This is a genomic window from Amycolatopsis sp. NPDC034160 (assembly GCF_055575355.1).
This window is the reverse complement of sequence record NZ_JBVISU010000016.1, coordinates 1-56291: the sequence shown is the minus strand read 5'-3', so window position 1 is coordinate 56291 and position 56291 is coordinate 1. Positions and strand designations below refer to the sequence as shown.

At 68.4% G+C, this 56291-nt stretch carries 54 protein-coding genes and 1 pseudogene (1 of these 55 running past the window's edge); 16 read left to right on the top strand and 39 right to left on the bottom strand.

Translation table 11 applies throughout. The features are described from left to right. Together ACZ54P_RS27740 and ligD (ACZ54P_RS27735) are read right to left on the bottom strand one after the other, a co-directional pair. Positions 1 to 56: the beginning of a hypothetical protein gene (locus ACZ54P_RS27740; protein WP_465464504.1), read on the bottom strand. The gene continues 217 nt to the left of window position 1, outside the view; only the first 56 of its 273 coding nucleotides appear in the window; the start codon lies at positions 54 to 56; its stop codon lies beyond the left edge, outside the window. Positions 57 to 107: 51 nt separating this feature from the next. Next, positions 108 to 1025, bottom strand: a complete 918-nt coding sequence (ligD, locus tag ACZ54P_RS27735) for a non-homologous end-joining DNA ligase (protein ID WP_465464503.1) — start codon at positions 1023 to 1025, stop codon at positions 108 to 110. A 46-nt stretch (positions 1026 to 1071) separates the two neighbouring features. Between ligD (ACZ54P_RS27735) and ligD (ACZ54P_RS27730) the strand changes: the two genes are divergently transcribed. Continuing rightward, positions 1072 to 2043, top strand: coding sequence for a non-homologous end-joining DNA ligase (gene ligD, locus ACZ54P_RS27730; protein WP_465464502.1), 972 nt, complete (start codon positions 1072 to 1074; stop codon positions 2041 to 2043). Here ligD (ACZ54P_RS27730) and ACZ54P_RS27725 read toward each other — a convergent pair. Together ACZ54P_RS27725 and ACZ54P_RS27720 are read right to left on the bottom strand one after the other, a co-directional pair. Beyond that, positions 2031 to 2621, bottom strand: a complete 591-nt coding sequence (locus tag ACZ54P_RS27725) for a dihydrofolate reductase family protein (RefSeq protein WP_465464501.1) — start codon at positions 2619 to 2621, stop codon at positions 2031 to 2033. The genes ligD (ACZ54P_RS27730) and ACZ54P_RS27725 overlap by 13 nt on opposite strands. 66 nt (positions 2622 to 2687) lie before the next feature. After that, the gene (locus tag ACZ54P_RS27720) at positions 2688 to 3509 is read right to left on the bottom strand and encodes a helix-turn-helix domain-containing protein (protein ID WP_465464689.1); all 822 of its coding nucleotides are present in this window, start codon (positions 3507 to 3509) and stop codon (positions 2688 to 2690) included. A 391-nt stretch (positions 3510 to 3900) separates the two neighbouring features. Here ACZ54P_RS27720 and ACZ54P_RS27715 point away from each other — a divergent pair, with 391 nt between their 5' ends. After that, positions 3901 to 5157, top strand: coding sequence for an HNH endonuclease signature motif containing protein (locus tag ACZ54P_RS27715; RefSeq protein WP_465464500.1), 1257 nt, complete (start codon positions 3901 to 3903; stop codon positions 5155 to 5157). A gap of 173 nt (positions 5158 to 5330) precedes the next feature. Here ACZ54P_RS27715 and ACZ54P_RS27710 read toward each other — a convergent pair. Both ACZ54P_RS27710 and pip read right to left on the bottom strand, forming a co-directional pair. Next, positions 5331 to 6007 (bottom strand): annotated as a pseudogene (locus ACZ54P_RS27710) (transposase). Between the two features lie 166 nt (positions 6008 to 6173). Then, on the bottom strand, positions 6174 to 7118 hold the full coding sequence (pip, locus tag ACZ54P_RS27705) for a prolyl aminopeptidase (RefSeq protein WP_465464499.1): 945 nt from the start codon (positions 7116 to 7118) through the stop codon (positions 6174 to 6176). A 150-nt stretch (positions 7119 to 7268) separates the two neighbouring features. On the opposite strand from pip, the gene ACZ54P_RS27700 reads away from it, so the two are divergent. Next, positions 7269 to 8366, top strand: coding sequence for a carboxylate-amine ligase (locus ACZ54P_RS27700; RefSeq protein ID WP_465464498.1), 1098 nt, complete (start codon positions 7269 to 7271; stop codon positions 8364 to 8366). A 13-nt stretch (positions 8367 to 8379) separates the two neighbouring features. On the opposite strand, the gene ACZ54P_RS27695 is transcribed toward ACZ54P_RS27700, so the two are convergent. After that, a complete protein-coding gene (locus ACZ54P_RS27695) occupies positions 8380 to 8985 on the bottom strand; it encodes a response regulator transcription factor (RefSeq protein ID WP_465464497.1) in 606 nt (201 codons plus the stop codon). A 443-nt stretch (positions 8986 to 9428) separates the two neighbouring features. Between ACZ54P_RS27695 and ACZ54P_RS27690 the strand changes: the two genes are divergently transcribed. Continuing rightward, the gene (locus ACZ54P_RS27690; protein WP_465464496.1) at positions 9429 to 10127 is read left to right on the top strand and encodes an AraC family transcriptional regulator; all 699 of its coding nucleotides are present in this window, start codon (positions 9429 to 9431) and stop codon (positions 10125 to 10127) included. 78 nt (positions 10128 to 10205) lie between these two features. Here the strand turns inward: ACZ54P_RS27690 and ACZ54P_RS27685 are convergent, their stop codons facing one another. Continuing rightward, positions 10206 to 11201: a DUF1702 family protein gene (locus tag ACZ54P_RS27685; protein WP_465464495.1), complete on the bottom strand. Its 996-nt coding sequence runs from the start codon at positions 11199 to 11201 to the stop codon at positions 10206 to 10208. A gap of 449 nt (positions 11202 to 11650) precedes the next feature. Here ACZ54P_RS27685 and ACZ54P_RS27680 point away from each other — a divergent pair, with 449 nt between their 5' ends. From ACZ54P_RS27680 to ACZ54P_RS27670, 3 genes are all read left to right on the top strand, one after another. Further along, positions 11651 to 12256, top strand: a complete 606-nt coding sequence (locus ACZ54P_RS27680) for a response regulator transcription factor (RefSeq protein ID WP_465464494.1) — start codon at positions 11651 to 11653, stop codon at positions 12254 to 12256. Positions 12257 to 12425: 169 nt separating this feature from the next. Next, positions 12426 to 13214 carry an AfsR/SARP family transcriptional regulator gene (locus ACZ54P_RS27675; protein ID WP_465464493.1) on the top strand — a complete coding sequence of 263 codons (789 nt, stop codon included), beginning with the start codon at positions 12426 to 12428 and terminating at the stop codon, positions 13212 to 13214. Between the two features lie 62 nt (positions 13215 to 13276). Then, the gene (locus ACZ54P_RS27670) at positions 13277 to 13963 is read left to right on the top strand and encodes a winged helix-turn-helix transcriptional regulator (protein ID WP_465464492.1); all 687 of its coding nucleotides are present in this window, start codon (positions 13277 to 13279) and stop codon (positions 13961 to 13963) included. Between the two features lie 53 nt (positions 13964 to 14016). Here ACZ54P_RS27670 and ACZ54P_RS27665 read toward each other — a convergent pair whose 3' ends face one another. Then, a complete protein-coding gene (locus ACZ54P_RS27665; RefSeq protein WP_465464491.1) occupies positions 14017 to 14637 on the bottom strand; it encodes an L-threonylcarbamoyladenylate synthase in 621 nt (206 codons plus the stop codon). Positions 14638 to 14994: 357 nt separating this feature from the next. On the opposite strand from ACZ54P_RS27665, the gene ACZ54P_RS27660 reads away from it, so the two are divergent. Further along, positions 14995 to 17313 (top strand): sensor histidine kinase, encoded by a 2319-nt coding sequence (locus ACZ54P_RS27660; protein WP_465464490.1) that lies wholly within the window; start codon positions 14995 to 14997, stop codon positions 17311 to 17313. Between the two features lie 7 nt (positions 17314 to 17320). On the opposite strand, the gene ACZ54P_RS27655 is transcribed toward ACZ54P_RS27660, so the two are convergent. The 9 genes from ACZ54P_RS27655 to ACZ54P_RS27615 all read right to left on the bottom strand — a co-directional run bounded on the left by ACZ54P_RS27655 (position 17321) and on the right by ACZ54P_RS27615 (position 22390). Then, on the bottom strand, positions 17321 to 17929 hold the full coding sequence (locus tag ACZ54P_RS27655) for a response regulator transcription factor (RefSeq protein WP_465464489.1): 609 nt from the start codon (positions 17927 to 17929) through the stop codon (positions 17321 to 17323). Positions 17930 to 18044: 115 nt separating this feature from the next. Continuing rightward, positions 18045 to 18239, bottom strand: coding sequence for a hypothetical protein (locus ACZ54P_RS27650; protein WP_465464488.1), 195 nt, complete (start codon positions 18237 to 18239; stop codon positions 18045 to 18047). Positions 18240 to 18267: 28 nt separating this feature from the next. After that, on the bottom strand, positions 18268 to 18459 hold the full coding sequence (locus ACZ54P_RS27645) for a hypothetical protein (protein WP_465464487.1): 192 nt from the start codon (positions 18457 to 18459) through the stop codon (positions 18268 to 18270). Between the two features lie 312 nt (positions 18460 to 18771). Then, positions 18772 to 19317, bottom strand: a complete 546-nt coding sequence (locus ACZ54P_RS27640) for a carboxymuconolactone decarboxylase family protein (RefSeq protein WP_465464486.1) — start codon at positions 19315 to 19317, stop codon at positions 18772 to 18774. After that, a complete protein-coding gene (locus ACZ54P_RS27635) occupies positions 19289 to 19762 on the bottom strand; it encodes a DUF6187 family protein (RefSeq protein WP_465464485.1) in 474 nt (157 codons plus the stop codon). Before ACZ54P_RS27635 ends, ACZ54P_RS27640 begins: the two co-directional genes overlap by 29 nt. Beyond that, positions 19755 to 21074: an FAD-dependent oxidoreductase gene (locus ACZ54P_RS27630; RefSeq protein WP_465464484.1), complete on the bottom strand. Its 1320-nt coding sequence runs from the start codon at positions 21072 to 21074 to the stop codon at positions 19755 to 19757. Before ACZ54P_RS27630 ends, ACZ54P_RS27635 begins: the two co-directional genes overlap by 8 nt. 8 nt (positions 21075 to 21082) lie before the next feature. Then, positions 21083 to 21568, bottom strand: a complete 486-nt coding sequence (locus tag ACZ54P_RS27625; RefSeq protein WP_061987805.1) for a DUF6423 family protein — start codon at positions 21566 to 21568, stop codon at positions 21083 to 21085. 250 nt (positions 21569 to 21818) lie between these two features. Then, positions 21819 to 22127, bottom strand: coding sequence for a DUF6235 family protein (locus ACZ54P_RS27620; protein WP_465464483.1), 309 nt, complete (start codon positions 22125 to 22127; stop codon positions 21819 to 21821). 113 nt (positions 22128 to 22240) lie between these two features. Then, positions 22241 to 22390 (bottom strand): hypothetical protein, encoded by a 150-nt coding sequence (locus ACZ54P_RS27615; protein ID WP_465464482.1) that lies wholly within the window; start codon positions 22388 to 22390, stop codon positions 22241 to 22243. A 291-nt stretch (positions 22391 to 22681) separates the two neighbouring features. Here ACZ54P_RS27615 and ACZ54P_RS27610 point away from each other — a divergent pair, with 291 nt between their 5' ends. Further along, positions 22682 to 22873 (top strand): hypothetical protein, encoded by a 192-nt coding sequence (locus tag ACZ54P_RS27610; protein WP_465464481.1) that lies wholly within the window; start codon positions 22682 to 22684, stop codon positions 22871 to 22873. A gap of 772 nt (positions 22874 to 23645) precedes the next feature. Here ACZ54P_RS27610 and ACZ54P_RS27605 read toward each other — a convergent pair. The 16 genes from ACZ54P_RS27605 to ACZ54P_RS27530 form a co-directional block, all read right to left on the bottom strand. Then, positions 23646 to 23849: an acyl-CoA carboxylase subunit epsilon gene (locus tag ACZ54P_RS27605; RefSeq protein WP_465464480.1), complete on the bottom strand. Its 204-nt coding sequence runs from the start codon at positions 23847 to 23849 to the stop codon at positions 23646 to 23648. An 11-nt stretch (positions 23850 to 23860) separates the two neighbouring features. After that, on the bottom strand, positions 23861 to 25564 hold the full coding sequence (locus ACZ54P_RS27600; RefSeq protein WP_465464479.1) for an acyl-CoA carboxylase subunit beta: 1704 nt from the start codon (positions 25562 to 25564) through the stop codon (positions 23861 to 23863). Beyond that, positions 25561 to 25746 (bottom strand): DUF6222 family protein, encoded by a 186-nt coding sequence (locus tag ACZ54P_RS27595; protein ID WP_465464478.1) that lies wholly within the window; start codon positions 25744 to 25746, stop codon positions 25561 to 25563. The genes ACZ54P_RS27600 and ACZ54P_RS27595 overlap by 4 nt, the downstream gene beginning before the upstream one ends. Positions 25747 to 25776: 30 nt before the next feature. Beyond that, a complete protein-coding gene (locus ACZ54P_RS27590; protein ID WP_465464477.1) occupies positions 25777 to 26319 on the bottom strand; it encodes a flavin reductase family protein in 543 nt (180 codons plus the stop codon). A gap of 49 nt (positions 26320 to 26368) precedes the next feature. After that, on the bottom strand, positions 26369 to 26809 hold the full coding sequence (locus ACZ54P_RS27585; RefSeq protein WP_465464476.1) for an acyl-CoA thioesterase: 441 nt from the start codon (positions 26807 to 26809) through the stop codon (positions 26369 to 26371). Position 26810: 1 nt separating this feature from the next. After that, positions 26811 to 32633 (bottom strand): type I polyketide synthase, encoded by a 5823-nt coding sequence (locus tag ACZ54P_RS27580; protein WP_465464475.1) that lies wholly within the window; start codon positions 32631 to 32633, stop codon positions 26811 to 26813. Between the two features lie 175 nt (positions 32634 to 32808). Beyond that, positions 32809 to 33765, bottom strand: a complete 957-nt coding sequence (locus ACZ54P_RS27575; protein ID WP_465464474.1) for a carboxymuconolactone decarboxylase family protein — start codon at positions 33763 to 33765, stop codon at positions 32809 to 32811. Between the two features lie 2 nt (positions 33766 to 33767). Further along, positions 33768 to 35420: a GMC family oxidoreductase N-terminal domain-containing protein gene (locus tag ACZ54P_RS27570; RefSeq protein WP_465464473.1), complete on the bottom strand. Its 1653-nt coding sequence runs from the start codon at positions 35418 to 35420 to the stop codon at positions 33768 to 33770. Next, the gene (locus tag ACZ54P_RS27565; RefSeq protein WP_465464472.1) at positions 35417 to 35974 is read right to left on the bottom strand and encodes a DUF5987 family protein; all 558 of its coding nucleotides are present in this window, start codon (positions 35972 to 35974) and stop codon (positions 35417 to 35419) included. Before ACZ54P_RS27565 ends, ACZ54P_RS27570 begins: the two co-directional genes overlap by 4 nt. A gap of 5 nt (positions 35975 to 35979) precedes the next feature. After that, positions 35980 to 37323, bottom strand: a complete 1344-nt coding sequence (locus tag ACZ54P_RS27560) for a cytochrome P450 (RefSeq protein ID WP_465464471.1) — start codon at positions 37321 to 37323, stop codon at positions 35980 to 35982. Then, entirely contained in the window at positions 37320 to 38306 is a 987-nt protein-coding gene (locus ACZ54P_RS27555) for an enediyne biosynthesis protein (RefSeq protein WP_465464470.1), read from the bottom strand. The genes ACZ54P_RS27560 and ACZ54P_RS27555 overlap by 4 nt, the downstream gene beginning before the upstream one ends. A 5-nt stretch (positions 38307 to 38311) precedes the next feature. After that, the gene (locus ACZ54P_RS27550; RefSeq protein WP_465464469.1) at positions 38312 to 40276 is read right to left on the bottom strand and encodes a CRTAC1 family protein; all 1965 of its coding nucleotides are present in this window, start codon (positions 40274 to 40276) and stop codon (positions 38312 to 38314) included. Continuing rightward, positions 40273 to 41250 (bottom strand): DUF1702 family protein, encoded by a 978-nt coding sequence (locus ACZ54P_RS27545; protein ID WP_465464468.1) that lies wholly within the window; start codon positions 41248 to 41250, stop codon positions 40273 to 40275. The genes ACZ54P_RS27550 and ACZ54P_RS27545 overlap by 4 nt, the downstream gene beginning before the upstream one ends. 138 nt (positions 41251 to 41388) lie before the next feature. Beyond that, positions 41389 to 42291, bottom strand: a complete 903-nt coding sequence (locus tag ACZ54P_RS27540) for a helix-turn-helix domain-containing protein (protein ID WP_465464467.1) — start codon at positions 42289 to 42291, stop codon at positions 41389 to 41391. 158 nt (positions 42292 to 42449) lie between these two features. After that, positions 42450 to 43910: a SagB/ThcOx family dehydrogenase gene (locus tag ACZ54P_RS27535; protein ID WP_465464688.1), complete on the bottom strand. Its 1461-nt coding sequence runs from the start codon at positions 43908 to 43910 to the stop codon at positions 42450 to 42452. Positions 43911 to 43951: 41 nt separating this feature from the next. After that, positions 43952 to 46225, bottom strand: a complete 2274-nt coding sequence (locus tag ACZ54P_RS27530) for a TOMM precursor leader peptide-binding protein (RefSeq protein WP_465464466.1) — start codon at positions 46223 to 46225, stop codon at positions 43952 to 43954. 224 nt (positions 46226 to 46449) lie between these two features. On the opposite strand from ACZ54P_RS27530, the gene ACZ54P_RS27525 reads away from it, so the two are divergent. The 4 genes from ACZ54P_RS27525 to ACZ54P_RS27510 all read left to right on the top strand — a co-directional run bounded on the left by ACZ54P_RS27525 (position 46450) and on the right by ACZ54P_RS27510 (position 50041). Continuing rightward, complete coding sequence (locus ACZ54P_RS27525) at positions 46450 to 47289, top strand: AfsR/SARP family transcriptional regulator (protein WP_465464465.1); 840 nt, start codon at positions 46450 to 46452, stop codon at positions 47287 to 47289. A gap of 46 nt (positions 47290 to 47335) precedes the next feature. Further along, complete coding sequence (locus ACZ54P_RS27520; protein ID WP_465464464.1) at positions 47336 to 48022, top strand: winged helix-turn-helix transcriptional regulator; 687 nt, start codon at positions 47336 to 47338, stop codon at positions 48020 to 48022. A gap of 109 nt (positions 48023 to 48131) precedes the next feature. Then, the gene (locus ACZ54P_RS27515; RefSeq protein ID WP_465464463.1) at positions 48132 to 48710 is read left to right on the top strand and encodes a hypothetical protein; all 579 of its coding nucleotides are present in this window, start codon (positions 48132 to 48134) and stop codon (positions 48708 to 48710) included. Continuing rightward, entirely contained in the window at positions 48707 to 50041 is a 1335-nt protein-coding gene (locus ACZ54P_RS27510; RefSeq protein ID WP_465464462.1) for a copper resistance CopC/CopD family protein, read from the top strand. The genes ACZ54P_RS27515 and ACZ54P_RS27510 overlap by 4 nt, the downstream gene beginning before the upstream one ends. On the opposite strand, the gene ACZ54P_RS27505 is transcribed toward ACZ54P_RS27510, so the two are convergent. Further along, positions 50042 to 50650, bottom strand: a complete 609-nt coding sequence (locus ACZ54P_RS27505; protein WP_465464687.1) for a maleylpyruvate isomerase family mycothiol-dependent enzyme — start codon at positions 50648 to 50650, stop codon at positions 50042 to 50044. 313 nt (positions 50651 to 50963) lie between these two features. On the opposite strand from ACZ54P_RS27505, the gene ACZ54P_RS27500 reads away from it, so the two are divergent. Next, positions 50964 to 51632: a M protein gene (locus ACZ54P_RS27500; protein WP_465464461.1), complete on the top strand. Its 669-nt coding sequence runs from the start codon at positions 50964 to 50966 to the stop codon at positions 51630 to 51632. Here ACZ54P_RS27500 and ACZ54P_RS27495 read toward each other — a convergent pair. After that, a complete protein-coding gene (locus tag ACZ54P_RS27495) occupies positions 51629 to 51991 on the bottom strand; it encodes a YciI family protein (protein ID WP_465464460.1) in 363 nt (120 codons plus the stop codon). The genes ACZ54P_RS27500 and ACZ54P_RS27495 overlap by 4 nt on opposite strands. Before the next feature lie 168 nt (positions 51992 to 52159). On the opposite strand from ACZ54P_RS27495, the gene ACZ54P_RS27490 reads away from it, so the two are divergent. Next, positions 52160 to 52441 (top strand): metal-sensitive transcriptional regulator, encoded by a 282-nt coding sequence (locus ACZ54P_RS27490; protein WP_465464459.1) that lies wholly within the window; start codon positions 52160 to 52162, stop codon positions 52439 to 52441. Here the strand turns inward: ACZ54P_RS27490 and ACZ54P_RS27485 are convergent, their stop codons facing one another. From ACZ54P_RS27485 to ACZ54P_RS27475, 3 genes are read right to left on the bottom strand one after another with little or no spacing between them, the layout of a single operon-like run. Further along, a complete protein-coding gene (locus ACZ54P_RS27485; protein WP_465464686.1) occupies positions 52442 to 54601 on the bottom strand; it encodes a heavy metal translocating P-type ATPase in 2160 nt (719 codons plus the stop codon). A gap of 41 nt (positions 54602 to 54642) precedes the next feature. Beyond that, entirely contained in the window at positions 54643 to 54804 is a 162-nt protein-coding gene (locus ACZ54P_RS27480; RefSeq protein ID WP_465464458.1) for a hypothetical protein, read from the bottom strand. Then, complete coding sequence (locus tag ACZ54P_RS27475) at positions 54801 to 55007, bottom strand: heavy-metal-associated domain-containing protein (RefSeq protein ID WP_465464457.1); 207 nt, start codon at positions 55005 to 55007, stop codon at positions 54801 to 54803. The genes ACZ54P_RS27480 and ACZ54P_RS27475 overlap by 4 nt, the downstream gene beginning before the upstream one ends. A 96-nt stretch (positions 55008 to 55103) precedes the next feature. On the opposite strand from ACZ54P_RS27475, the gene cobF reads away from it, so the two are divergent. Beyond that, positions 55104 to 55868, top strand: coding sequence for a precorrin-6A synthase (deacetylating) (gene cobF, locus ACZ54P_RS27470; RefSeq protein WP_465464456.1), 765 nt, complete (start codon positions 55104 to 55106; stop codon positions 55866 to 55868). Positions 55869 to 56291: the final 423 nt, after the last annotated feature.

Sequence of the window (56291 nt, the reverse complement as noted above, 5' to 3'; positions counted from 1 at the left end):
AGCATCGCCAGTGCGCGGCAGGACAGGCTTTCGGGGTCCTTGCTGTTCTCGGTCATCCGGGGTCACTCCTCTGACCTGGGAGTTTCCCGTTCGCCGGGGGTTAAACATCACCGAGCGGGAACGGCTGCGCGGTGCTCGGCGATGTCGCCGAACAGGTCGCCCATCTCCTCGACGCGCTCGAGCACCTGCTCGGCGGTGAACAACAGATCGGCGGCCTTGCGGCAGGCCTCGACCTCCTCCCAGGTCACCGGGGTCGACGCGGTGGGGATGGCGCGGCCGCGCAGGGAGTAGGGCGCGATGGTGGTCTTGGCGGTGTTGTTCTGACTCCAGTCGATGAACACGCGACCGGGGCGGATCGCCTTGGCCATCCGGGCGACCACGGTTTCCGGTGACCGGCGCGCGAGTTCCTCCGCGATGGCCTTGGCGTATGCGGAGGTGCGTTCGTCGGACCGGGTGCGCACCGGACAGTACAGCTGCATCCCCTTGTTCCCACTGGTCTTCGCGTACACGGTCAACCCGTCGTCGGTGAGCAGTTCGCTGAGCGTCTCGGCGACCCGGCAGCAGTCGACGACGTCCGCCGGCGGTCCGGGGTCGAGATCGAACACCAGCAGATCGGGTGACTTCCGCGCCCCGCGTGGGCCGACTGTCCATTGTGGAACGTGCAGCTCCAGTGCGGCGAGGTTGGCCGCCCACATCAGCGTCGGGAGATCGCCGACCACCGGGTAGTCGAGCGTCTCTTCCCCGCCCCGCCGGCCGCGGTTGGTCAGCCGCGCGGTGCGCACCCACTCGGGCGCGTGCCGGGAAACGTTCTTCTCGTAGAACGGTTCGCCGTCGACGCCGTCCGGGAATCGGCGGAACGTGGCGGCGCGGTCACGCAGATGCGGAAGCATGACGGGCGCGATGCGCCGGTAGTAGTCGAGTACCTCGCGTTTGGTGAAACCGTGTGCCGGATAGAGCACCTTGTCCAGATTGGACAGCGCCAGCCGCCGTCCCTCGACCTCGACCGTTATCCGCTCCTCAGGCACCCTTCGACGATAGATCACGGGCGGGGTTTCCGGGGTACCGTGAGGCATGAGTACCGTTCCGGACGCGGTCGCCCCGATGCTGGCGACCGACGGCGACCTGCCCACCGGCGGGTGGGGGTACGAATACAAATGGGACGGCTACCGCTGCTGCCTGTGCGCCGCCCGCGACGGCGAGACGCGCCTGACCAGCCGTCGCGGCCTCGACATCACCGCGACGTACCCCGACGTGACCGGCGAAGCCCTCGATGGCCGCGAAGCCGTCCTCGACGGCGAGATCGTCGTCCTCGACGACCAGGGACGGCCGAGTTTCCCGCTGCTGCAGACCCGGCACCTGCGCACACCGGACGCGTCGCTGCTGGAGCGCAGCCCAGTGCACTTCTTCGCCTTCGACGTCCTGCTTCTCGACGGCACCGTCCTGCTCGACGAGCCCTACGCCGCTCGTCGTGAACTCTTGACGTCCTTGGGCGGCGGCGGCCGCGTCGTCATCCCGCCGGGTTACACCGACGACGACATCGCGCCCGATCAGCTGCTCGAGGTCGTCCGCCAGCACGGACTCGAAGGGCTGATCGCGAAGAAGCTCGACAGCCGCTATCACCCCGGCAAGCGGTCGAGGCAATGGATCAAACGGGCGCTGTGGCTCACCCAAGAGGTCGTGATCGGCGGCTGGCGTCCCGGCGAAGGGCGCCGCTCGGGGACACTCGGCGCCCTGTTGCTCGGCGCGCACGACGAATCCGGCGAGCTGCGGTACATCGGCGACGTCGGGACCGGGTTCAGCGAAAAGGTCCTCGAAGACCTGCACACCCGGCTCGCCCCGCTGGCACGGAAGAAACCGCCGTTCGCCTCCGCGGTCCCGCGCGACCGAGCCCGGGGCGTGCGCTGGGTATCGCCGGAACTCGTCGGCGAGGTCATGCACCGGAACTGGACGCCGGACGGGCGGTTGCGGCATACGACCTGGCGGGGGCTGCGGCCGGACAAGACACCCGAGGACGTCGAAGTGCCTACCGCTCAACTTGGTTGACGGCGCACCTGATAGCGCAGGTGGAGTACCCGGTCGCCCTGAATGACCACGTCAGGATCCGCCAGGAGATGCTGCACGTGAACCGACCCGAAGTAGCGCTTGCCGGACCCGAACACCACGGGTACGACGTCCATCCGCACTTCGTCGACCATGCCCGCGGCGAACACCTGACCACCGACGTCGCCGGCGGCGACCTCGACCACGCGGTCACCCGCGAGTTCCTGCGCCTTGGCCATGGCCGCCTCGATGCCGTCGACGAAGTGAAAGGGCGCCCGCGGGTCCCAGCCCTCGGGCGACGGCCGGTGCGTCACGACGACCACGTGGTCGATCCCGCCCGGAGGCTTCCCCTCCCAGCCGTCCGTGAGGTCGAAGACGTGGCGGCCGACGATGGTCACCCCGATCTGGTCCCAATACGGCCGCGTGTAGTCGTAAGACGTCTGCGACACCTTCACCCCGCCACTCTCGTCCAGCGGAACCTCTCCGTTGGTCAACCAGTCGAACAGAGGTCCTGGCTGGTCGTTCTCGTCCGCGACGAAGCCGTCCACCGACACCGAGCTGTACATGACCACCTTGCCCACGGGGCTCTCCTCTGCTTCGGGGTGCCGCCAAACTAGCGTGTCGTGAGCCGTCGCTCTTGTAAGAAATCAAGCGGCAGGCAGTGGCCAGCTGTCCAGCACGTGGCCGGGATGTTCACGCAGGAACCGCCGCCGGACTTCGAGGTACCGGGTCGGCGTGAGCCCGGAGAACGCCCGGAACTCGTGACCGAAATGGGCCTGGTCGAAGTAGCCCGCGGCACCGGCGAGTTCGCCCCAGTCGATCGGCCCGGCGGGGTCGATCGCGAACACGGTGGTGGCGAAGCGGTAGGTGCGGGCCAGCCGCTTCGGCGTGACGCCGATGAGCTCCTTGAACCGCTGCGCCAGATGAGTGCCGCTGACCCCGGCTGCCCCGCTCAGGTCGCCGATGGCCACCGCCCCGCGGGTCGCCGCGATGACGCCGCTCGTATGGCGGACCAGTCTCATGCCGTCCGTTTCGCTCACCCGTCGCATCAATTCTTCTTCGAGCAGCGACAGCATCTCGCGCGGTCCAGGCGCCGCGGCGAGGCGGTCTCGTAGCTCCGCAACGGCGCGCCTGCCCCAAATCTGCGCTACCGTCACCGGCCGGTCACGCAGCTCAACGGCGGGCATCGACAGAAACGGCGCCAGCCCCCACGGCTTGAAGTGCACGCCGACCGACCGCGTCCGGAGTGGATAGCCGAACTCCACCGCGCGGGTGGGCGTGGTGACCACGCAGCCATCGACGTACTCGACCGTCTCGAAATCAGTGCCGCCGCGGATGCGGAACGGCGCCCCGAGGTTGACGATGAGCAACGCCCCGGGCATCGGCGGCAGCGTCAGCCGGGCGTACGGCGGCGCGCCCTCCAGGTAGTAGAGATCGTCGATCAGCCCGGCCAGGGGTGGTGGCGGCAGTTTGGACACGTACTTCACGAGCACAGCATTGTCGGCGTGGGGTCGGAGGTCCAGGTGATGATCGGAGACAGGCGCCCACGGTCCTTGGCGAGCCAGGCCCAGTACCGGCACTCGCAAAGGGGGAAGCCGCATTATATCGGGCAGCCGTTTGGTCGCGAGATCCATGAAACTAGTACGAGTCAGCCCTTAAGTGAGACCTGGGACGCGACGAGCGAATGCTGTCCTTTGTGGACAATGAGAGCATTGGGTCGCCGACGTTTGGCGGAGTCGAATTCTTCACTTAGAGTATTCACCCAACGAATTCTTACTCCCTACTGGGTGAATTAGCCGACTCATGGCGCTACGCAAATCGGGCTAGCACACGTGTTCGATCTTCGGTATCGTTGAGGTCGTGGCCAGCGAAAACAGTCCTCAGGTGGTGCGCTCCGAGTGGTGGCGTGCCGATACTGCGACGCTGCATGCCCGTAAGCAGGAAATCGAGGTACTCAAGCGCCGGTTGGATGCGGAGCAGAATGCGATTCTCGCGGAAATCAATAGCCGTGGGGTCCGTGGCTGTTCTGGTCATTCGACGCTGGCGGCGCTGATCTTCGAGGACTTCCATGTCACCGACAGGGAAGCCAATGCCCGCGCAGACCGGGTGCTGGCGTTGCATGCCGGGGTGGTGGTGGGTGGCGAAGTCGTGCCACCGCTGGCGCCCTTGACCGCCGAAGCCGCCGCCGAGGGTGCGATCGGCGGTGCGCAGATCGACGCGATCATCCGCACCCTCGCCCGCATCCCCTCCACCGTCCCGGAAGAAGACGTGCGCGGTGGGGAGAAGATCCTGGTCGAGCTGGCTCGCCGGGCCGGGCCCCGGCAGATCGCCCGCGCTGGACGACGGCTCTTGGACAAGCTGGACCCTGATGGGAAAGAGCCCAGAAGCGAGGATCCGAAAGATGTGCGGCCGGAGTTGCGGTTCGTCAAGCACCGTGACGGCACACTCGGGCTCAAAGCCACATTGGATCTCGAAACGTATGCACGGTTGAAGTCCGACCTCGATCCGATGGCGAAACCGCACAAAGCCATCGACGGGGTCCGGGACTCCCGCACTCAGGACGAGCGTTATGGGGATGCTTTCACAGACTATGTGCGTCTCAAGACGACGAGCCGGAATCTCCCCGGCCAGGCGGGAGAAGCCACCCACATTCTCGTGACCATGTCCTACGAGGACCTCATGCGGGATCTTGGTGAAGCACACCTGGACCTGGTCGGGCCGATCAGCGCCACCGACGCGCGGATCCTGGCCTGCGACGCCCGCGTTCGGCCCGGAGTTCTCGGCACCGCAGGCGAACCCTTGGACATCGGCCGATCCAAACGAACAGTGTCACTGGCGCAGAAATACGCCTTGACCATCCGCGACGGAGGCTGCGCCTTCCCCGGCTGCGACATGCCCGTACCACGCTGCACCGCACACCACATCGTCTTCTGGCGACACCACGGCGAAACCAAAATCGACAACCTCGTCCTGCTCTGCACCAAGCACCACCGACTGATCCACCACAGCCAATGGAAAGTCCAGATCGCTCAGGATGGACTGCCGGAATTCACCCCACCCGCCTACCTCGACCCCACCGGGACCCCGCGGCGGAACACCATGCACCTCAGAACATAGACGAACGCGATATCTCCCTGCGGACTGAGCTTCCCGCTTGCCGGACACGGTGGGGTGCCAGTTCGGCGTGCATCCGCGAAGAGTCATAAGCGCATCGTGAATCGGCATGGATTTGTTCGAGACAAGTGTGTCACCGGCAGGCGGCCGCGCGTTTCAAGATTTCAATCTCCAGCTCAAGATGCCGATTCTTCCTGCACAGCTCGGCAAGTTCCCTTTAGTTGGGTGGCCAGGTCGCGGAATTGTTCGAGCCGGCTGAAGCACCGCTCGACCACATTGCGCCGCTTGTAGACCTCGGCATCGAAGGCCGGTGGTCGCCCGCCGCGGGAGCCTTTGGCCGCGCGGCGGGCGATCTGGTCGTCGCGTTCGGGGCTGATGAAGCTGATCCTTCGTTCCCGCATGGCCTGGCGGGTGGAGGGATGCGAGTAGGCCTTGTCCGCGATCACCGCCGCCGGTCGTGACCGGGGACGGCCCGCGCCTGCGCATCGGCAGCCCTCGTCCGTCCCCTTCGACGCCGAGTGCTTCGATGTCGTTGCTGAATCCCCCTTTCCGGGCATCGGCGGAATGCTGATGCGCCCGGACCACGCTGGAGTCGATACTCACGACCCATTCGACGTCACCGACGGCGTCGTCTTCGACAATGACGTGGTCAAGGATTTGTCCCAGATGCCGTCCTTGGTCCACAACCGCGGCCGTTCATACGCGGTCTTCCACGGCCCATAACGTTCAGGCAAGTCACGTCACGGAGCACCGGTCCGCAACTTCCACAGGATCGGCCGCCACCCTGCTGCAGCGGCAGCAACGGCTCGATCACCGCCCACGCCCGATCCGTCAGTTCACCACGACCAACCACCGCACACGATTACCAGAAACCCCAGCCAACCAATTACAGGACACGCTCTAGAGGCTGGCGCTGCATGCCGCGAAAGCCACTTTGGGGACCTCTGATGTCTCGAAAGTGGCTTTCGCGACAAGGCCCGCCATCACCCGACACGGCCGGACCCAAGAAGCCCCGCACCTCACCCCCACCGAGGACCGAACCGCGCCAACGCCTCCAGCGTCCAAGCCCGTTTCACGTCGCTCCCCCGATGCCCCGACCCGTCGTCGATCAGCAACTCCGCACCGGGCCAGGCCCGAGCGAGTTCCCAAGCGGTGTCCACCGGGCAGCTCAGATCCCGGCGCCCGTGAATCAGCACACCGGGAATGTCTCCCAACAATCCGGCGTCACGGATCACCGCGCCGGGTTCCAGCCAAGCCCCATGGGAATAGTAGTGCGTGACAATGCGCGCGAAAGCCAGTTCCGACTCGCCGATCGGACCATTGTGGACAGCCGCGCCGGGTTCCAGTGACAGCACCGTGTCTTCCCAGGCGCACCACGCACGGGCTGCCTCGGTTCGCACGTGCGGGTCGGGGTCTTCCATGAGCCGCGCGTAGGCCTCGACCAGGTCACCGGAGAGAGCACCGCGGAAACGGGCCCACTCTTCGGGAAAGAACCGGCCGGCGCCCCGATACAGCCAGTCGATCTCGGAACGTCGTGTGGTGCTGATGGAGCTGACGATGATCTCCGTGACCCGTTCCGGAAATCGTTCGGCGTAGACGAGCGCGAGCGTCGTGCCCCATGAGCCGCCGGTGACGAGCCAGCGTTCGATGCCCAGGTGTTCCCGGAGCCGTTCCATGTCGGCGACGAGATGATCCGTCGTGTTGTGCCGCAGGTCGGTCGACGGGTCGCTCGCGTGCGGGGTGCTGCGGCCGCAGCCGCGTTGGTCGAACAGCACGGCGCGGTAGCGGGCCGGGTCGAACATCCGCCGCATTCCCGGCGTACACCCCTGGCCAGGGCCGCCGTGTAGCATTACCGCAGGCTTCCCGTCCGGGTTCCCGCAGGTCTCCCAGTAGACGACGTTGTCGTCACCTACCTCGAGCAGCCCCGCGTCGTAGGGCTCGATGGGCGGATGCGGGTCGACCATTCTCTCAGCCTACCGGAGCTGATCAAGACTTTCCGTGAAGACCGCGAAACACTTTCGCCGCAACGAAGTTCAGCACACCGGCCCTTTCCTCACCGCGCCAGGAGGGGGAGATTTATTGGTACCGGCGAAAACCACCAGAGATGGGGAACCATGGCGGTTTACGGCACGAACTTCACCCTTGGTGTGGAAGAAGAGTTCATCCTCCTCGATCCGCTGGACGGCTCGGTCGCGTTGCGCGCGCCCGATCTTCTCGACCACCTCGCCCCCGAGCCGGACGTCACCGGGGAGCTGATGCGATTCCAGGTCGAGACCGCGACCGGCATCTGCCGCGGCCTCGACGAGGTGCGCGCGGAATTGACCCGGTTACGGCAGATCGTCGCGAAAGCCGCGGAAGCCGACGGTTGCCTGGTGGTGGCGTCGGGGATCCCGCCCGGCGACCTCCGGGCGGACGCGATCACACCCGAGCCCCGGTACCGGCGGATGGCGCAGGCGTTCCCCGACCTGATCGACGACGCGGGCACGTGCGCCTGCCATGTGCACGTCGGCTTGCCGTCGCGGGATCTCGGCGCGCGGGTCCTCGCCGGGCTGCGGCCGTGGCTCGCTCCGTTGCTGGCGCTCAGCGCCAATTCCCCGATCGTGAACGGCGTGGATTCCGGGTGGGCGAGCAGGCGCTTCCCGATCTGGGACCGGTGGCCGACGGCGAAACTCCCCGAAGAATGGACCGGCGCGGCCGCGTACGACCGTAGCGTCGAGGAGGCGCTGCGCCGGCGTGCGGCCCTCGACACGGCAGGCGTCTATTACTACGCCCGGCTCTCCCCTCGCCATCCCACGGTGGAGGTACGGATCGCTGACGTCTGCCTGTCGGTCGAGGACGCCGTTCTCCTCGCGGCGCTGGTGCGCGGGCTGGTCACGACCTGCGCTGGGGCGACCACCTTGCCGCGGGCCCACAGCGCCAGGATCGGCGCGGCACTCACGGCCGCCGCGCGCCGGGGCCTCGACGGGCCGGGAATCGACGTCTTCACCGGCCGGGAGGCCGATCAGCGCGCACTTCTCGGTGAGCTCGTCGACTTCATCTCACCCGCGCTCAGGGCAGCCGGTGACCTCGACGACGTCGAGCAGGGACTGCACTCCCTTTTCGAGCACGGGACCGGCGCGACCCGGCAACGCCGTATGTTCGCGGAAGCGGCTTCCCTTGGTGAATTCGCCACAGCTCTCGCCCTCGCGACGATGAATGTCCCGGCTCGGTGAGCCGGGACTCCCGTCACAACCAGCCGGACTCGCGTGCGATCCGCACCGCGTCGACCCGGTTGCGGGCACTGAGCTTCGACACGATCGTCGTCAGGTAGTTCCGCACGGTACCGGCGGAGAGGAACAGTTCGGCCGCGATCTCGGTCGGCTCGGAGCCGACCGAGGCCAGCCGGAGCACTTCGATCTCCCGTGCGGTGAGCGGGCATTCCTCGCTGTCCCACGCCGCGAGCGCCAGATCACCGTCGACGACGCGCCGCCCGGCGGCGACCCCGCGGACCGCGTTGGCCAGCCTGTCGGCGGGGGCGTCCTTGCGCAGGAAGCCGTTGACCTTCGCGGCCAGGGCTCGCCGGAGGGTTCCAGGACTGCCGAGCGAGGTGAGGATCAGCGTGCGCACCTCTGGCAGCTGTTCGTGCAGTTCGGCGGCGGCGGTGAGCCCGTCCTTGCCGGGAAGATCGATGTCGATGAGCGCGATGTCGGGACGCGCGGACCGGGCGAGCGGGAGGATCTCCTCACCGCTGGCGCATTCGGCGACGACCTCGATATCGGCTTCCAACCCCAGCAGCGCGACCAGGGCCCCACGGACAATATGCATGTCCTCCGCCACCAGGACCTTGATCATCGCCCCATCTGCCTTTCTCCTGCGCCTCGCCCCCGAGCCGACAATACTATCCTCACACACCCGTACCGCGAAATGGAAACCGGCCCTTGACCGTCGCGGGGGGGACACGGTCAAGGGCCGGTTCTGTGTTGCCGCGGGAATACTTTCTTCGGACCGCGCCAACACGGCCGGGGTAGGTCCGGCATGCACGCGCTACCAGGAATTTTGCGGCCATCCGCCGTGGAGATCCAGTGCGCACACCACCGCCGACCTGTGGTTTTCGCATGTGAGATTTTCACGTCGGCGCACACATGAATCCATATCCGGCGGTGAATCGAGCACTTCAGGAGTAGCGGCGGCGAGCACTACTGTCGGAAACCGTAAAGCACGCCAGAATTCCTCGAGCGAAAGGACGGACAATGGATGAGACTGTCCGGCGAGCCGTGGAGCGAGCCATTGGGGCCATGAACGAGAAACTGGGCGAAGAGCTCACTATCGACGATATCGCCCGCGCCGCGACGTTCAGCAAATTCCATTTCACCAGGGTGTTCCAGCAGGCCACCGGCGTCTCGCCCGGCCGGTTCCTGTCCGCGCTGCGGCTCGACGAGGCCAAACGCCTGCTGCTGACGACCTCGATCACGGTCGCCGACATCAGCCACCGCGTCGGTTACAACAGTGTCGGCACCTTCAGCACGCGGTTCAGCAGCCGCGTCGGCCTCTCCCCCTCCGCGTACCGCCAGCAGGGCGGTTTCCAGCACCGGCTGGCCGGTGAACCCCGTCCCGGCGCGCAGCCGGCGATCGTCCGCGGTTTCGTTTCGGCGCCGCCGGAGATCTCGCCCGGTCTCGTCTTCGTCGGCCTCTTCCCGACGCGCATCCCCGAAGGCGCGCCTGTGCGCTACGCGGTCATCGAGGCGCCCGGCCCCTATCAGCTGACCGATGTTCCGGAAGGGAACTGGCACCTCGTGGCGCACTGCGTGACCGGGCCGCTCACGCGTCGCGGCGCCGGATACACCGGTCATCACGGCCCGATCACCGTCGAACCCGGGGTCACCGCGCGGCTGGCCGACCTCCGGGTACGTCCCAAGCGCCTGTTCGACCCGCCGGTACTGCTCGCGCTGCCCGATCTGCGGCACCGGCCGAGGCCGTTCAAGCACGCGGCCTGACCCTCACCTGGGTGTCATGAGGGGTCCCCATCGGACGAAAAATGTCCGATGGGGACCCCTCGTGACGTTCACGGGACCTCAGGCGGAAAGACGGCCAGCCGAAGGAGCGAAGGCCTCGCGGATGTTCTGCCGCCACAGTTCGTAGGCCGGCGTGCCGTCCGCGGCGTTCTCGGCCACCTCGGTCCGGTCGGCGAGGTCGACGGCCTCCTCGATGCTCAGCCCGGCGAGCGTCCGCGCGGCGCGTCGGGTGTGCGGCGGGACGAACGACGAGAACGTTCTCGCCTTCACCGCGAACACGACGCCGAGGCCGAGTTCGTCCTGGTGTTCCCCCGCCGCTTCGTGCAGCACCGTGAGCCCCCGCTGGTCGCAGCCCCCGGCGAAGGTCGAGGCCAGCCCGACACCGCTCCACAGGTCCGGGCGGCGCTCGGCGGGGAAGCGGTTCACCGCGGCGGCGACCTTCACCGGATCGGCACCGTTGATGAACCACAGCGCCCGCCCGACGCCCTGGTCGCAGGCGCGGGCGAAGTACGACGGCGCGCCCGCCCACGCGTACGGGGCGGGGACGAACTGCTCGTCGACCCATTTGCGGGTGTCGAAGTACGCGCGGTCGAAGCCGTAGCCGTCGACGGCCAGCCAGCTCATCGTCGGGTGGTAAGGCATCCCGTCCAGCTCCGGCAGCACCTTCTTCCACAGCGGCCGGGGCAGCCGCGCCATGGCGAAGCCGATGCCGATGTAGGTCAGGAACAGATGCGGACGGCCGGGACCGCTCATCAGTTCGGCTGTCCGGTCCTTACGGCCGCCGGGCATGACGTCCAGGACGGTGAACGCCATCGCCGCGCCTTCGTAGGCGAATCCGCGCATCTCCGGCTCCACCATGTCCAGCCGCCGCTCGGCCTCCCACAGCGCCGGGGCGTCGATCCCCCATTCGAACCCGCACACCACCGACTGCGGGATCGACTCCAGCCTGGCGGTCGCCGTCGTCGGCGGGATCCCGAAGCCGCGCCCCTCGAAGCCGACCGAAGCCAGCGAGGGCGCGAACAGGATCTTGCGCAGGGCACCCAGCAATGAAGTCATCACGTACGTCCTTTGTGGATAGTGTCGGCTTCGCGCGCGAACTCGGCTCCCGCCGAGGAGACCACGCCGTGCTCGCCATGCGCTCGATGGCCGATCGAGGTCTCAGCCGGTACCGCCGAACAGTCCATACCCCGCCGCCGACAATGGTGAATTCACCCGTTCGCCGGATGAATTCACCGCAGCCGAACGTACTTACCGGCGAATGAAAAGCACTTATGGCGGAAAGTTTACCCTCTTCTGACCTGACACCGAGTAATCGATCGATCGCTCTTTAGCGGTCAGTTCATGATCATCGGATCTTCGCCATCTCCGCAGCTCACCCGGGTCCTTGATCCGCCGACCGGAGCGCCGGAAATAGTGCAACCTTGAATCGTGCTTTTCATATTCACTCTTCCGGGTTGGCTATGTACACTGAGAGTTAGCGCTTCTGGGGGAAAGAGGAGGCCGGAGTGATCCGAGTCCTATTGGCCGAAGATATGCACATGGTTCGCGGCGCCTTGGTCGCGCTGCTGAACCTCGAACAGGACATAGAGGTCGTCGCGGAGGTCTGCTCGGGCGACAAGATCCTTCCGATGGCCGCGGAGTACCTCCCGGACGTCGCGATCATCGACATCGACCTGCCGGCCAAAGACGGCCTCGCCGCCGCATCCGAGCTCTACCAGCAACTCCCGTGCGTCCGCACGCTCATCCTCACCTCGCTCGGCCGTCCGGGCACCGTGCGCCGCGCGCTCGACGCGAAGGTCAACGGCTTCCTGCTCAAGGACGCGCCGGCCGACAAGCTCGCCAACGCCGTCCGTTCCGTCGCCATCGGCCGCCGTGTCATCGACAGCGAACTCGCGTTGTCCGCCTGGGAAACGGAAGATTGCCCCCTGACCCCACGGGAAGCCGAGATCCTGCGCCTCGCCGCGAACGGGCACACGGTCGCCGACATCGCGGCCGAGCTGTTCCTGTCCCCTGGCACGGTGCGCAACTATCTCGCCACGGTGGTCACGAAACTCAACGCCCGCAACCGGGTCGACGCCATCCGCATCGCCACCGATTCCGACTGGCTCTGACCCGCGCGCGCGTCTTCTCCTTTGCCACAAACGGTTCCGCGCCCCAAGTCATGACGATCGCATGCGGGACAACGAAGAAATCATGGTTCACCGGGTGTTTCCGGCACTGTTGGCGAAGGTTCCCCCTCTGTCATCGTCACAGCGGGGGAGTCCGCCGGAGGGGGCAGGGATGCACGGGACGAGTACCGAACCGGACGAAGTCGCGGTACGCGCGCGACTCCTCGGCCCGCTCGAACTGCACGCCGGCGGGGCCGATCGCGCGCCGACCACGCCGAAACTCCTGCAACTGCTGGCGATGCTGCTCATCCGGCCGGGCAAGACGGTCCACGTCGATTCGCTGGTCCACGAGCTGTGGAACGACACTCCCCCGCGCAGCGTCCGCCGCACTCTGCACACCTACGTCCACCACCTCCGCCGTCACCTCGACCCCGATGGCGAAGGCGGTCTGCTGGTCACCAGCCCGCCCGGTTACCGGCTGGACCTCGACCCCGCCCTGGTCGACGTGTCGGAGTTCCAGCGCCTGCATCGCCTCGGCCGCGACCTGCTGACCGGCGGCGACGACGCGGCGGCCGCGCACGCTTTCCGTACGGCGTTGGACCTGTGGTCCGGTCCACCCTTGGCCAACGTCCACTGTGGACCAACGCTGGCCGCGTACACCGTCTATCTGCTGGAGCATCGGCGCAATGCCCGTGACCTGTGGATCGAGGCCGAGATCCGGGCAGGGCGGCACCGGGAGATGCTCGGCGTACTGCGGTCGTTGGCCACCGCGAACCCGCTCGACGAAACCTTGCACGCCCAGCTGATCCGCGCGCTGTGCCTCAGCGGGCGGCGTAGCGACGCGCTCACGTCCTACCACTGGCTGCGGGCGAGGCTCGAAGACGAACTGGGGGTGGAACCCTGCGCCGAACTGCGAGAGCTGCACCGCGATCTGCTCTCCGAGGGAAACCCGGTCCGCTGATCACGCCGACCGGCGAACGAACACCACCCCGTCACCAGATCCAGGAAGTTGAGGAGTAAAGCATGACCGCTCGCACCTACGGCCAGTTCTGTGGCCTCGCCCGCGCGCTCGAGATCATCGGGGAACGCTGGTCCCTGCTCGTGATCCGCGACCTGGTGCTCGGCCCGAAACGTTTCGACGAGCTCCAGCAGGGCCTGCCGAAGATCCCGACGAGCATCCTGTCGACCCGGCTGAACGAACTCGAACGGCACGGCGTCGTCCAGCGCCGGGTGCTTTCGCAGCTCGACGCCGGAGTGGTCTACGAGCTGACGGAGTACGGCAACGACCTCGACCAGATCCTGCTGCAGCTGGGCCTGTGGGGTGCCCGGTCGCTCACCGAGCCCGCCGCGGACGACCTGTTCACCCTCGACGCGGCCATCCTTTCGCTGTACACGACGTTCCAGCCGCACGAGGCCCACGGCGTCCGTGGCTCGTTCGAGCTGCATTACGGCGACCAGATGATCGTCCACGCGGTGGTCGAGGACGGAGAGGTGACGGCGGGCGAGGGCCCGCATCCGGATCCGGACCTCGTCATCGAGCCGCGCGGGCCGCTCATGCTCAAGCTGATGAACGGCGAACTGGACGCCGCGAGCGCGCTCACCTGCGGCGCGGTGGCCATCAAGGGCGACGCGGCCTACCTGGAACTGTTCACGCGGCTCTTCCACATCCCCTCGGCCCCCTCGAAGACCGAAGGGCTTGTCACGCACTGACGAGGACGGAACCGCGCGCGGGCCGGCACCACGACCGAGGTGCCGGCTCGCGGTCATTCGAAACGCGAGGGATCGCCGGCGCCGCGCCGCACGATCTCCGGTTCCCCCGACGAGAAGTCGATCACCGTGGTGGGCTCGACCCCGCATTCGCCGGAATCGATCACCGCGTCCACCACGTGCTCCAGCCGCTCCTTGATGTCCCAGCCCTGGGTCATCGGCTCCTCCTGGTCGGGCAGCAGCAGCGTGCTCGACAGCAGCGGTTCGCCGAGTTCGCCCAGCAGCGCCTGGGTGACCACGTGGTCCGGGATGCGCACGCCGACCGTCTTCTTCTTGGCGTGCATCAGGCGGCGCGGAACCTCCTTGGTCGCCGGGAGAATGAACGTGTAACTGCCCGGTGTGGACGCCTTGACCGCGCGGAAGACCGCGTTGTCCACGTGCACGAACTGGCCCAGTTGGGCGAAGTCCTGACACACCAGGGTGAAATGATGGCGGTCGTCGAGTTTGCGGATACTCCGGATGCGGTCGATCCCGTCCCTGTTCCCCAGCTGGCAGCCGAGAGCGAAGCAGGAGTCCGTCGGATAGGCGATCAGCCCGTCCTCGCGCAGGATGCCGACGACCTGTCCGATCGCGCGTCGTTGCGGATTTTCCGGATGCACGTCGAAATACCTGGCCATGCACCGAGCTTAAGGCCACCGGTCCCTTGGCGCCGCGACAGGCCGTCCCGGCGTGGCGTACACAGTGGAACCGGAGGATTCGGCGCACGTCTTCCATCGTGGCGTGTCGCGAGATCGTCCGCATGGTCCGAACGACCCACACCCGCCCGGGTGACGGACGGGTTTTTTCCTGTTCCCCAGCGGGGAAACGTCCTCTCGTCCGTCGTTCTCCCTTACCCGGAAAGACCAACCGGGGTAACAAACATGGGTTAGGATCCGAATACACCGCGATGGAAGGCCGTGCGGCGGCCGTCCTTGGCCGTCGTGAGGGCGAACCGCGACAAAGTTGAGACGTCTCCTGTTACCACTGGGGTGCCTGTGCCGGAACAGCTCGCGGTGACCGCCGAACCACTGGGGACCGCCGGGATCGACCGGCGCCCCCGGCGGGCGCTGTTCCTCGCCGGGTTGATCATCACCGTCGTCTTCGTCAACTCGTGCCTGTTCGGTCTGATCTCGGTGCTGTCGCAACCCGGGGTGGACTTCTGGCAGGGCCTGCTCGCCGTGCTCTACGTCGGCCCCGTGCTCGCGATCCAGCTCCTGTACTTCAGCCGCCCGGCCGTCCGCCTGGACACCAGGCTCGCGAAGGTCATGCTGGTGGTCCAGGCGTGCCTGGCCTTTCTGCCGACCCTGCACTTCGAGGCGGCGCTGAGCTCGTTGACCACCCTTCCGGCGGGCAGCGCGCTGCTGCTGTTCCGGCCGCGGGCGGGCTGGACGGTGTTCACCGTCTTCATGGCGGGGACGACGTGGATCCTGTGGACCTACGACGACACCTGGCTCGGCGCGGTGTTCGACACCGTCACCGCGCTCTTCTACGCGCCGGTCGTGTACCTGCTGACCTGGCTCGCGCGGCTGGTGACCGAACTGCACCAGGCCAGGACCGAACTGGCCGGGCGCGCGGTGGCCGAGCAGCGCCTGGCGTTCGCGCGGGACCTGCACGACCTGCTCGGGCTCAGCCTTTCGGCGATCGCGCTCAAGGGCGAACTGGTGCACCGGCTGCTGCGCAAATCTCTGGACCGGGCGCGCGGGGAACTCGCCGAGATCACCGGGATCGCCCAGCGCACGCTGTCGGACGTGCGGTCGGTGGCCAGGGGTTACCGGGAACTGTCGCTGGACAAGGAATCACGGACCGCGGTGTCGCTGCTCTCCGCGTCGAACGTCGCGGTGCGGCTCGACCTCGCACAGGTCGAGCTTCCGGTGAAGCTGCGCACCCTGCTGGCGAAGGTACTGCGGGAGGGCGTCACGAACGTGCTCCGCTACACCGGCGTCGAGCACTGCGAGATCACCGTGCGCGCGAACGAGGGGCGGGTCGCGCTGGAGATCGTCCACGACGGCACGGCGCACGAGGACGTCCCGGCGGAAACGGCCGAGAGCCTGCGCGAGGTGACCCAGGAGGTCGACGGACACGGCGGAACGCTCAGCGCGGGCCCCGACGCGGCGGGCCGGTGGCGGCTGCACGCCGAACTCCCGGTACCCGACCGGGCCGAACCCACCGAGACGGCGCTGGCACAGGGCTCAGGGCACTGGTCGAGGATCGACGCCAGGAACGTCCAGTGGACGCTGACGGTGGTCTTCATCCTCTTCGGTCTCTCCGCGATGACGCGGGCCTTCATGCTGACCGACGACGGCTGGTACCTCACGCTCACCGCCGGCTATCTCACCGCGCTGATCACGCTGCAGCTGTCCTATTTCGCCCGGCCGAACGTCCGGCTGCGCTCGCGGCAGAGTTACGCGCTGCTCTTCGTCCAGGCCTGCCTGATCTTCCTGCCCTTGATCCCGTTCGGGAAGGCCTGGGTGAGCCTGCCCAGCCTGTTCGCCGGCACCGCGCTGCTGGTGCTGCCGCCGCTGGCGGGCTGGACGGCGTTCGCCGCGACCGCCGCCGGTGTCGTGCTGATCCGGATCGACCACGGCACCGACTTCGCCGGCGGCTTCTACACCTTCGCGTCCATCCTGAACACCGGGCTGATGGTCTTCGGGCTCATCTGGCTGATCCGGCTGGTGACCGAGCTGGGCGAGACCAGGAAACGCCTCGCCGAGGTCGCGGTCGCGGAGGAACGACTGCGCTTCGCCCGCGATCTGCACGACCTGCTGGGGATGAGCCTTTCGGCGATCGCGCTGAAGAGCGAGCTGACCAGCCGGATCATGGACATCGACACCACCCGCGCCTCCGACGAGCTGCTGGAGATCCTCGGGCTCACCCGGCAGGCGCTGGCCGACGTCCGCTCCGTGGCGAGCGGCTACCGGGAACTGTCGCTGGACCAGGAGTCCCGCTCGGCACAGGCGGTGCTGGTGGCCGCCGACGTCCAGGTGCGGCTGGAGATCGAGCACGACGACCTGCCCTCGACCGTGCGCACGGTGCTCGCCGTGGTGCTGCGCGAGGGCGTGACGAACGTGTTGCGGCACAGCAAGGTCGAACGCTGTGAGATCGCGGTGCGGCGGGTCGGCGACGGGGTCGCGCTGGACATCGTCAACGACGGCGTCCAGAACGGGCAGGCGACGCCGCCGAAGACGGGCCGGGTCGAGGCACCGGGTAGCGGCATCACGAACATGTCCGACCGCGTCGCCGGGCTGGGCGGCGAACTGACCGCCGGTGTCGAACCCGACGGGCGGTTCCGGTTGCGCGCGGTGGTCCCGGTCTAGCCTGTGGCTAGATCCAGCCGGACTCCCTGGCGATCCGGATCGCGTCGACCCGGTTGCGCGCGTTGAGTTTCGAAACGATCGTGGTCAGGTAGTTGCGCACGGTCCCGGTGGAGAGAAAGGCCTTCCCCGCGACCTCCAGGGTGTCGCGGCCTTCCGCGGTCAGCCGCAGGACGTCGATCTCGCGCGGGGTCAGTGGGCAGTCCGCGATGTCCCAGGCGGCCAGCGCCAGATCGCCGTCGACCATCCGCCGCCCGGCCGCCACGCCGCGGACGGCGTTGGCGAGTTTCTCCGCGGGAGCGTCCTTCAACAGGAACCCGTTGACCTTGGCCGCCAGCGCGCGGCGGAGTGTGCCGGGCTTGCCGAGGCTGGTCAGGATCAACGTTCGGACCTCGGGAAGCTGTTCGTGCAGCTCGGTGGCCGCGGTGAGGCCGTCCTTGCCGGGCAGATCGATGTCGATGACCGCGACCTGGGTGCGCGAGGTGCGCGCGGCGGCGAGGATCTCGTCGCCGGAGGCCACTTCGGACACCACTTCGATATCCGGTTCCAGCCGCAGCAACGCGACAAGCGCCCCCCTGACGATGTGCATGTCTTCGGCCACGAGAACCCTGATCACCATCGCGCCGCCCCTCCGACCACGCCCCCGTGACCCAAGATAAACACGGTCGGCCAGAACGCGTTCCACCGTTCGGGTGGCGAGTGGTCTCGGTCAAGCGGCGTCCACTTCGGGGAAGCTACGGCAATCGGGTCGCCCGGCCACCGGTCTCGCAGTTGGTCGGTGACTTTCCGTCGCAACGCTCGGCGGGCGCACGGCCAGGAGCGCGGCGGCCGGTCCGCGCGTCGGGCACCATGCGCAGCGCGAGCACGATCCCGGCAACCGCGGTGAGCACGCCGAACGCGGCACGGAACCGGCCGCCTCTCGCGTTCAAGCGCGAAAAGCGGCCGGTGGGGTTGCGCTCAACTCGCCTCGGCCAGTGGCGGAGAAACACAACAGGCGCCGGTGAAGCAGTCGAAGACCTGACCGCCCGGCTGGTTGGACCAGTTGGAGAACCGGTCGATCACCAGGTCGACCTGGTTCCCGGCCGAACCGGTGTCGATTCCCCGTACGGCGAAAAGCGAGCGGACGTTGTCGGTCACGGTGTTCTTCATCGAGTGGCTCCCAGACGTTTCGGAGGTGATCGGGGTGTTCCTTCGATGAAGAGATCGTGCTATCCGGGGCCGGTGCGCTACCAGTGCCATCAATCATCGTGAGTCGTGCTTTTCGCCTACGCCAGAAGGTTCTCCTCGGCTACTCCGTTTCCGCGCGCCTGACTATCGGATGGAGTACTAGCGCGGATCTTCGGTCACGGATCGCGATCGCCTGCTCTCATCAGGCGACAATGACCGGCTGTGGTCATTCGACCGTCCAACCCGCACGAATGGCGTAGTCATGTGCCGGACCGGGCCGGGGCGAGCGCCGGTTCAGGAATCGAGCAGCCGCGCCAGACCCGCGTACCCGCCGTCCTTCAGCCGCACGCCCGAGGTCTTCGCGTAGGCGGCGTCGGCGCGGATCCCGAGTCCCTCGACCATCCGGTTCATGAAGTTGAACAGCGCGCACACGAGGACGGCGTCGTGCAGCGCTGCCTCGTCCCAGCCCGCCGCGAACACGGCTTCCGCGTCGGCGTCGGTCATCTTCGACGGCGTCCGCGTCAGCTTGCCCACGTAGGCCAGCACGGGCTTCATCCGCTCGTCCACAGGCGAAGAGTCCAGATCGGCCAGTGCGGCGGTCAGCAGCCCTTCCGGCACACCGAAAGCCTCGGCGGTGACGGTGTGGACCCCATGGCAGTACTGACAATCGTTGATACCGGAGACGTACGCCGCGATCAGTTCCCGTTCGCCGGCATCGAACGCCGACGGCGCCCGCATGACGAGTTCGTGCAAGTCCAGCAGCCGCGACGCCGGAGCCGGGAACTTCTGGAACACCTGCAGCAGCGTGGTGTCAGTCGGCAAAGACCTGAGATAGGACATCGCGCGTACTCCCCTTTTTCGGCGTCCGCCCGTGTTCGGCGAACTTGTCGACGTCTTCGCGGCGCAGCCAGCAGGCGGCGAGGCAGGCGACCGACGCCGGCCCCAGCCCGGCCACCGTGGCGATGACCCTGGCGGTGGTCTGCTCCCATTCCTTGCGCAGCGAACCGGCCGCGGTCATCTCCGGCCCCGCCTCGATCAGCGGGCGGACCGCGCGCCAGCGGGTGCTGCCCGCTTCGATCAGCGCGTCGGTGTCCAGGTTGAGCGCGTCGTGCCTTGCCTGGTCCACGGCGAGCGCGACCAGCGCGGGCTCGTCGGCGATCCGCGCGAGGCCGACGCCGGCGAGCAATCGTTCGGCGTCCAGTCCCATCAGGATCACCCCCGCCTCCGTCGACGGGGCGTCGTCGATCGAGGGCAGGGTGAACCGGGAGTCGTAGGGCTCAGACACGGGCGACGTCCTTCGTGGCGACCCGCGGCGAAGTCCCCGTGCGCAGGTTATCGGCGACGGTGGCCGCGACCCTGGCGGTGGCGACGCGGTGGCCGTCGATGTTGCGGGCGGCCGGGCCGAGCGCCATCCCCGCGGCCGCGCCGACGGCGAAGACCCGGGGCGCGCCGACGTAGGCGAACGTGCGCTCGTCCAGGCTCGGCCAGCCGCCGCGGTCGAGAACGGCCTCGCCGGGCAGCAGACCGTCGCCGATCGACGGCGTCGTGCCCAGTGCCAGGACGGCGTGGTCGACGGCGACCGTCTCGCCGTCTTCGAGATGCAGGCGCACCCCTGGCCGCACCTTCGTGATCGCCTTGCCACGGTGCACGATCAGCCGTCCCTCGGCTTCGGCGGCTTCGAGCATCGGCCGGAACTCGAACATGATCGACGCGCGCCGGAAGCGGCCCATCAGTTCGAGGCGGTCGGACCAGCTCACGCCGTCGAAGCGGGCGCGGCCTTCGGGGCGGAAGAACGACGAATTGACGTCGGCGCACTGGTAGCGCTCGCCTGCTTCACGGACCACCCAGTGCACCTCGCGGCCTTGGGCGAGCCCGGTGGAGATCAGATGCGCGGCGGTGAGGCCCGCGCCGACGACGGCGAGCCGCTTTCCGCCGTCGGGAACGGGTTCGTCCCAGTAGCTCACGCCGGGCGGCGGATGGCCGCCGCCCCACCAGGTGTCCGGAGCAGGCCGTCGTTCCTCGCCGAGGCACAGCACCACCTGGCGGGCGGTGACGGAGAACCGGTCGGCGCGCACGGTGACCGCGTCCGAGGTCGGCAGCACCTCGCGCACCGAACCGCGCCAGGTCCGTTCGGTGACGTGGTGACTCGCGGCGAGATGCGCGCAATAAGCCTCGAAGACGTCGACGGGGACGACCGAACGGTGCCCGGCCTGCGCCATCCGGATCTCCCGGCGTTCCACCGGGGTCAGCACCGACCAGTGCAGCCGGGCGAAGTCCAGCAACTCGCAGTCGCGGTAGCCCTCGACGCCGGGATGGTGTTCGTAGGGCGAACGCAGCACCCGCTGGCCGAGCAGGTCGACGCGGTCGAAGAACCGGCGGCAGGGACGGCCGTCACGGTCGACGACGACGAGGTCGCGCACGCCGTGGTGCCACAGCGCGGAAGCGACGGCGAGCCCGGCCGGGCCCGCCCCGACGATGACGACGTCGGCGCCGGACGGCGGGGCGGGGGTGACGGCGGCGCGGGTGGCCGGGAGAGCAGGCCACGCGCGCCCGCGCGGTGATTCCAGCAGGTGGGGCTCCGGGACGAAGGTGATCACCGGCGTGCTCAGCCGATCACGGTCACCGGGACGATCAGCTCGATCACGGGACGCTGTTTCATCCCGTTGCTGATCAGTTCTTCCAGTGTCTGCTGGGACTGCTCGGCGGTGTCGGTCGCGATCGGGCTGTAGCGGGAGTAGGAGTAGGTCGGCTTCCGGCCGCCGGCGTCCAGGGAGTACACCTTCAGCACGGCCTCGCCGGGGCGGACTTCACCGTCGTAGAAGGTGAGGCGGCGCTGATCCGGCGTCATGAAGGATTTCGAGAACTGACGGGAAAGCACGAGGGTGTCGGCGTCGTTGACGAACGTCGAATCCTCGTCGGTGACGACCTGCATCGCGACCCAGGTCTTGTCGGTCAGGTTGGTCTCGGATTTGATCACCTGCCAACGGCCCGGTTCCGGCAGGTTGACGCTGACCGAGACGTCGTGGTCGGTGGTGTCGATGGCGCCGGAGATCATCAGCACCCGGCGGCGGACATCGGCGACCCCCGCCATTTGGATGTCACGTGCGCGTACCCGCGTGGAAACGTCCAGTCCTGGCAATTCGGGTGACGACATTTTCGTGCCTCCATACCTCGATGACCGCGCTCTTTCGACTACACCGGTCGGCAGAATTCCCCCATCCGCAAACACCGGAAGAATTTCACGGTGACACGGATGGTGTCAAGATGAGGAGCACATGACGCACTGGTGCGAAAGGCTGCCGGTAACGAGGTTCCGGGCTAGTCCGTTCAGCGGTACCAGGTCAGGACTCGTCGGCGTCCTCGGCCCAGGCCGCGGCGGGTGTGCCGTGCTCCAAGGCACCGATATAGACGATCTCGAACGAGGAATCGGCCCGCTTGAGTCCTATCCTGATGACGAGGTCGTGTTTCACCAGAATGATGAACTGATGCGGATCCCGGCCATCTCCGAAAATGTCGTAGATGAGGAAAGCGGATCCGTCGGCTACCGCGAAGAGGGCTTCGTAGATAACATTGCGATCGGCTTGCGGAGCGTTGATCGCCCATTCTTCCAGCACCTGCAAACCCGACGTGAGCTGGAGGCGCATAGCCATCCGAAGGCCTCCTCGAGGTCTCGCCGGGTCGCGGACGATCTTCATTCTCCCGGCCGCGGTACCCGGTGGTCTTCTTTGTTCGTGCTGTGCGTACTGGTCGCCGCTCACGTCCGCTAGTTGTAACCGAGGACGATGTGGTCGGCCGGCGGCTCGTTTTCGAGCGACGACCTCGGTTCCGGGACCGACGCCGTCTCGTCGGCCCCGGAGATGCCGTGCGGGTCGAAATCATCGGTCACGACCCAAATCCGCACCTGTGCCGTCATGACGTTCCTCCCGGCCTTCGATGAACCGCTCACTTGACAACCAAGGATGGACCTCGCCGATCGGGGTGCGATCGTGACGGGCTCGAAGCCGGCTGGAGATCGCGATGAGCAAATAACGAGTCGACGATGAGGGGGTACCGGTAGTGCTCTGGTAGTACACGGAAAACCCAAGGAGCGCACCATGACCGACCGCCTCGACCCGTACGAGATCTACGCCGACGACGAACTGGACGTCGAACTGCTTGGCCTGTCCTGGCCCGACCCGGGCGCCCCCGAACCACGGGAGCGGTCGTGAGCGCCGCGGAGCGGCAGCGGACCTGTGCGGCCTGCGGAGGTCCGTTCGAGCCTGGGGAGCGAACGGGCCTGGAGACGGTGGTGGCGGACGGGATCCTCTACGTCGCCGTGCACAGCTACCACAGCACATATCCGGCGCGACGGGAATCCGAGGCGGCACACCGGCTCGCGGCCGCCCGCGCCGCGTGAACGAGTGAGTGATCAGGCGACCGTGGCATGTCCTGGGTGACGCGGCGCCGCACTCGCGTGGTGAGAGCCGGATCGGTCAGCGAGAGGGAGGTGCACGTGTCGTGGCGGAGGGGGCGGGAGCGGGCAGCGGCCGGGCTGTGAAGGGCTCCTTGAGGGACCCAGAGTCCCTACCGGAAGTCGGGATGAGGGCAGATCGTCCACAAGGGACACTTTTTTGGCGGGCAGGTGTCCGGCTTGAGCAGTATGCGTGGTTTCCCGAGGGGGTCGTGAGTGCCAAGTGGTGTTTAACCAGGGTCAAGGCAAACGTGGCGTGTTCGGGCGGGATAGTGGCTTGGGTGACGTAGCGCCGTACTCGCGTGCTTAGAGCCGGATGTCGCGTGCTTGGAGGCGTATCACCCGTGCTTGGAGGCGTAACACCCGAGTGAGGGGTTCAGGCACGCGAGTTCCGTCTCTGAGCACGCGCGTTACGCCTTCGCCCCGCCCCTCACCCCGGCGAATAAGCCCGCCCGCAACCACGACACGGTTGTCTTTCTTCTCGATAACCCTAATCGGCACTCACGACCCGACCCAAAACGGAGTTGCCTGACAGTGTCCCTTGTGGATAATCAAGGACGCCCCGAGTCTCAGCGAGGAGTGCTGGACTGCGGCCAAGTAGCGAAGGTCCCCTTCGCTACCTTCAAGGTAAGCAAGGGGACCTTCACGGCAACGAGCCGATCACAGGTTGCCGCAAGCACGCCGCGTTTTCATCGTCGAACCCGGCCGGTGCCCGGAATCACCGCAAGACCGAGGTGCGCCAATCCGCCCGCCCCCGCGCGGACCACGCCGACCGCACCGGCCGCACCGGGCCGGCGGGCGGCGCCGCCGCGGAGGCGAGCGCGCCGAAGACGGTGACGAGTGCCGCCAGTTCGAGGTCTTCCGGATTCCCCCGCAGGACCCGGAACACCGGCATCGAGGTGTCCTTTTCGGACGGTGGCATGCTTCCCCCGTTCAGATCGGGTGGTTGCCGTGCTTGCGCTGGGGCGCCGCCTTTCGCTTGTCCTGCAGCATTTCCAACGCCCTCGCGACGGCGGAACGGGTGTCCGCCGGGTCGATGATGTCGTCGACGAGGCCCCGCTCGGCGGCGTACTGCGGGTTCATGAACTCTTCGGTGTAGTCGGCGACCAGGTGGGCGCGCAACGCGGCCGGGTCGGCCGCGGCGGCGAGGTCCTTGCGGAACAGCACGTTGACCGCGCCCTCGGCGCCCATGACGGCGATCTGGTTGGTCGGCCAGGCGAGCGAAAGGTCGGTTCCGATGGACCGCGAGTCCATCACGATGTACGCGCCGCCGTAGGCCTTGCGCAGGATGACCTGGATCCTCGGCACGGTCGCCTCACAGTAGGCGTGCAGCAACTGAGCGCCGTGCCGGATGATCCCGGAGTGCTCCTGTTCGACACCGGGCAGGAAGCCGGGGACGTCCACGAGCGTCACCAGCGGGATGCTGAACGCGTCGCAGAACCGCACGAACCGCGCCGCCTTCTGCGATGCCGGTCCGTCGAGCACGCCGGCGAACACCACGGGCTGGTTGCCGACCAGGCCGACCACGCGGCCGTCGATCCGCGCGAGCGCGCACAGCACGTTCCGCGCCCACCGCTCGTGCAGTTCGAAGAACTCGCCGTCATCGGCCAGTTCCGTGAACACGTCCCGCATGTCGTAGGGCTTGTTCGGCTCGACGGGGACGAGTTCGGCGAACCGGGGGCGCCGGTCCTTCCCCGCGTCCTGCGACGGCTCCCTCGGCGCCGGGTCGAGGTAGTTCGACGGCAGCAGCGACACCAGATAGCGGACGTCGGCCAGGCAGGCTTCCTCGTCGTCGTGCACCACGGTCGCGACGCCGGAGGACGCGCCATGCACGTCCGCCCCGCCCAGTTCGTCGTGGCTGACCCGTTCCCCGGTCACGGTTTCGACGACGTCCGGTCCGGTCAGGTACATCCGCGCGGTGTCCCGCACCATGAAGACGAAGTCCGCGAGCGCGGGCGAATACGCCGCCCCGCCGGCGCACGGCCCCAGCACCACACTGATCTGCGGGATGACACCGGACGCCTCGACCTGGCGGCGGAAGATGCCGCCGTAGCCGTTGAGCGCCATGACGCCTTCCTGGATCCGCGCTCCCCCGCTGTCGTTGAGCCCGATCAGCGGGGAGCCGGTGGCGATGGCCAGATCCATCACCTTGTGGATCTTCGCCGCGTGCGCCTCGCCGAGCGAACCGCCGAAGACGGTGAAGTCCTGCGCGTAGACGAACACACGCCGTCCGTCGATGGTGCCTGAGCCCGCGATGACGCCGTCGGTGTACGGCCGGTTGTCCGCCAGCCCGAGACCGCTCGCCTGATGCCGCCGGTACAGCTCGACCTCGGTGAAGGAATCGGCGTCCAGCAACAGCTCCAGCCGTTCGCGCGCGGTGTGCTTGCCGAGCGAGTGCTGCCGCCGGACGCCCTCGAGCCGTCCGTCGACGATATGCTCGCGCAGTTCGTCGCGCTGGCTGCGCAGCAACGGCATCGTCGGTTCCGGTGGGTGCACCGGTTCGGCGCCGCGGGCGAGCGGGATCACCTGCCCGTCGGTCGCCCTCGGGATCCGGGGGCGCCGCCGCCGGTCCTCCGGCAGCGGCACCACCTCGGAATCCTCCGTGCGCTGAGCGCCCGGATCGCCTTGCAGGGTCACGCCGCCTCCTTCAGCCGGGCCTCGCGCTCGAGCTCGTCGAGTTCGATCTCGCGCACGATGTCGCGCCAGCACACCCCCCGTCCGAGCCGAGGCATCGTGGTCACCACCGGCGCCCGGTCGAGCGAGTGCACCGACGCCGGTGTCTCGTCCGGCCGGGCGGTGGCGGATTCGTTGCTGGTCATGATGTTTTCCTTCCTCTCGAGCCTTTCGCGTCAGGCCGAGGCGCGGACGCGGCCGTCGATCTGGTGGTAGCCGCCGCCGTAGAAGACCAGTGAGTCCTGTGCGGTGCCACGGCTGGACGCGACCACCCGGCCGAGGAAGATCGAGTGGTCGCCGCCTTCGTAGACCTCGGCGAGTTCGCATTCCAGCCACGCCAGCGCGCCGTCGAGCAGCGGGGAACCGGTCTGCGGACCGGCCGTCCAGTCCACCGAATCGAACTGCGCGAGCCCGGCCGGGCGGCGCCAGTCGGCGAAGTACTTCGCGAGGTCTTTCTGGTCCGACGCGAGCACGGTGACGGCGTACGAGCCCGCCGTCACGATCGCGTCGTGCATCCGGGCCGCGCGGGAGACGCAGCACAGCACCATCGGCGGTTCCAGCGACACCGAGGTGACGGCGTTGGCGGTCATCCCGTGTGCCCGTTCGCCCCCGGCGGTCAGCACGGTGACCCCGGTGGCGAACTGGCCCATCACCTCCCGCAGCCCGGCCTGCGCCGACAACCGGCGGCGCGCGGCCGGCGTCGGCAGGCGTTTCAGCACCGGCCGCGAGGGCTCCTGAGCTCCCGGTGCAGGCTCCACAGTGCCCACGTCACTCCCCCTTGCCGTTGACCGTGTACGGGATCAGCGCCTCGCGCAGCTGCTCGGGCACCCGGCTGGGCACCGTGGCCGTGTTCGGGCCGCGCATGCACGCGATCCGCTGCCGCCCGCGCGCCACCAGCCGCTCCCCCTCGCCGGTGAGGTGGACGTAGTCGAAGGTGAACTGGATCTGGGTCTGGGTCAGCTCCTCCAGGCGCAGCCTGATGGACAGCTCGTCGAACGCGGTGATCTCCGCGTAGAACTCGCAGTCGACCTTGAGGGTGAACAGCTTGAGGTCGTGGCGGACCTCTTCGAGCACCGCGGGCGCCTTGTCCTTCAGGAACATCTCGCGGCAGCGGCCCTGCCAGCGCACGTAGTTCACGTAGTAGACGTTGCCAACCAAGTTGGTTTCTTCGAATCCGACCGTGTGCAGGATCTCGTAGTAGTCGGCCATGTCAGTCTTCCTCTCCCTGGAGCACCGCGAAGACGACGGGATCGGTCCGGTCGTTGACGGTCGTCGCCCAGGTGGCGATGCGGGCATTGCCGTGGGAAAGCACCGCCCAGCCGTCCGGATCGACCCGGTGCACGGTCAGCGCCTGTGTCATGTCGCCGGTCTTGCGCACGCATTCCAGCGCGCTCCAAACCCGGGTGTAGGCGACCGAGATCGGCTCGCGGGTGTCGGCGGCGAGCAGTTCGCCGACCGAGAGCAGATCCTCGCCGAGCAGGCCCGCCCAGTCCTCCGGTTTCCGTTCGATCGCCGTTTCGACGTCGCACGCGACCCGGCCGCTGCCGGCGATCGCCAGCGTGAGGTCGGCGCTGTGCGACGCGCTCACCTCGACCCCGTCGGCTTCCGGTTTCCCGTCCGGGCGGTAGCGGATCTCCAGCGGGGCGTCGACCGCGCGGCCGGCGGCCAATGCGGTCTGTGCCCGCCGTTCCGTGGTGGTCTCGACGGAAACGCCCACCGGGTCCGGTTCGACGACGATCGCGCGGGACGAGCCGAGCAGCCGTTCCGCGGAACGCTCCAAATAGGACCCGAGCATCGACGGGACCCAGGGCCCCGCACCGTCGCGCTTGCGGACCGCGCGCAGCTTCAGCCCCTCCCATCGCTCGACGAGCTTCCCGTCGGGGTTGCGGACGTCGAGGTCGTAGACGTAGCTGTCGCCGTCCTGCGACCGCTCGCGGGCGTCGAGGAGCACGTACTCCGGGTGCTGCTCGCCGGGCTCGGCGAGATACAGCCGCTCGATCCCTTGCGGCAGCAGCGTCGCGTCCGGGACACAGCACTGGATCGCGTGCATCATCGCGTCACGGGTGCCCGGGTCGGCCAGTAGCTGTTCCTGCGGGAGGAACGGAGCGAACCAGTCGACCTCGGCGCCGGTCGTGATCTCCGCGACCGCGTGCCGCGCGCTGGCCCGGCGGTACCCGGTGACCCGCTGGAACCGCTTGCCCTGGAAGAGAACCGTGCCGTACAGCTCGGTCGTCGGGTCGACCGGGACCGGCGGCAGCGCGACGTCGCGGAGCACCGGCTCACCGAGCGGATCCGGACGGCTGAAGCGCAGCCGGGCGCGGAAGTGGTCGGCGCTGAACCCGGTTTCCCCGCTGCGCAGCACCACGTCCACCGTTTCGGCGTCCCTGGCCAGCGCGGCGAGCCGGATGGTGGTCGACCCGCCCGGCGAGACGATGATCGGCCGCAGGAACTCGACGTCGGAGAACACCGGCGCCGGCAGGCTTTCCACCGCCAGGGTGGCCTTGGCGACCTGGGTCATCGCCTCCATCCCGATCACCGCCGGGAACAACAGCTGACCGTCGAGCAGGTGGTCGGCCAGATACGGGTCGCTGCCCGCGGAAAGGTCGGCTTCGGTGATGAGCTCGACACCCGGGTAGTGGACCACGGCGCGGTCCACGAAGCGGTTCAGCGGCAGTTCGCGCTTCTCCACCGGCAGTGTGACCAGTCCCGCGGTACGGCCGCAGACGACCAGTACCGACGGGGCGGCCGGATCGCCGACGACCTGGCGGAGGATCTCGATGCCCTCCTCGGTCGGGATGGGGGTGATGCCGTCGCGCATCAAAGCGCTGACCACACCGAGCTTTTCGCCCATCCCGGTGCCGGACCAGACCGACCATTCGAGGGCGATCGCCCGCGCCTGGGGGTGTTCGCGGCCGAAGCGCACGGTCAGTTCGGTCATCCAGTCGTTGGCCGTGGCGTAATGCGCCTCACCGCGCAGGCCCGCCCGTCCGATGATGCTGCCGAAGGTGACCAGCAGCTTGATCTTGTCCTTGTCGACGGCGTCGAGGACGGCGTTGAGGCCGCCGATCTTCGGCGCCAGCGTCTTGCGGAAGGTCTCCTCGGTCAGGGAGAACAACGCGGCGGGCTCGTTGCGGCCCGCGCCGTGCAGGACCGCGGTGACCGGGCCGAATTCGGCCTGGATCCGGCCGATCGCGTCCGCCACCTGCTGTGCGGCGGTGACGTCGGCGCGTTCGTACCGGTAGGTGATCCCCGCCGCCGCCATCCGGCCGAGGTTCTCCGACAGTTCGGCGTCGTCGGCCGGATCGCTCCGGCCCAGCAGCGCCAGCTTCGCGCCGGAGTCCTTGGCCAGCGCCAACGCGCTCTCCGCGGTGATGCCCTTACCGCCACCGGTGACGAGCAGGACGTCGTCGGTCCCCAGCGGGGTCCCTTCGGCCTCGGCCGGTTTCAGCGCGCCGAGCTTCGGCACCGTACGGACACCGGCGGAGTCGTAGCGGACTTCGCTGAAGTCGTTCGTCGCCGCGACCTCGGTGACCACAGTGGACACCGCGGCGGTGACGGCTTCGGCGTCGACCGGGGCGACGTCGGCGAGATCGACGATCGTGGTGCGGGCCGACGGGTCTTCCAGCCGCAGCGTCTTCGCCATCCCGGAAGCGCCGAGACCGTGCTGCACCACGACGAACCGCGTGCCGTTGGGCGCGGCCAGCACGGCGCGGCCCGCGTCCAGGAACAGCCCGACGTCGTTCGCGTCGCTGTCCTCGTTCAGGCAGAGGAGGACACCGTCGCCGACACCGGCGTTGGCCAGCGCCGCGCGCAGCGGCTCCGCGAGCGGGTGCCCGTCCGGGCTGAACGCCGTCCACTCGGAGGTGGAGATACCCGGCGTGAGGTCGGGCGACGGCTTCGGCGCGACGACGTACTCGACCGCGAACGGCCGGACCCACGGTCCCACGCCCGCCACTTCGGCCTGGTTGCCGTCGGCGGGTTTGGCGGTCTGCGCGAGTTCGTCGATCATCTCGGCGAGTTCACCGAGACAGACGGTCGCGAAGTTGGGCATGCCCTCCAGTGCCGGCCTGCCGAGCGCGCGGGTCACGTCGTTGACCAGCTGGCCGACGGTGATCGACGAAAGGTGCAGATCGTCGAGCGGATGCGTGTCGGCGGTGACCGCTTCGAGCGGCAGTTCGACCCGTTCGGAGGCGAGTTTGCGCAGCAGGTCGAGCGTGCTGCTGCCACCGTTCTCCGAGGTCTCCCCCGCCGAAGTCGCCTCGGCGGGTTCGGCGACGCGGTCGCGGGCCAGTTCCGCGCCGATGGACGGCGCGGCCTCGCACGGGCTGGCGAGGAAGGAGAACTCGCCGTCCACCGGCAGGGCCCGCACGACCCGGCCGTCGAACAGCGCCGAGGTCTCCAGCGGGGCACCGAACGCGAACGCGGCACCGGCGACCTTCAGCACCGCGGCCAGCGTCGGGCTATCGGTGTCGATCGCGAGCACCGGGGTGCCGGGCGCGATCTCGCCGAAGAGACCGGTGAGCACTCGGCCGGGACCGACCTCGATCACCAGGTCGCTGCGCTCGGCGACCTTCGCGGCCGCCTCACGGAAGCGGACCGGCAGGACCACCTGGTCACGCAGCAGATCGCGGAGATCCTCGGCGGCGTGCAGGACGTCGCCGGTCACCGTCGACACCACGGGCCGGTCGAGCCGCGCGAAGTCGAACGCGGCGAGTTCCCCGGTCATCGCATCGGCGGCCGGTTCGACCGCGGGTGAGTGGAAGGCGTGCGAGACGTTGATCCGGGTGGCGGTGATGCCTTCGGCGCGGGCGAGGGCGACCACCCGCTCGATGGCGTCCGCCGGTCCGGAAAGGACGGTCTGCTCGGGCGCGTTGTACCCGGCGATGACGACGTCCTCACCGTCGGCGATCCGCTCGACGACGTTCGGCGCGGCCGCGATCCCCGCCATGGCACCGTTCCCGGCGCTCGCGGTCGCCATCACCTTGCCGCGGACCTTGGCCAGCTTGAGTACTTCGCGTTCGGTGAGCGCGCCACCCCAGTGCAGCGCGGTCAGCTCGCCGAGGCTGTGGCCCGCTGCCGTCTGCGCCTCGATGCCGAGGCTCTTCAGGACACGGAGCCCGGCGAGCGAACCGGTGACGATGCGCGGCTGGGCGACGTCGGTGCTGACCTGGTCGGCGCCGGTGGACAGGCCCGCGGCGCGATAAATGTCGTCGGCTCCTGTGAAGCGTTTCCGCACCGCGCCGACCGTGCCCTTCCCGGAACCCTGGCCAGGGAACAGGAACCCGATCTTCGGTGCCTGGGACCTCGCACCGGCGAAGATGCCTTCACCGGCGGAGAAGACCTCCGGTTCGCCCTCGCCGAGGAGGTCGAGCAGCTTGGCCAGCTTGCGCTCGGCGTCCTCCGGGTTGGCGGCGACGACCGCCGCCCGCACCGGTTTTCCGGACAGTCCCGCGGAAAGCGTGCCGGCGAGGTCGGACAGTTCGGCGAACGACAGCTTCGGCACGACCTCCAGCAGCCCGCTGACCCGGCCCCGCAGCGAGGCGGCGTCGTCGGCGTCCAGCAGCAGCAGCTCACTGTCCTGCCGTCCGGCGACGAGCGACCGGGTCTTCTCGTCGAGTTCCTTCCGCCGTGCCGCCCCCGGTGCCTCGGTGACGGTGACGTGCGAGTTGATGCCGCCGAAGCCCATCGCGGAAACCCCCGCGCGGACCGGGTGGTCCGAGGGCCACAAGCCGGCGTCGGCCGGGACGTACATCCGCGCGGAGTCGCCGACCAGCGACTCGTGCGGGTCGAAGTGGCCGGTCGCGGGCGGGATGACCTGGTGATAGACCGCCAGCGTCGCCTTGATCAGCCCGGCGACCCCCGCCGCGGCCTTGGTGTGCCCGATGTTGCCCTTGATGGTGCTCAGCGCGGCCCGGTCGGCGAGCGGGTCGGCGTCGCGGCGGGCAGTGGAGAGTGCCTCGATCTCGGTGGCGTCGCCCAGCGCGGTCCCGGTGCCGTGGCCTTCGAAGTAGGAGACGGTCTCGACGCCGTATCCGGCCTTTTCGTAGGCCCGCTTCAGTGCCAGCCGGTGCCCCGACGCCTCGGGCCGGGTGATACCGCCCTTGCCGTCGGAAGAGACACCCCAGCCGCCGATGGAGGCGTAGACCCGCTTGCCCTGCGCGATCGCGTCGTCCTCGCGCATCAGCACGAGCATGCCGGAACCCTCGCCGGGCCAGAAACCGTTGGAGTCGGCGTCGTAGACCTTCATCTCGCGCTTGGCGAGCGCGCCGGTCTTGGCGAAACCGATCACCTCGAACGGGTCGATCGACAGGTCGACACCGCCGGCGATGGCGACGTCGAGGTCGCCCTCCGACAGCGCGTTCGCCGCGGTGACCACGGAAAGCAGCGACGAGGAGCAGGCACCGTCCACAGTGAACCCGCCACCACCGAAGTCGAAGAAGTTGCAGACCCGGCCGGCGATCGTGTTGGCCAGTCCGCCGGCGAGCGTGTCCTCGTCGATCTCCGGGAACGGCGCCTTGTACTGCGCCTCGAGGTCGTGGAGGAACTCGGCGGTGTCGCCGTCGGCCCAGCCGCGCTCGGCCAGCGCCGCCGCGATCGTGCGGCGCACATACGGCCAGCGCAGCCGCATGATGTTGGCTCGGGAGAACTCACCGGTGAGGCTGTTGCCGATCACCACGCCGGTCGCGGACCTCGGCAGCCCCTCGCCCTCGGGGAAACCCGCGTCCGCCAAGGCCTGCGCGGCGACGTCGAGGGCGAGCCAATGCGTGGTGTCGGTCGAGCGGAACGTGCTGCCCGCGACCTTGTACTTGATCCGGTCGAACTCGTAGTCACGCAGGACCGCGGCTTTCGTGGCGTAGAAGCGGTCTGGTGCTCCTGCGTCGGGTGAGTAGTAGTCCTCAAGGTTCATCCGCTCGTCGGGCAGTCTCCGGAACGCCCGACGGCCGGCGAGGACGTTCTCCCACAGTTCTTCCGGGGAACCGGCGTCCGGGTATCGGAGACCGATACCGACAATCGAAATCCGCTCAACGCTCATGCCACCGCACTCCCCTAGCTCTCAACCACTCAAGTCATGGAATCCGGCCTCGGCGCCGGGTTTCTGTTCCCAGAACCACCGGCACCGTCCGCATCTGCAGTCCCGTCAAGCATGAACCGGGGCAGGTCGCGGAGTCTTCTCTCATGTTGTTGAAGGCGGACCGACGAATCCGCATTCAGTCCTCTGAACGCGCGGACGTGGTGACACACCGTCGCGCGGCGACGAAACTCGCCCACCCGACCAGCTCGATCAGTTCTCGATCGCCCAAGCCGGCCGCGGCGACCAGGGCGTCGTCGACCTGGTAGGGCGCTTTCGCGACCACCAAAGCCAACCGAGCGGCCGGATCGTCGACGACGTCCACCCACGAGCGGCTCAACCCAGGCGGCGATCCGTCCCAAGTGGACAACTCGCGCGACACGACATCCCGCACGACGCGAGAGATCGCCAGCGCCGTAAACGCGGCTTCAGCACGGGAGAAGGCATCCTCGACGACCGGATTACCCTCGGCCCAGCCGAAATCCCGGGAACCGGCACGCAGGAACTCCAGTGAGTCACCGGGCGGCGCGTCTTCGACGGGTTTCAGGAACCGGCCGAGAACCGCCTTCGCCTTCGCCCGTGCGGAATCCGGCACGGAGGAAGGCAACGGTGACGGCCCGAGGAACACGCTCACCACCCGGTTGAGGTAGTGGAACGCGAACTCGACCGCGGTCAGCTCCGACCGGGCCGCCTCCGACAACGTCGCCGAAGAGCGTGGATCCGCCACGGGACGACCGTCGGCGATCGCCGAAGCCACCGAAGAGCGGCCGAGCGAATCCAGCGCCATGCCGTGCACCTCGACGCAGAAGGGACACGAATTCGCCTGCGACACCAGCGTGGCGACGACCTCCCGGTCCGCCCTGCTCGTCGCCCCCGCCGCCACCAGCGATTCCCGCAGCATCAGCCAGCTCGCCGCGAGAACCGGTGGTGACGGCGATTGGAGCGCCACCGGCGGGGCCAGCATGCCGAAGTCCCGCTCGAGTTGACGATAGACGGCACGGACGAGTCCGGTCGCCCGGCCGTAGGAGACCGGCCGGACGTACCTGACGTCGCGCAAGGCCCGCCGCAAAGCCAGTTTCACCGGTTTGGGGGCCATGATCAGCTGCCGGCGACCAGGGAGAGCTTGCTGACCGCCCGGCGCCCGGTGATCGAACCGTCCGGCGCCGGAGCGCCGTAGGTGACGTCGACCCCGCGCGCCTGCAGCGCCCGCACGATTCCCGGCACCGAACGCTCGGCCAGCGCCGCGATCGTCATCGCCGGGTTCACCGTCAGCGCGCCCGGCACGGAAGCGCTGTCGGTCACGAAGATCCCCGGATGGTCGCGGAGTTCGTGGTTCGGGTGCAACGCCGAGGTCGCCGGGTCGTCACCGATCCGGCACGAGGCCAGCGGATGCACGGTGTACGCGCCGACGACGTCGTTGGTCCACGGAGAGACCTTCGCCAGGCCGTCCTTCTCCAGGATCTCCTTGCACTCCGCGTCGGCCAGCGACCAGCCGTGCAGGGTGTTCGGCGTCGGGTCGTACTTCAGCGGACCGCGGCCCAGCATCTGCTGCGAGATGCGGTAGGCGTTGCCGGTGGGCGGCGGAGCGCCGAAGACACCCTCGTTGTCGTCCTCGGTCATCAGGAAGATGGTGAGCCAGGAGGCCCACTTCTTCAGGATCTCCTTCTTCTGCGCCCCGAACCAGCGCGGTTCGTCACCGTCGGGCACCTGCGCGAGAATCGTCCCCAGGCCCGGCGGGAAGTACAGCTGCTCCAGCGAGTACCGCTCGTACTCCGGCAGCGAACCGTCGAGTTTGTCCCAGTTCGCCACGGTCGGGCCCTTGCCGATGTGGTTGGCCTCGTAGACCTTGCCGTCCTCACGGGACAGTCCGAGGACCTCACGGACCCGTTCCTCGTCGATGATCGCGGTGTTGAGCCGCTCACCGTTGCCCGAGAAGTACCGGCCGACCGCGTGCGGCATGGTGCCCAGCGCGGACTCCGAACGCTGCAGGATCACCGGCGTCGCACCGGCGCCGGCGGCGATGATGACGACCTTCGCGTCGATCGTCCCGCCACCGGAGTGCACGCGGTAGTCCTCGTCGTCGACGACGTTGAAGTGCACGCGGTAGTCGCCGTCGTCGATCCGCTCGATCCGCTGGACCTCGTGCAGCGGCCGGATCTGCGCGCCGTGCGCGAGCGCCGCGGGAAGATAGTTGGTCAGCAGGGAGCGCTTCGCGTCGAAGCGGCAGCCCGCCATCATGAAGTTGCAGTTGACGCAGCGGTCGTTGTCCACCGCGACCGGCGCGGGATTCGCGGTGCGCCCGGAGTGGTTGCAGAACGCCGCCCACAGCCCACCGGCGTAGGACACGTCGTTCCAGTCCTGTTTGGACACCGGTAGCGATTCGGAAACCCGGTCGTACCACGGTTCCAACGCGTCCCTCGTCAGCACCGACGGCCACATGCGACGGCCGATGCTGCCGTGCCGTTCGAAGACGAACTTCGGCGCCCGCGGCATCGCGGCGAAGTACACCACACTGCCACCGCCGACGCAGTTGCCGCCCAGCACGCTCATTCCGTCGCCGACGACGAAGTCGAACGCCCTGGTGTAGGACGAACCGAGCAGGTAGTCGTGCTCGAAATCCTTGGTCTCCAGCCACGGCCCGCGTTCCAGCACGGTGACCTTCGCCCCGCCCGCGGCCAGATGGTACGCGGGGATCGAACCACCGAACCCGCTGCCGACGATGACGACGTCGGTCTTGTCGTAGGCAGTCATGCGGGGCTCCCGGAAGGCGTGGTGTCAGGGTGGAGTTTCGCCAGTTCGCGGCGATACGAGAACTTCGGGAACCGCCACAGGCCGTCCTCGTCCGGCGCGGTGTAGCCCATCGCCAGCAGACCGGGGTGGCCCTCGGCGATGGCCTCGGCGGTGTGCTTGTGCGCCGCGCTGTCGAAGGACATGTTGCAGAACAAGGCGAGGCTCACCCAGCCGTCTTTCTCCGGATGCCCCGGCGCGGTCAGCGACCGCACGAGCGCCGTCCTGTCCGCGAAGGACAGCGCGACGAACGGAGGCAGCTCCTCGGCGAGGGTGAGGTCGTGTTCCTTGGCGTAGACCTTCGCGTGGTCGTTGAGGGACTGCGCGAGATACGGCAACCCGACCGTCACCCCGGTCGCCTCGGTGTGCAGCAGTTCGAGCGCGCCCGCCACGACCGCGCCCGGCCCCGGTGAAGCGCCGGCGATCGCGTGGTCGCCGGGAAACCGCTTCTCCCCCGGCAAGATCGTGTCCGCGTAGGCCTCCAAAGTGGACACCTTGGCCTGTTCGTCCGCTTCCACGGAACCTACCTCCTGTTCCTGGTGTGCACGGTCATCGGCAGCCCGCCGCGCACCCGGAGCGACAGCATCGCCTCGGGAACCACGTCGTAGCCCGGGAGTTTCCGGAGCTCGAGGTCGCGCAGGACCATCGTCAGCACGAAAACGGCCTCCATCACGCCGAGGCTGTTGCCGATGCAGAACCGCGGCCCGGCGCCGAACGGGATGTAGGCGTACCGGGGCCGCCCGCTCGGCCGGTCCGGGTCGAACCGGTCCGGATCGAACTTCTCCGGCTCCGGCCAGAAGGCCGGATGCCGGTGCAGCGTGAAGGGCACGACGACGACGTCGGATCCGGCCGGGATGTGGTAGCCGCCGATCTCGTCGTCGGCCTGCGCCACCCTCGGCAGCAGCCACACCGGTGGGTACAGCCGCATGACCTCTTCGACGACCCGCGCCGTGTAGGGCAAGCGATGCAGATCCTCGTGGGTGGGCGACTGATCGCCGAGGACCGCGTCCGCCTCGGCACGGAGTTTCTCCGCGACGTCGGGATGTTCGTCGAGCAAATGGAACGCCCAGCCGAGCGTGCTCGCCGTCGTCTCGTGCCCGGCCAGCAGCAGGGTGATCAGCTCGTCCCGCATCTGCTCGCGCGTCCCCGCCGAATCGATGAGGCGGGACAAGACGTCCTCACCGTTCTCGACGGGGTTCGCGAACCGCTGCTCGACGAGTTCCTCGGCGATCCGACGCAGGTCGTCCCGCGACTCCCGGAACCGCAGTTGTTTCTTCAGCGGAGCCCACTGCGGGACCATGCTCAGCGTCACCGCTTCGAACATCGCCTGGTCCTGCACGGCCTCGAAGGAGTGCCCCAGCGAGGTGAACCCGGCGAGATCCGCGTCGAGCAGCGTCTTGCCGAGCACACCGAGGGTCAGCCCGGTCATCTCGTGCAGGATCTCCACCGGCCCGGTCGTGTCCCGGAGGCGTTTCACCAGGCCTTCGACCTCGTTCGCGACGACGGAGGCCTGCCGCGCGATCCGTTTCGGCTGGAACACCGGCTGGATCGTGCGGCGCTGCTTCTTCCAGGTGTCGCCGTCGCTGGTGAGCAGCCCGTCGCCGAGCGCCCGCCTCGCCTCCTGAAGGCCGATTCCCTTGTGGTAGTTGGCCGCGTTGTCGGCGAGCACGTGTTTCGCCAGCTCGGGATGGTTCACCAGGTACATCGTCTTGGGACCGATCGCGATCCGGACGACGTCCCCGTGCGCCTCGGCCGAGTCCGACATGAGCGCCAGCCGATCGGTGAACAGCTTCTTCAGCAGCCCGAAGGTCGCCCGGCGCGGCGGCCCCGGCGGCACCGCCCTCGGCGTACTCACCTGGCGGGTCATGCCGCCACGGCCCCGGTTTCCGTTTCCGGCTTCTCGGCCGGCTTGGGCAGGGTCGTGACTTCGGCCGACTTCGCCTGTTCGGCCTCCCACTTCTCGGTCGCCTTCTTGGAGAAGTGCAGACCCCACAGGAAGGCGCCGCGGATCAGGCAGACCAGTGCGGTGGCGAGGAACAGGCCGTAGGCCACGTGGACCACCATGAAGAACCCGTAGGCCAGCGCCACGCCCGAACCGAACAGGATCTGCGACGCGGGCTTCGACGGGGTCGTCCCCGGGTCGGTGACCATGTAGTTCGTGTAGAGCACGAACGCCACGCCGGTCATCATCCCGAGCGCGCCGGGGATCGCGGTGTCGAACAGCAGGCCCCGGACGATCGCCTGCAGCGCGAAGGTGATGAGCCACGCGCCGATCAGCCACATCCGCTGGGTCAGCATCGCGTTGAGCACGGTGCCCGACACGATGATGATGCCGACGATCAGCCAGCCGACCCACGAGTCGACCTGCTCGGTGAAGTGGTACGGCGGCGCGATGCTCGCCCAGGGGAACACCAGCAGGATGATCGTGATGCCGAAGTTCGACGGGTTCATGTAGTGCCGGAGCCTGCCGCGCACCGGTGCCTGCAGCACCCACTTGGCGCCGACTGCGACCACCACGCCGAACATCATCACCAGTACCTGGTCGTTGACGTAGGTCAGCATGTTGAGCGCCAGACCGGTGATGTGGGCCGGGAAGAGGAACTCCACCAGGCCCTTGAACCCGTTGCCCCGGAAGCGGACCTCGCGGCCCTGTGCCCTGGCACCGATGATCTCCAGCAGGATTTCCGTGGTGTACGCGGTCGCCAGCGCGATGAACGGGTAGGTCCACGGCTGCTCGAAACCGAGCACGGTGTAGCCGATGATGTTGAAGACGGTGATCGAGATCGCGAACCGGCGAAGGGCCGTGATCGTCTTGTTGCTCTTCGGTGCGGCGAGTGTCTGCTCTGCCATGACGGTTACTTCTCCTTCGCCTGGGTGCCGAGCTGGAGCGTGTGGCTGCCCGGGGCCAGCTGGATCTCCTGCGTACGGATCTGCCCGGTCAGGTCGCGCCACTGCAGGCACACCTTCACCGGCCCGGTGACCTTGCCGAGTCCGATCTGGATCTCGTGGCTGCGCTTGCCGGAGTGGCCGCTGCCGCCGTCGACGCGGTCGAGGTACTTCTTGCCGTCGGGGGTGATGACGGTGACCTGGGCGCCGATCGCCGCGGTGCCCGCCGCCTTGAGCGCGCCGTCCGCGGACTGCTTGTCGTGGACCAGCTTCAGGTTCAGGTACGAACCCGCGTCGGGGCTGACGTTGCGGTAGAAGATCGGCTGCTCCCACTGGCGGGCCACGGCGAAGTCGAGCTTGCCGTCGCCGTCGGCGTCACCGGTGGCGATCCCGCGGGTGGGCACCGGGACCGCGAGACCGAGGCGCGGGGCCAGGTCGGTGTAACGGCCGTCGGCGCTCTTGGCCCAGAAGTGCAGGGTGTGGTCGCCGCCGACGTCGTCACCGGCGACCATGTTCGGCCAGAAGGACGGGTGCTTCAGCAGTTCGTCGTTCGAGGTCGCCAATTCCTGCAGCTGCGGCCAGCGGTTGACGTCGCCCTTGACGAACCCGGTCGCCTGCGTGATCACCGATTCGCCGCTGTTGTTGTAGTCGGCGATCTTGACGTCCCAGCCCCAGCCGGACCACGCGGTGCCAGCCTGTGCGCTGCGGTCGACCCACGGCGCCTCGCCGCCCTGCAGACGGCCGCGCAGATCCGCGGTGTCCTTGGCGGTGTTCATGAACTGGAAGTGGCTTTCCTCGATCCCCCAGGACGTCGTGATGTTGCTGACGTACAGGTCGTAGAGACCGTCGTGGTCGAGGTCGGCGAAGTCGACGCCCATGCCCTTGAAGGAGTCGTTGCCGAGCACCTTGGACTTCGGGTCGTTCGGCCCGCGGACGCCCTTCACCTCGGCGAACTCGACGTGGCCGGGGCGGGACTTGTTGTACAGCAGGCGGTCGTGACCGAAGTCGTTGCCGATGTAGAGCTCCGGCAAATTGTCGCCGTCGACGTCGGTCGCGCTGGCCGCGAGCGACCAGCCGCCCTGGGCGTCGGCCGGGATGGCCTTGTCGTCGAGGGCGAACGACGCGGTCGGCTTCGCGCCCTGGGTGGCGCCGGTGAACCGCAGGATGTACTTGCCGCCCGCGTTGTCCGCGTGCGACATCGACTTGTTCATCTCGACCCCGCCGGAGACGCGGTCGTCCAGCACCGCGCTGTCGGGGAAGTAGTTGCCGATGAAGATGTCCTGGTGTCCGTCGCCGTCGAAGTCACCGACCGAGGCGGCGTTGGTGTTCCACAGCGGACCGGCGTACTCGCCGTTCTTGGAGTTGTTGCCCACCACCAGTTCCACCGGCTCGTAGGCCTTCGGCTCCAGCTTCGTGGCGCCCGGCTTCGAGAGGAACAGAAGCGGAGTGCGGCCCCAGTAGTAGGCCAGCAGGTCGACGCGGCCGTCCTCGTTGTAGTCGGCGGGCACACAGCCCATGGGCGCGATGTACTTGCCCATCGGCAGCGGCGCGGCGTCGAGCGCGAACGGCGCGTACCGGTCGCCGCCCTTGCCCGGCGTCGGGGTGACGACCACCTGGTCGCTGCGCGGGTCCACGAAGCACAGGTCGTTCGCGAGGGCGTCCCCGTCGAGGTCGTTGACCGCGATCGCGGCGCCGACCGACGAGATCCACGCGCGGATGTGCTCGTAGTCCTTGTTCACCGTCCGGATCGACTGGCTCTTCGCCGCCTCCGGCAGGGCGATCGTCAACGGTTCGAACGCGTACTTCGAGGCCATGGTGTCCGCCTCGGCGGTCGAGACCGTGGGCAGCTGTGCCACCACGAACAGCCCGGCCATCAGCACCAGCGCCACGATGCCCGCAAGCTGCTTGCGGAGCCAGCCCAAGGTCGCGGTCATTTGCCTGCACCTCCAGAAGTGAGTACCTCGGCGGCGATGCGCTGTCGCCAGATCTCGAAATGGGGGAGTTCACCGTCGACCACCACGGCGGGGCGAACTTCCTGGGTGATGGCCGCGGCGCGCTCGGCCGGCAGCCCGCAGATCGCCTGGGTGGCGACCTCGGTCTCGGGGATCAGCAGTCCGGCGCGAATCCGGGCTTCGGCGGCGAAAGCGCTACCCTGGGCCAGGTTTCCGCGATATTCACCGGCGAACTCGGCGAGTTTCAGCAACTCGTCGCCAGTGACACCGCACGCGTAGGTCGAGGCGAGCCCGACTCCGGCGTAGAGATCTCCGTGGCGCCGCTTGGGGAACCGCGCGATCGTGTCGGCGACCAGGTCGACGTCGGTACCGCAGATGAACCACAGCGCCCGGCCGATGCCCTGGTCGATCGCCCGCAGCGAGTAGCCGTTGTTGCCCGCGGGCCAGTTGAAGTCCGGATCCTGGAACTGACCGTCGATGTATTTCGCGGTCTTGAAGTAGGCCTGGTGGAAGCCGTACCCGTCGAGCACAAGCCAGCGCAGCAACGGATCGAAGTCCTCGGCCGACGGCCAGCGGAAACGCGGCAACCGCGCCATCGCCCAGCCGACGCCGACGTAGATGATGTAGTCGTGCTTCTCGGCCGGGCCGTCGAGGAAGTCCGCGATATGCCCGCGGCCTCCGCCCGGCAGACCGTCCAGCATTCCGTAACCCATTCCGGCGCCTTCATAGGCGAAGCCGCGGAATTTGACCGGAATGCGTTCCAGCCATTCTTCGGCCTGCCCGGTGTCACGCGCTTCGACCGCGTGCGCGTAACCGAGCAGGAATTTCTCCCCCACGGTCTCCAGCAGTTCTTGAGCGGCTGGGCTCTTCTTGTGGAAACCCCGCTTTTCCAGCGACGTCTCGGAGACGTCCGGTGTGATCATGCGACGTCTTAACGTGCGCCAACCATTGCCCAACGCACTCTCCCCCTAACGGGTGGATTCGAATTCTGCGGACTGGTTAAAGGCTCACATGCGCGGTGATGCCCCAGCTACTCCACGGTTGCGCCCGCGGTTCTCCCGGTTTGCGAGACCGGGAGAACCGCGGAATAGGCCTCAGGCCACCGCGCGAAGGTAATCCGTGGCGGGCATGGTCATGCGATTACCGGTGGAGGTCGGGCCGCCGGCGAGGGTGATCGCCATCGGCGCGTCGGTCGGTTGCGGGGTGCGCATCGGCATCCGCAGGTGGACCCGGCCGTAGCGGGTGATGTCGACCCGGCCGGGCAGCGTGCCCACCGAGAACGACGACGCCGCGGTGCCCGCCGCGTGCTCGGCGACCGCGATGACGGTCCACCTGCCCTCGGGGACGTTCTGGATCTCGATGTCCGCCGAAAGGACGTTCGCCCTGCCGCCGAACGCGACCGGCCCGCACTGCGGGATCGACTCGGCGAACAGTCCGATGAGGACACAGGCCGGGCCCGCCCCGCGCGGCGTCTCGACCCGCACGCTGATCGTGCCGGTGCCGGCCCGCATCGAGGCACAGCCCATTCCGGCGCTGTGCAACGCTTCCAGCGACGGCAGCCGCTGGAAATGCGGCGCCAGCGCCACCAGCAGCTCGCCGACCTCGGGGTCGCGGTACTGGGTCGGGGTCATCCCGACCGCACGGGTGAAGCGGCTGGTGAACGTACCGACGCTGCTGTAGCCGACACTGCACACGATGTCCGACACCGTCAGTGATGTCGTGAGCAGCAGTCGTTTCGCTTCGAAGAGCCGGATCGCGGTGAGATACCGGCCCGGCGTCACGCCGGTCGCCTTGGTGAAGATGCGCGAGAAATGGAACGGGCTGACGAAGACTTCCGATGCCAGGTCGCCCAGGGTGATCGGGTCGAAGTACCTCGCGTGCATCGACGAGATGGCCTGCAGCACCGCGGGTTGCAGGGGTGACGCCGGCTCGGGAAGCCGACCGGGTTCGATGGCGCCTTTCTCGTTCGCCGCCGTGGCGACTGTTCGTAGCTGCATCAAGACCAACCTCGGATTCGCTGTCGCTTTTCCTCTGCTCTCCAGCAAACGCGCCGAAGGTTTCGGAGCACTCGACACGCGATCGAGGAGGCGACCGGTCGGTCAAGCTCGTGAGTGGTGACGACGGTCAGAACCGTCATCACCACTCACGACACGGATCAGGCGGGGAAGTCGAGTACGCACTCTCCGACGCCCACCTCGGCGGGCCAGTCGAGTTTGAGGGCGCGGTCGACGCGGTCGCCGGCGTCGACCGGGACGGCGTGCGCGGCCAGTCCCATGGCGCGCGCGACGAGGTAGAGCGTCTGCTGCAGCGCGCCGACATGCGCCAGCGTCGTGGCGTACGCGCCACCACCGAGCACCGACGCCATGCGCGGCATGCGCGCGGTCACCGAAATCAGCGCGGAGGGCCGCCGATGGTTGCCGCCGGCGATCATCGCCATGTCGAGCATCGCGTCGAGGTCGGCCTCGTCGTCGTTGACCAGGCCGAGCCGGTGGTCGAGCGGGTCGTAGTGATAGATCCCGCGTTCCAGCCCCGAGCACCGGTTCACCGAGACGTACAGCTCGAGTTCGTACAGACAGGCCACGCTGAAGTACGGCCGCTGTGAGGCATCGTGGACCGGCACGCCGGCGCCGTGTCCGCTGGGCAGATGCGCGGGCCCGATCGACCTGATTCGCGCGCCGCGGAACAGGAATTCGCCGATCTGTTCGGCCGACAGCCCGCTCTCGGTGAACTCAGGGCAGCGGTGATCGCGCTCCAGCAACGTGGTCAGCGTCGGATCGGTCTCCGCGCGGGCGGCCAGATCCGGCCGGTAGAGGGCGTAGACCGGCCCCTCGCCCGTGGCGGCCTTGACCACCGGCGGATTCCCGAGCCCTGGCAGATCGGCCGGGCCGCCGGGTCTCCAGGTCCGGCTCGTGGTGTGGAACGACAGCTCGTCCGGGGACCACAGGCTCAGTTCGGGGTCGTCGTCCTCGGCGAACCGGCCGTGCTCCCCGGCGAGCTGGACCACGCCCGCGGCGACCAGATAGGACACGATCGCGCCGACCACCCCGGCCTCGATCCCGGTCGCGGACACGATCTCCCCCACCGACTTCGCCGTCGCCAGCGTCGCCGCGACATGCACCGCCCACGGCTGGTACAGCACGACGCGGTACCGCGCGGACGGCGACTCCAGCCCCATCCCGGAGGCGTCGGAACGCAGGGAACAGAAGCGGGACAACCGGATCGGGCGCGAGGGCGGGATCTCCTCCGTGCCGAACACCGGCGCGAGCGCGACCGGGATCACCGACAGCAGCGGGCCCCGGCCGTCGGCGAGCCCCAGCGAGTGCACCACGGAACCGCCGAGTTCCTTGAGCACCTGCCGCAGCGCGTCGGCACCCTCGGCCGTCCAGCTCAGTTCGCCTTCGAGGTCGGGCTCCCGCTCGACCGGCTCCCACGAGGACGTCACGTTCGCCAGCGAGACCGGCCCCAAGGCCATCCGCCGCAACGATTCCCGGACCAGCGGTCCGGCGTGGTCGAAGTCGAACTCCCCCCACCGGGTGACGACCACCAACGAGCCGTCCTCACCGATCTCGACGAGGCTGTCGTCGGTGAGCGACCACAAAGGGATCGTTTCGGCCACACCGCCGGGGGGATCTGTCCTCAACTGTCGCTCCAGCCGGATTACAAGAACATGGGGAAGGGATTCAATCTGCCGTACGGGGTCGGTTCGGCGAGCCTGCCCAGCCGCACCGGGACGTCGAAGAGCCGCCCGGGCGCGAACCGGCTCCAGAAGGGACGCAGCCCCGGGACGACGACCCGGACCACGGGAAGGTCGATGTCGGGCCTGGTCTGATCGAGCACCAGTGTCTCCATTCCCAGCGCGGCCAGCTTGCGTACCAGCGATTCCACGTCGTCCCGCACGTCCGGCCGCCGGACGAACTTGAAGTCCGCGGCCCGTTTCGCCGACCGGCCGGGGGCCGGCAGCAGATACGGCTGGTTCGCGACCGTAGCGTGCCGGAGCCACCGCGCCGCGTCGGGATCGTCGAGTTCGACGTCGTTCGCGAGCACCGCCGGGATCATCTGGTTGAGCTCACTGACCGCCCTCCGCAGCGCGGTCCTGGGATCCAGGTGGGCGCCGAAACCCATCATGACGTTCTCGCGCGGCCCGGCGATACTCCTCGACAGCGCGACCATCACCGGCACACCGAGATCCGCGGTCAGGTCGAGGACCCACAGTTCCCGGCCCGACCGCGCGTACTGGCCGACCATCTCCTCCGCCCACGGGTCGTCGAACGAGGTGATGTCGACGCCGGGCACGGGAAGCCGGTTGTACCACCACATCGCGACGGCGTCGCGTTCGACGAGTTCGAGCAGTCCCTGCAGGATCGCGTCCTCGATACTGCTGCCCGCCGCGCAGCCGTTGGAGTCGGCGCGCATCCCGCCGATCCCGCATTCGGGCGGCACCCCGTAGTAGAGGTACGCCGTCGGCATCAGCTTGCGGCGCTGCCGCGACAGCGACCACATCGGCGTCCAGTCGACGGCGGCCCCGTCGTCGAACCGTTCGGGTACGTGCTGGAAGATCGCGTGCTTGGCGTTCCAGTCGTCGCGGGTGTCGTACTGACGCTCGTCGAAGAGCATGCACGAGTTCGGGTGGACGGCGTCCTCGCCGAGCCCGCGGAAGGTGTCGCGGATCCGCAGTTCGTCGCCCTGGTAGTTCGCCGAGAACCGTTCGATCGCCTCGCACAGCGCGCCGACCTCGGCGTCGAGCGGGCTCGCGCCCTTGCCGCCGTTGTCCCCGCGCAGCCCGGCCTGCAGCCCCGCCTCACCGCGCACACGGCGGGCGACGTTGAGCCCGGACCGGTAGGCGTTCACGAACGCCGGTGCCCTCGGGTCGCGGGCGATCTCCTTGATGATGCCGGTGACCGGGCTGACCACGTGGCCGTAGCGGTCGAGTACCTCGACCGGGGTGAGCGTCCGGTGCCCGCCACCGCCGGAGGTCGCCTTCTTGGCCTCCCGCAGCACGATCGGTTCGGCCGTCCGCGCCGCGACGATCCCTTCGTCACCGCACTCCGGGCACTGCGGCCGCCGCCGCAGTTCGTGCAGGCGACCCTGCAGATCGAGGGTGTCGAGGATCCACACCGCCTGCTGACCCGGATAGCGGTGTCCCGCGAGCCATTTGGACGCTTCGAGGGAGATCAGATGCGACGCGGCCGCGGTCAGCGGCGGCACGGCGGGCATCGGGAACGACGCCGGGCCGTCGTGCCCGAGGACCTCCTGCACACAGGCCTCCGCGTGCCGGTGCCCCCACAGCCGGTTGGTCAGGCAGTGCCAGCAGCCCGAGCGGCCGGGCTGCATGATCGGGCCGATCCACACCTGCGACCCCGACGGCCGGGCCAGCAGCCACGGCCTTCCGGTGCGCCGGTGCTCCGCGTCGATCTCGGCCAGCCTCGGGTCGAGGTAGTCGTCGCACAGCACGATGGCCAGTTCGGAAGCGGTCTCGACCAGCTCGATACCGCTCGCCTGGAGTGCGCTCTCCACCTGCGAGGTGTCGACCCCGCGGCCGATCGTGGTCAGGCTCGCCGTCGCCGGCTTCTGCCGCCCGGTCACCGCGGACGCGTCGAGACCGCACGCGTCCCAGTACGCGAGCGCGCGCTCGTCGCCGCTGACCTCGTCCGGGACGTGGACGGTGACCAGACCGGCCTCGACCAGCCGGGCCAGCACGCCGGTGACCTGTTCGGCGTTCATCCCCTCGGGGCAGGCGGACAGGAGTCCGTCGAGGTCACGGGTGCCGTCGAGCAGCGCCGCCACCGACGCGACCTGCGCGCCGCGCATCGCGATGACACCCTGTTCCGAGAACAGATAGGCACCGTTGCCCTCGCTGATCTCCGCACGCAGGTGACGTTTGAACCCCAGCCCGCCGCTGATCGAGCCTGACGTGGAAGATGCCTCGCGCATGAGAACCCCCAAGGGTCTGTCCGATACCCGAATCCTGCTGGGCGTGGCCGGGTACCGGCCAGTGCTCGATTCATACCTCCGATGTGAAAAACCCATGTTTTCTCAGGACGCACGCACGCGGGACCTGGTGGACGGCTCACTGGCCCGGTGACCCACCGCTCTGTCACTGTCGACGTACTCCGAAAATCGGGACACGACGCGTATCGAGCTGGAGGGCGCTTGCGATGTACGCCGGATCAGAAGTATCGGACACGCCCCACGGCTCGGCACCCGACCCGAATCCGGACCTGTCCGCAAGCCCCGTCCGCTTCACCCTGCTCGGCCCGCTCGAACTGGTGCGCGACGGGATCGACTACGCGCCGACGACACCGAAGCTGCTGCAGGTGCTCGCCATGCTGGTGATGAGCCCGGGGAAGATCGTGCACATCGACACGATCGTGCAGGAACTGTGGGCCAACGATCCGCCGCGCAGCGTCCGCACCACCATGCACACCTACATCTACCAGCTGCGCCGCTGCATCGACGAGAACGAGCTCGCCCCGTACGGCGAGGCCATGCTGGCGACGAAACCGCCGGGTTACGTGTTCCGGATCGCCCCGGAGCAGGTGGACGTGTTCCAGTTCCAGACACTGCAGAAGGCGGGCCGGGAGCTGCAGTTGCGCGGCGAGCACACCGAAGCGGCGAAGGCCTTCCGGTCGGCACTCGACCTGTGGTCCGGACCCCCGCTCGCGAACGTCCACTGTGGACCGGTTCTGTCGGCGTACGCGGTCGACCTCGTCGAACAGCGCCGCAGCACCCTGCACCTCCGCATCGAGGCGGACATCGCGGCCGGGATGCGGCACGAACTGATCGGCGAACTACGCTCGCTGGTGAGCGTCAACCCGCTCGACGAAGCCCTGCACGGGCAGTTGATCCGCGTCCTCGGCCGCAGCGGACGGCGATCCGACGCCCTCGCGACCTACCGCCAGGTGCGGGCGAGGCTCAACAATGAACTCGGCGTCGAACCCTGCGACGAACTGCAGGTCCTGCATCACGGCCTGCTTTCCGAGGGTGAACCCGCGTGAACGGCGGAAACCCACTCCCGAACGGAACGAAAGTGAGGATCGGCGGATGAGCAGTCGTACCTATGGACAGTTCTGCGGTCTCGCCCGCGCGCTGGAGATCATCGGCGAACGCTGGTCGCTGCTGATCGTCCGTGACCTCGTCCTCGGCCCGAAGCGGTTCACCGAACTGCAGGCCGGCCTGCCCAAGATCCCGGCGAGCACGCTGTCCGCCCGGCTCAACGAACTCGAGCAGTCCGGTGTGCTCCGCCGCCGCCTGCTCCCCCAGCTCGACGCCGCGGTGGTCTACGAACTCACCGAGTACGGCGGCGAACTCGACCAGATCGTGCTGGACCTCGGCCTCTGGGGAGCGCGTTCGCTCGGGCGGCCCGCCCCCGAGGACGTCTTCACCCTGGACGCGGCGATCCTGTCGCTGTACACGACCTTCCAGAGCGAGGAGGCCAAGGGCGTCCACGCCACTTACGAACTGCACTACCCGGGCGGGATGGTCCTGCACGCGATCGTCGAGGACGGCGCGCTCAAGGTCGCGGACGGCGCGCATCCGGGGGCCGACGCGACGATCGAGCCACTGGGCCCGTTCATCACGGACCTGCTGAGCGGCGAGCTGTCCCCGGCCGAAGCGCTGCGGACCGGCAAGGTCCGGATCGAAGGGGCCACGGAATACCTGGAGCTGTTCACCCGGCTGTTCCACATTCCGGCCGCGCCGAAGGTGTCCTCCGGAATCGTCGTGCGCTGAATGGCCTAATCCGCAGGTGGATCCGCAATTCAGAGTAACGGAAACCGCCGGTACGGCGGATATCGTCGGTATCCGTCACCGGTCGGACTTTCCCCCAAGGAGCCCCTTCATGGCCGCACTCGATTCCGCACATCCAGGCCTTCTCGCTTCGCTCAACGGGAAGTACCACCGCTCGGCGCTCGCCGTCTTCGCGGTGATCGTCGTGGCCCACTGGGCGGAACATCTCGTGCAGGCGTTCCAGATCTACGTCCTCGGCTGGAAGACGCCGGACGCCCGCGGCGTGCTGGGCATCCCGTTCCCGAAACTGATCAGTTCCGAATGGCTGCACTACGGCTACGCCATCGTCATGCTGATCGCGCTGTTCGCGCTGCGGAAGGGCTTCGCCGGCCGTTCGCGGCAGTGGTGGAACCTGGCGCTCGGCCTGCAGTTCTGGCACCACATCGAGCATCTGCTCCTGCTGGTCCAGGCGCAGACCGGCTGGCGGCTCGGCGGCGGCACCGCGCCGAGCAGCATCATCCAGCTGTTCATCCCGCGCGTGGAACTGCACCTGTTCTACAACACGATCGTCACCATCCCGATGATCATCGCGATGATCGTGCACCGGAAGGCCTCCGCCGTCGAACGGGAGCTGACCGGCTGCACGTGCTCGCCCGAAAGCCGGCGTGAGCTGGCGACCGCGGCGTCGTGACCAGAAGGGTCTTCGCACTCCTCGCCCTCGTGGCGGCGTGGTTCGGGGTCGCGGTGCTCGCCGCGGCCCCGGCCTCGGCCCACGTCGAACTCGTCTCCTCGAATCCCGCCGACGGCGCCCGGCTCACCTCGGCGCCCGCACAGGTCTCTCTCACGCTGTCGGAGAACATCGGCATCCAGCCGAACTCGATCAAGGTCGTGGACGCCAACGGCACGAACGTCGTCACCGGACCGGTGTTCCAGCCGGGCGACATCGCCGAACAAGTCGCCGTCAAGCTGGAGCCCGATCTCCCCGAAGGCAGCTACCTCGTCGAGTACGCCTTCGTCTCGACTGACTCGCATCCGGTACGCGGCACGCTCGCGTTCGTCGTCGGTACCGGCCCCCTGATCACCTCGGCCGGCGCGGTGTCCGCGTCGACCGGGACCGATCCGGTGACCGACGCGCTGTTCACCACGTTCCGCTGGGGCTCGTTCGGCGGTGTCGCGCTGCTCGGCGGGCTGGTGTTCGTGCTGGTCTGCCGTCCGGGCGGCCGGACCGACCCGGCGGCGCGGAGGCTGATCACCGTCGGCGTCGGCCTCTCGGGCGTCACGGCCGTCGCCGGATTCCTGCTGCAAGGCCCGTACGTCGCGGGGCGCGGAGTGGACGCCGTCTTCGACCCGGCCCTGATCGAAGCCACCTTGCGGGTGGCTTACGGGAAACTGCTGCTCCTGCGGCTGGCCGCGATCGTCGCCCTCGCTTTCCTCGCACGGCGACTGCTGACCGTCGACCTGCCGGAACGACTGCGGTCCCGCTACGAAAACCTCGGCATGGCCGCCGGGTTCCTCGTGCTGCTCAGCTTCTCCGCGACCGGGCACGCGGTGGCCGACAAGATCATGTTCCTCTCGGTCAGCGCCGACCTCGCGCACTTCGGCGCGATGGCCGTCTGGGTCGGCGGGCTGATCCAGCTGGCCGTGCTCCTGCGCGGGAGGTATCCGGCGGAGGAGGCCGAGCCCGCCTTGGCGCGCTTCCACCCGATCGCGACCACGTCGATCGTGATCATGGTGGTCAGCGGCGCCTACCTGGGCTTCCGGCTCGTCCCGTCGGCGGAGGCGCTCTGGACGTCGTCTTACGGCATCGTCTTCCTGCTGAAGCTCACCGGGTTCGCCGTGTTGTTGCTGGTCGCGAACGTGAGCCGCACCGCGGTGCGGCGCGGGATCGCCGGCCGCGGCGGCACCGGTGTGGTGACCGCCGACCTGCGACGGCTGCGGATCAGTGTCGGGGCCGAGGTGCTGATCGTGGCCGTGGTGCTCGCGCTGGCCGCGGCGCTGTCGTCGATGTCCCCGACCGGCTGATCAGCGCTCGATCGCCTCGGCGGGCGGCGTGAACGGCCCCCAGGCGAAGGCCCGGAGCCACGGCTCGGGACCGCCCAGCCACGCCAAGGCGGCGATCTGGGCCGGGCTCCGGCGCCCGGCGAGCGACCGGTACAGGTCCGCGGGCGGCCCCGAGAGCACGGCACCCACCGGTTCGGTGCCGGCGATCCAGCGCGCGCCCTCGGTCTCGATCCGCAATCCGGGCAGACCGTGGCTGGTCAGCGAGGCGCCGAGCCCGCCGGTGAGCACTTCGAAGGCGCGGAGCCAGGCCGGGTGGGCCTCGGGTAACGGAGCGCCGAGCGCGTAACGGAGATCGAGTTCGTGGGTGAAGGCGTCCATCACCATGATGTCGCCACGGCTCCTCCCTTCGCCGTCCGCGGCGAGGAGGGTGTCGGCCTCGGGTCCGCGTTCGATCCAGAGCCGCAGCAACGCGGCGACCGACGCCGTCTCCGGAACCGGGCACGGCTCACCGCCGAACCGGGTGATCACCCGGTCGCAGATTTCCGTCAGATGCGCCAGCAGATCACGAACAGTCCATTGTGGACAAGCCGGGACGATACGCTCCCCCGCGCCAGCGTTGTCGGTGAGCAAGATCGCGATGTTCTCTCTGACCTGCCGATATCCTTCGGCCGCGGTCGCCGTATTCCAGCCAGGGACCCGAATTCGGCTACTCGTCACGCGGCCACCTCCTGTAGGGAAAGCGATGATCTGCCATTCTCCCACCGCCGCGAGGATCACCCTTCTCACCGCTTGCGCGGACCGTTCGGCGCAGAGAGCACCCACCCGAGGCACATGTCGCGATCGCATCAGGCACACTGGAGGAGAGAAAGCCCCGTGCGGCAAAGGCCCTGTGCACCAAGGGAAACGCCCACCGGTGACGGATCGCCCACTGTGGAGGTGACTAATGGAGCTGCCCGGCTTCGATCTGGCTTGGCGTGGTTTCAATCGCGCTCAGGTCCGGGAATTCGTTCGTGAGGTGGAAACGGAACTACGACGCGTGGCCGCCGAACGCGACGAAGCGATCCGCCGCGGGGAGGCTCTCGCCGCGAAGCTCACCGCCGCGCAAGCGGAAAACCGTGAACTGAAAGCGACCGTTGACCGGATCAGCCGGGTGCCGATCGCGCCGGACGCGCTTCAGGAGCGTTCGCGCCGGATGCTCGAACTCACCCGCGAAGAGGCCGAAGAGATCACCGCGCGCGCCACCGAGGAGGCCGCCAAGGCCGAGGCGGAGCGGAAGCGGATCACTGAAGACTTCGAGCGCGCCATGACGCTGCGCCGGGCCGAAGCCATGCGCGCGCTCGCCGCACAGGACGAAGCCGCGCAAGCGCGGGCACGAAAACTCCTCGACGACGCCGCCGAAGAGGGCGAGCGTCTCGTCGCCGAAGCGCGGCAGAAAGCCGACGTGGCCCTCCGCCTGCGCGACGACGTCCTGAAACAGCTGGTCGGCTGCCGTGAACTGCTCGCCGAGGCCGGCACCGTACTGACGATCACCGACGAACCGAAACCGGAAGTGCCGATTCAGCGCCGGAGCAGGTCAGCGGCCCGCGCCGGCGCCGAAGCAGCAGCCACCTAGGCGTTGTCCCCGGAGGAAAAGACCACCGGCCGGATCTCCATCGCGTTGACGTGCGCGTCCGGAATCTGGCCGGCGATCTCGATCGCGCGCTCCTTGCTTTCGCATTCGACCAGGTAGAAGCCCGCGAGGTACTCCTTCGACTCCGCGTACGGACCGTCGGTGACCACCGGGACGCCGTCACGCACCCGGACCACCGTGCTCTCCTTCGGCTCCGCCAGCGCCTGCGTCCCGAGCAGTTCGCCGCTCTCGGACAGCTTCTTCATGAAAGGGTCGATGCGGGCGACCATCTCGTCGCGTTCCTTCTCGGGAAGGGCGTCCCACGCGGTGGGGTTCATCGTGATCATGATCATGTACTTCATCGCTGTTCCTCCTGGTCATCCGGCCGTTGCCCGGCCACTCACACCGGAGTCGGAGCCGCCGGATCATCCTCGACATCCTGGCATCGACGAATTTCGCCGTCCCGGGGCGGATACATGGGGAGGGTATACTCGGTGATGGTTGGGGAACGACGAGAGAACGGGTGCGAGATGACGGGCTACGGCAGCGAGCGAGAGGCCTACCTCAAGCGCCTGCGCCGGATCGAGGGGCAGATCCGCGGCTTGCAGCGGATGGTCGAAGAGGACAAGTACTGCATCGACATCCTGACGCAGGTGTCCGCGGCCACCAAGGCACTGCAGTCGTTCTCCCTCGAACTGCTGGACGAGCACCTCGCCACCTGCGTGGTCGCGGCCGCGGCCGCGGGCGGCGAAGAAGCCGACCTCAAGGTCCGGGAAGCCTCCGACGCCATCGCCCGGCTCGTCCGCTCCTGATCACACGCCGCGGGCGAACCGTCGCAGCCGCAGGCTGTTGGTGACCACGAAGACCGAGGAGAACGCCATCGCGGCCCCGGCGATCATGGGGTTGAGCAGGCCGAGCGCGGCCAGCGGCAGCGCGGCGACGTTGTAGGCGAACGCCCAGAACAGGTTGCCCTTGATCGTGCCGAGCGTGCGGCGCGAAAGCTGGATGGCGTCGACGGCGGCACGCAGGTCACCGCGCACGAGGGTGAGATCGCCCGCCTCGATCGCGGCGTCCGCCCCGGTCCCCATGGACAGGCCGAGGTCGGCCTGCGCGAGCGCGGCCGCGTCGTTGACGCCGTCGCCGACCATGGCGACCACCCGGCCTTCGGCCTGCAGACGCTTGACGACGTCGACCTTGTCCGCGGGCAGGACCTCGGCGATGACCTCGTCGATCCCCACCTCGGCCGCGACCGCTTTCGCGGAACCGGTGTTGTCGCCGGTCAGCAGGACCGGCCGGAGGCCGAGCGCCCGCAGTTCCTTCACCGCCTGTTTCGAGGTCGGCTTGACCGTGTCGGCCACGACGACCACACCGCGCGCCTCCCCGTCCCACGCGACGACGATGGCGGTCGCGCCACGTTCCTCGGCGGCCGCCTTGGCCTGGGCGAACTCCTCGCCGAGGGTGATGCCGTGGTGTTCGAGGAGTGCGGTACGACCGGCCAAGACGATCTTGCCCTCGACCTCGCCGACGACACCCAGACCCTCGACGTTGCGAAAATCTTCGACCGGCGGCAGGTCACCGAGCCGCTCTTCGGCGGCTTCGACGATCGCGCGGGCGATCGGATGCTCGGAAGCGTGCTCGACCGCCGCGGTGAGCCGGAGGACTTCAGTCTCATCTGAACCGTGGAGGTCGGTGAGGCTCATCTTCCCGGTGGTCACCGTGCCGGTCTTGTCCAGGACGACGGTGTCGACCTTCCGAGTCGATTCGAGCACCTCCGGGCCCTTGATGAGGATCCCGAGCTGTGCCCCGCGGCCGGTGCCGACCAGCAACGCCGTCGGCGTGGCCAGGCCCAGCGCGCACGGACAGGCGATGATCAGGACCGCGACGGCGGCGGTGAAGGCGGCGTCCGCGCCGCTGCCCGCACCGAGCCAGAAGCCGAGCGTGCCGACCGCGAGCGCGATCACCACCGGGACGAACACGGCGGATACGCGGTCCGCGAGCCGCTGGACCCGCGCCTTACCGTTCTGCGCGTCCTCGACCAGCCGGGCCATCTGCGCGAGCCGGGTGTCGGCGCCGATCCGGGTGGCGCGGACGACGAGCTTGCCGCCCACGTCGACCGTCCCGCCCACGACGGCGTCGCCGACGGTCACCTCGACCGGGACGGCTTCACCCGTCAGCATGCTGACGTCGACCGCCGACCCGCCGTCGATCACGACCCCGTCGGTGGCGATCTTCTCGCCCGGCCGCACGACGAACTCGTCGCCGACCTCGAGCTCCTTGATCGGCACCCGACGCTCGACACCGCGTTCGAGGACGGCGACGTCCTTCGCGCCGAGTTCGAGCAGTGCGCGCAGGGCGGCACCGGAGCGGCGTTTGGACCGGGCCTCGAAGTAGCGCCCGGCCAGGAGGAACGTGGTCACCCCGGCGGCGACCTCGAGGTAGAGGTTGCCCGCGCCGGATCCGCGTTCCATGGTCAGTTGGAAGCCGTGCCGCATCCCGGGTGTCCCGGCGGTGCCGACCAGCAGCGCGTACAGCGACCAGAGCGTGGCGGCCGCGACGCCGAGGGAGATCAGGGTGTCCATGGTGGCGGCGCCGTGGCGGAAGTTCGTCCAGGCCGGCCGATGGAACGGCCACGCACCCCAGGTGACGACAGGGGCGGCCAGGGCGAGTGAGATCCACTGCCAGTAGGTGAACTGCCAGGCCGGGACCATCGCCAGCACGATCACCGGGACGGCGAGGGCGGCGGAGACGACGAGCCGGGTTCGAAGTCCGTCGGCCTGCTCCGCGTCCTCGTCCGGCTTGGGTGGCTCGGCCGTATAACCCGCGGACTCGACGACACCGACGAGGTCGTCCACCGAGACCTCGGCCGGGAAAGCGACCTGCGCCTTCTCGGTGGCGTAATTGACCGTCGCGGAGACGCCGTCGACCTTGTTCAGCTTGCGTTCGACCCTGGCCGCGCAGGAGGCGCAGGTCATCCCGCCGATGACCAGTTCGACGCGCTGGGCTGTCCCGGCGTTCACCGTGTGCCTCCCGGGTGGTGACCTTCGTGCTCACTGGTCGGCGCGGGCGGGCTTGGCGCCTCGTCCAGGGGCCCGACCGTGGAACCGATCGCCCAGGCGACGGCGAACACCGCGACCAGAGCCGCGGCGAACGCCGACACCTTGACGGGGGTACTCACGAGACGAGCTGGTAACCGGCCTCGGTCACGGCCGCGTCGACGGCTTCGACGTCGAGCGGCGCCTCGCTGGTGACGGTGACCTTGCCGCTGGCCACGTCCACGTTCACGGCGCTGACACCGGTGATCCCGCTGACCTCCTCCGTGACGGAGGAGGCGCAGTGCCCGCAGGACATGCCCTTGACGGTGTAGGTGGTTTCGGCCATCGGTACGAACTCCTCTACAGGACAAACGAAGCGATCATCCCATTTATACCCCATGGGGGTAGGGGTGTGCCGGACGGGGGCGGGCACACTGCGGCGATGAGGAAGATCTCCGCGATCGGCATCGGCGCCGGCGACCCGGCCCACCTGACCGTCCAGGCCGTCGAGCGGCTGAACGACGCCGACGTCTTCTTCGTCCTCGACAAGGGCTCGGAGAAGCAGGACCTGGTGGGTCTTCGCCAGGAGATCCTCGACCGGTTCGTCGAGCGGCCCCGCTACCGCGTCGTGCGGGCGCAGGACCCCGAACGCGACCGTACTCCTGCTGACTATTGGAAGGCCGTCGCGGACTGGCACCGGCTGCGCACCGACGTCTACGAGGACATGATTCGCGAGCTGGGCCCCGACGAGCGGGGCGCGTTCCTCGTCTGGGGCGATCCGGCGCTCTACGACTCGACACTGACACTGCTGGACGCCGTGCTCGCGCGGGGGAACGTCGAATTCGAGTACGAGGTCGTTCCGGGCGTCAGCAGCGTGGCCGCGTTGACGGCGCGGCACCGGACCACGATGAACCAGATCGGACGACCGGTGCTGATCACGACCGGTCGTCGTCTCGACATCGGCTGGCCCGCGGACGTGGACGACGTCTTCGTGATGCTGGACGCCCAGTGCGCGTTCTCGCGGTTCGTGGACGAGGGACTGGAGATCTACTGGGGCGCCTACCTCGGGACGCCCGACGAACTCCTGCTGGCCGGCCCGCTCACCGCCGCGCTCGCTTCGGAAATCCGCTCCACCCGCTCCGCGGCCCGGGAACGGAAGGGCTGGATCCTGGACATCTACCACCTACGCCGCCCCACCACCGCTTGACCACCTACGCATTTAGAGGACTAAACGCGCACGTCCCCGTCCGCCCTGCGGCTGGGCGGTGATGGCTGCGGTAAGTGGTGGGCCGGGTTGGTCGTGAGTGGCGTTTCGGGTTAGAACACGAATCGCCACTCACGAGCCCAAGCGGCGCCGCATTTAGAGGACTAAACGCGGGGGTCGCTGCGGGGCCCGGTGTGGCCGCCCCCGACTACGTTGGGCGCGTTGGTCGTGAGTGGCAATGAGGGTTCTAACCCGAAACGCCACTCACGAGGGTGCTGTGTGCCGACGCGGTCCTGGGTAGGGGTTGTCTCCCGGGTGGTCGGCACGCCCTGCGTTTAGTCCTCTAAATGCGCAGGGGGGTGGGGATACAGAAAAGGGTCCAGGCCCCGGGAGAACGGTGAGGTTCTCGACCGGGGCCTGGACCCC

What these genes read in the sequence shown, in the direction of transcription:
- ligD (WP_465464502.1), top strand. Translation starts at nt 1,072, where the DNA reads ATGAGTACCGTTCCGGACGCGGTCGCCCCGATGCTGGCGACCGACGGC.
- pip (WP_465464499.1), bottom strand. Translation starts at nt 7,118, where the DNA reads ATGGTCGACCCGCATCCGCCCATCGAGCCCTACGACGCGGGGCTGCTC.
- ACZ54P_RS27700 (WP_465464498.1), top strand. Translation starts at nt 7,269, where the DNA reads ATGGCGGTTTACGGCACGAACTTCACCCTTGGTGTGGAAGAAGAGTTC.
- ACZ54P_RS27695 (WP_465464497.1), bottom strand. Translation starts at nt 8,985, where the DNA reads ATGATCAAGGTCCTGGTGGCGGAGGACATGCATATTGTCCGTGGGGCC.
- ACZ54P_RS27690 (WP_465464496.1), top strand. Translation starts at nt 9,429, where the DNA reads ATGAACGAGAAACTGGGCGAAGAGCTCACTATCGACGATATCGCCCGC.
- ACZ54P_RS27685 (WP_465464495.1), bottom strand. Translation starts at nt 11,201, where the DNA reads ATGACTTCATTGCTGGGTGCCCTGCGCAAGATCCTGTTCGCGCCCTCG.
- ACZ54P_RS27675 (WP_465464493.1), top strand. Translation starts at nt 12,426, where the DNA reads ATGCACGGGACGAGTACCGAACCGGACGAAGTCGCGGTACGCGCGCGA.
- ACZ54P_RS27670 (WP_465464492.1), top strand. Translation starts at nt 13,277, where the DNA reads ATGACCGCTCGCACCTACGGCCAGTTCTGTGGCCTCGCCCGCGCGCTC.
- ACZ54P_RS27665 (WP_465464491.1), bottom strand. Translation starts at nt 14,637, where the DNA reads ATGGCCAGGTATTTCGACGTGCATCCGGAAAATCCGCAACGACGCGCG.
- ACZ54P_RS27655 (WP_465464489.1), bottom strand. Translation starts at nt 17,929, where the DNA reads ATGGTGATCAGGGTTCTCGTGGCCGAAGACATGCACATCGTCAGGGGG.
- ACZ54P_RS27645 (WP_465464487.1), bottom strand. Translation starts at nt 18,459, where the DNA reads ATGAAGAACACCGTGACCGACAACGTCCGCTCGCTTTTCGCCGTACGG.
- ACZ54P_RS27640 (WP_465464486.1), bottom strand. Translation starts at nt 19,317, where the DNA reads ATGTCCTATCTCAGGTCTTTGCCGACTGACACCACGCTGCTGCAGGTG.
- ACZ54P_RS27625 (WP_061987805.1), bottom strand. Translation starts at nt 21,568, where the DNA reads ATGGCGGGGGTCGCCGATGTCCGCCGCCGGGTGCTGATGATCTCCGGC.
- ACZ54P_RS27620 (WP_465464483.1), bottom strand. Translation starts at nt 22,127, where the DNA reads ATGGCTATGCGCCTCCAGCTCACGTCGGGTTTGCAGGTGCTGGAAGAA.
- ACZ54P_RS27615 (WP_465464482.1), bottom strand. Translation starts at nt 22,390, where the DNA reads ATGACGGCACAGGTGCGGATTTGGGTCGTGACCGATGATTTCGACCCG.
- ACZ54P_RS27605 (WP_465464480.1), bottom strand. Translation starts at nt 23,849, where the DNA reads ATGCCACCGTCCGAAAAGGACACCTCGATGCCGGTGTTCCGGGTCCTG.
- ACZ54P_RS27595 (WP_465464478.1), bottom strand. Translation starts at nt 25,746, where the DNA reads ATGACCAGCAACGAATCCGCCACCGCCCGGCCGGACGAGACACCGGCG.
- ACZ54P_RS27585 (WP_465464476.1), bottom strand. Translation starts at nt 26,809, where the DNA reads ATGGCCGACTACTACGAGATCCTGCACACGGTCGGATTCGAAGAAACC.
- ACZ54P_RS27580 (WP_465464475.1), bottom strand. Translation starts at nt 32,633, where the DNA reads ATGAGCGTTGAGCGGATTTCGATTGTCGGTATCGGTCTCCGATACCCG.
- ACZ54P_RS27575 (WP_465464474.1), bottom strand. Translation starts at nt 33,765, where the DNA reads ATGGCCCCCAAACCGGTGAAACTGGCTTTGCGGCGGGCCTTGCGCGAC.
- ACZ54P_RS27570 (WP_465464473.1), bottom strand. Translation starts at nt 35,420, where the DNA reads ATGACTGCCTACGACAAGACCGACGTCGTCATCGTCGGCAGCGGGTTC.
- ACZ54P_RS27560 (WP_465464471.1), bottom strand. Translation starts at nt 37,323, where the DNA reads ATGACCCGCCAGGTGAGTACGCCGAGGGCGGTGCCGCCGGGGCCGCCG.
- ACZ54P_RS27555 (WP_465464470.1), bottom strand. Translation starts at nt 38,306, where the DNA reads ATGGCAGAGCAGACACTCGCCGCACCGAAGAGCAACAAGACGATCACG.
- ACZ54P_RS27550 (WP_465464469.1), bottom strand. Translation starts at nt 40,276, where the DNA reads ATGACCGCGACCTTGGGCTGGCTCCGCAAGCAGCTTGCGGGCATCGTG.
- ACZ54P_RS27540 (WP_465464467.1), bottom strand. Translation starts at nt 42,291, where the DNA reads ATGCAGCTACGAACAGTCGCCACGGCGGCGAACGAGAAAGGCGCCATC.
- ACZ54P_RS27530 (WP_465464466.1), bottom strand. Translation starts at nt 46,225, where the DNA reads ATGCGCGAGGCATCTTCCACGTCAGGCTCGATCAGCGGCGGGCTGGGG.
- ACZ54P_RS27525 (WP_465464465.1), top strand. Translation starts at nt 46,450, where the DNA reads ATGTACGCCGGATCAGAAGTATCGGACACGCCCCACGGCTCGGCACCC.
- ACZ54P_RS27520 (WP_465464464.1), top strand. Translation starts at nt 47,336, where the DNA reads ATGAGCAGTCGTACCTATGGACAGTTCTGCGGTCTCGCCCGCGCGCTG.
- ACZ54P_RS27515 (WP_465464463.1), top strand. Translation starts at nt 48,132, where the DNA reads ATGGCCGCACTCGATTCCGCACATCCAGGCCTTCTCGCTTCGCTCAAC.
- ACZ54P_RS27500 (WP_465464461.1), top strand. Translation starts at nt 50,964, where the DNA reads ATGGAGCTGCCCGGCTTCGATCTGGCTTGGCGTGGTTTCAATCGCGCT.
- ACZ54P_RS27495 (WP_465464460.1), bottom strand. Translation starts at nt 51,991, where the DNA reads ATGAAGTACATGATCATGATCACGATGAACCCCACCGCGTGGGACGCC.
- ACZ54P_RS27490 (WP_465464459.1), top strand. Translation starts at nt 52,160, where the DNA reads ATGACGGGCTACGGCAGCGAGCGAGAGGCCTACCTCAAGCGCCTGCGC.
- ACZ54P_RS27485 (WP_465464686.1), bottom strand. Translation starts at nt 54,601, where the DNA reads ATGACCTGCGCCTCCTGCGCGGCCAGGGTCGAACGCAAGCTGAACAAG.
- ACZ54P_RS27475 (WP_465464457.1), bottom strand. Translation starts at nt 55,007, where the DNA reads ATGGCCGAAACCACCTACACCGTCAAGGGCATGTCCTGCGGGCACTGC.
- cobF (WP_465464456.1), top strand. Translation starts at nt 55,104, where the DNA reads ATGAGGAAGATCTCCGCGATCGGCATCGGCGCCGGCGACCCGGCCCAC.